Source organism: Jejuia sp. G7-7, assembly GCF_055808955.1.
Window position 1 is genome coordinate 1,441,787 of the sequence record NZ_JBVVSZ010000001.1, and the last position, 57,671, is coordinate 1,499,457.

The window sequence follows — 57,671 nt, forward strand, 5'->3', positions numbered from 1 at the left end:
GCCTTTTATAAAACATAATTATGGACGAACAAAACCAAGAAAAAGACCCTCAAGAGTTTTTACCAAAACCAGAGCAAGATGTAGTATCATCCATTGATGATAGTGCATTAAAAGATGAATCGAAAGATTTAGAATTTAAAAACAGACTGGATTTATCGGAATTACAGCAAAGTGTTGCTCAAATAAAAGCCGAAGTTGGTAAAGTTATCGTTGGTCAAAAAGACATGGTAGATATGCTAATTGCCTCACTACTAGCCAAAGGACATTCTCTTATCGAAGGTGTTCCTGGTGTCGCAAAAACAGTAACTGCAAAATTGTTAGCCAAATCATTGAGCGTAGATTTTAGCAGAATTCAATTTACGCCAGATTTAATGCCTAGTGATATTTTGGGAACTTCGGTGTTCAACTTAAAAAATTCAGAATTCGAATTTAAAAAAGGTCCTATTTTCTCTAATATGATTTTAATAGATGAAATAAATAGATCACCTGCAAAAACACAAGCGGCTTTGTTTGAAGTAATGGAAGAGCAACAAATTACAATAGACGGGCACAAATACAAACTAGATGCACCTTTTATGGTTTTAGCAACACAAAACCCAGTAGAACAAGAAGGTACTTACCGATTGCCCGAAGCACAATTAGACCGTTTTTTATTTAAAATTGATGTGGATTACCCAAATCTTGAAGAAGAAATAGAAATATTATCTCGTGAACATGAGTTGAAGGATAACAAAAAAATGGAGAAAATAACTTCGTTTTTAACGGCAAAACAAATTGAAAGTTATCAAGCATTAGTTAGTAAAGTTATTGTTGAAAAACACCTTTTAAAATATATTGCTGAATTGATTGTGGCCACCAGAAGCAATCGCTTTTTATATTTAGGTGCTTCGCCAAGAGCTTCAATTTCGGTATTAAAAGCAAGTAAAGCATTTGCTGCCATGAACGGACGAGATTTTGTAACTCCAGAAGATATAAAACGCGCCGTTGTACCTGTGTTACATCACAGGGTAATTGTAACACCCGAACGTGAAATGGAAGGTGTAACGAGTAAACAAATTATAAATCAGATTATTGAAACGGTTGAAATACCAAGGTAAGTATGTTTAAAAATATTTTTTCTTTTGAAGGTAGAATTAGGAGGCTTGAATTCGGGATAAGTTATATTATTTATATGATTTATGCTATTATAATTAATGTAATTGCTGATAATGAGGTAAGCTCATTAACCTCTTTAATCACGTTGATTAGTTTAATTCCTGCTTTATGGTTCTTATGGGCGCAAAGCGCTAAAAGGTGCCATGATAGAGGGAATAGTGGCTGGTATCAAGTCATTCCATTTTATGTTTTTTGGATGATTTTTGCAGATGGAGATCCAGGTTCAAATGAATATGGAGGTAATCCAAAAGGTATCGGATATGATACTGAAATAGATGACATTGGAAAACCTATTGATAATGAATTACCTAAACAACTAAACGAATAAATTGAAACTTTTCAAGCCATTCTACATACAACCTCGTTTTTTCTATGCTGGCATTGCCATTGTGGTGTTATTTGCGTTAAGTTATTTTATACCGTTGTTATTCAATATTGCCCAAATATCCATTTTAGTATTAGTGGCTCTGTTTTTTCTCGATATTTTGATTGTATTTATAGGAAAGCAAAAAATTGAAGCTAGTAGAGTTGTTCCCGATAAATTTTCAAATGGAGATGCCAACAACATTGAGCTTTCAATTAGAAATAATTATCCGTTTTTAGTCTATTTAGAAGTAATTGATGAAGTCCCTGAACAATTTCAAATTAGAGATTTCAAAATAAAAGAAAGTGTTAGTCCTCGAAAAACAAGACTAATCAACTATAATCTAACACCCAAATCACGTGGCGAATACCATTTTGGAAGTTTGAATATATATGCTTCATCTGCCTTAAAATTGGTTGCAAAACGATTTACGTTCAATAACAATGTAATGGTGCCCACCTACCCAAGTTTTAAACAACTCAAAAAGTTTGAGTTGCTGAACATCAATAAAAACGCCATGGACTACGGACTTAAAAAAACACGTCGTTTAGGGCATACCATGGAGTTTGAACAAATAAAGGATTACGTATTAGGCGACGATTTACGCACCATAAACTGGAAAGCTACCGCAAAGAAAAACCAATTAATGGTCAATCAGTTTCAAGATGAAAAGTCGCAACCCGTATATTCTATAATTGATAAAGGCCGTATTATGAAAATGCCATTTAACGGTTTAAGCCTTTTAGATTATGCTATAAATGCAACATTAGTCATCAGTAATATTGTACTAAAGAAACACGATAAAGCTGGCATGCTATCCTTTTCTAAAAAGATTGAAAATATAGTAGTTGCAGAACGTCGTAGCGGACAAATGCAACTCGTTTTAGAATCACTATACAATGTTAAAACAGATTATTTTGAAAGCGATTTCGGCAGACTTTATGCCAATATTAAAAGACACATCACGCATAGAAGTCTACTTTTAATGTACACTAATTTTGGGACACTAGATGCGTTAAATCGTCAACTCCCCTATTTAAAAGCCATTTCCAAAAGTCATTTATTAGTAGTGATATTCTTTAAAAATACAGAACTAGACAAACTCATTCATAACAAAGCCGAAACCGTACAACAAGTTTACGATAAAGTAATTGCCGAAAAATTCGATTTCGAAAAACGACTCATCGTCAACGAACTTAAAAAATACGGCATCTACTCCATTCTTACCACCCCAGAGAATTTAACTGTAGATACCATAAATAAATATTTAGAGATAAAAGCTAGAGGATTGCTTTAACATAAAAAATATTTGGACGTTACCCCTAAAAGGGGTCGGGCTTTCCAATACAATCTTTTTTTCGTGCCTCAAAAAAGGATTTCCTCTACAATCCCTAACGCACGTTCTGCCGAAGCAAGTCACTAAAAGCGAGATTTTTGCATGTCAAATTATTTTTTTAAACAAAATCAACAACCCATCCTATAAAAATTACAATTCAGTCATTACAATTATAAAATTCTTTGGTTGTGTTGCATCTTTGAAGTGTAAAACACATAAAACCATATATCATGAAAACATTAACAACATTATTCTTCGCATTACTAATAACAGTTAATTTTAGCAATGCACAATCAGAAGCAGCAACAGAAACAAACGGAAACTCAATTACAATAACTATTCAAAACATAACTAACAATAAAGGAAATGTTGTGCTAGCATTGCACACGGAAAGTACATTTATGAAAAGTCAAGGCATTAAAAGTGCAAAAAGTAAAATCGTAGATGGGAAGATTACAGTAACCTTTAAAAACGTAGTTCCTGGAACATATGCAATAATGGCATTACACGATGAAAATGAAAACAATAGAATGGATTTTGACGCTAGCGGAATGCCAAAAGAATCATATGGTATGTCCAATAACCCAATGAGTTTTGGACCACCACAGTATACTGAGGCTAAGTTTGAAATGAGTTCAGAAAATTTAGAAATGACTATTAAATTTTAATCACACAAACATATTTATCATATTGAGCCTAATCGAAAAGTATTTTTTTTCAATTAGGCTCAAATTATGTCTTGGTTTATCAATAAACAATCTCTTTTTCAAAAAGTTTAACTTATAATAAACAGCTTTTCCTATAAGTTTTATTGATAGTTTTTATATTTTTGCTGCTCAATATTTCACTTATGACAATTACCCAATTATATTACGTTTTAGCGGTTGCAGAACATCAAAACTTTACAAAAGCAGCCGAAAAATGTTTTGTAACTCAGCCTACGCTTAGTATGCAAATTCAAAAATTAGAAGATCAACTAGATGTTTTAATTTTTGACAGAAGTAAAAAGCCTATTGAGCTAACTGATGTGGGTAAAAAAATTGTACATCAAGCTAAAAATATAGTTAATGAATCTTACAGAATTCAAGACATTGTAGATCAGCAAAAAGGGTTTATTGGTGGCGAATTTAAATTAGGAATCATCCCAACGGTAATGCCTACGTTACTCCCTATGTTTTTAAAAACCTTCATAAAAAAGCATCCAAAAATCAAGCTTAAAATTGAAGAGCTAACTACCGAGGAAATCATTTATCGTATTAACGAAGGCCACCTAGATGCTGCCATTGCTGCTACACCTCTTGAAAATGAAAATATAAAAGAACGTGTACTTTATTTTGAACCTTTTGTAGGATACATTCCCAAAGGGCACAAACTACATACCAACAAAAAAATTAAAGTAGACGAATTAGTAATTGAAGACATGTTACTTCTTGAAGATGGCCATTGCTTTAGAGACGGTGTTTTAAACCTGTGTAAAGCATTTAAAAACCATGACGATGATAAATTTCAACTAGAAAGCGGTAGTATTGAAACCTTAATAAAACTATCTAATGAAGGTTTAGGCATGACGCTACTACCTTATCTACATACTCTAGATTTGAATGATAAGGCGAAAGAAAATCTTCATTATTTTGAAGAACCCTCTCCTGCTAGAGAAGTGAGTATTATTTATCACAAAAGTGAATTAAAAATGCAAATTATTGAAGCTATGCAATCTGTAATTGCAGGAATTGTGCGTGGTGCTATTAAGTTTCAGGATGTAAAAATTATTAGTCCATTACCAAAATAAAACTAAAAAAGCGACCAAGTTGGCCGCTTTTATTATGCTTTTAAATAAATCATACATTGATTTAGTTCTGGGTTTTGCTGTACAAGAGAAAGAATATAAATTTTAAGCTCTTCAATCTCATATGGTAGTAAACGTTCTACTGCCTTTTGCACTTCTCTGCAAAACAATGTTGCATCAAAACTTACTTTACTCAGTACAGTTTTAGTATACTCTAGCATTGCTCTTGCCATGTTTTGTTAAGGTTTTAGGTTTGTAATTAAAAGTAGATTTTTTTATGGGTATATATTGTTTTGTTATTTAACCTTAAAATTAATCAAAAATTACATCAGTTTGTAATTTTAGCAGGACTTTAACATTATTAAAATCCATTATCCCCATCCAACAAATCCCCAATACCTCCAAGAATACTGCCTTCTCCTTTATTTTTACCACCTGCCCTTGGTGCAGATGCTAATACTCTGCCTGCTAATCTACTAAATGGTAAAGATTGAATGTAAACCGTTCCTGGACCTTGTAGTTTAGCAAAGAATAAACCTTCGCCGCCAAAAACTGTGTTTTTAATACCACCAACAAATTCAATGTCGTAATCTACAGTTTGATCAAAACCTACAATGCAACCAGTATCAACTTTTAAAGTTTCGCCAGCTTGCAATTCTTTCATAGCCATTGTGCCACCTGCATGTACAAATGCCATACCGTCGCCTTCTAGTTTTTGCATGATAAAGCCTTCTCCTCCAAAAAGTCCACGTCCTAATTTTTTAGAAAATTCTATACCTACACTTACGCCTTTTGCAGCACATAAAAATGCATCTTTTTGGCAAATAAATTTACCTCCAAAACGGTTTAAGTCTATTGGAATAATTTTTCCTGGATATGGGGAAGCAAATGATACGTTTCGTTTTCCTGTGAGGTTGTTGTAAAAGGCGGTCATAAATAAGCTCTCTCCTGTGAGAATACGTTTTCCTGCACCTAAAATTTTGCCTAAAAAGCCAGAATCTTTTTGAGAACCATCGCCGAAGATAGTTTCCATTTTAATGCCGTCGTCCATCATCATAAAGCTTCCTGCTTCGGCTACAACACCTTCTTGTGGGTCTAATTCTATTTCTACGTATTGCATTTCTTCGCCGTAGATGCGATAATCAATTTCGTGTGATGTCATTTTTTATGTTTTTTGTTGATTCGTTTATATGTTGATTTCTTTTGGGTTTTGTTACACGTTTTTAAAATTCCAAAAATAAATTCCAAATTCCAAACTGAGATAAAAATGTTGTTGTCGCGCAAAGGCGCTAAGACGCAAAGTGATGCGTGATATTCTAATTCTCTAAATATAATCACTAACATCATCCATAGGAATCCATTCTTTCATCTCTGGAAGAACTCTTTTTTGCATAAAATCAAAAAAATCAGAGTGTTCAGATTCTATAATATCCCAATCTTTTACATTATTTCCAAATGATAAATGAAATACAACCACATTCTCAGTTAATACTCCATTTAAAATTTCAAATCCAGCGAATGTATCCATATCTTGCCTTCTTCCAAAAGTCAAAATTTCTCGATTTTGTTTACATTCGATTTTAAATCTTTTGTTAATCGATGAATTAATATCGATTTTAGATTCAAAATTCCAAGGTATAAATTGAATAAGATTTAATTTAGAAAACCAATTATATGAATTAGGTATTTCGTGTCCTTTTTTCATTCTTAAATATCTAACTTTTAACTTTAACACTCCACTCAAAATTAAAAGTAGAGACTACAACACCTTCTTCATTTACCCCAACAGATTGCATCCATAAGGTTTGCCCTTCTCCTGTTTCTATGGCTTTTTTAAGTACCTCATCAATAGCTTTTCCATCGTTACAAGTAAATCTTATTTTTCCAATAGCTTTTTTGGTAAATGTGGCATTGTTTGAGGTGACTAACATAGACACACGTTTACCAGATTCTTGAATTTTGCTCATCATTAATGCACCAGTTGAAAACTCTGCAGCCATACCTTGTACTGCCCAAAACATGGATTTAAATGGATTTTGATTTATCCATTTGAATTTAACACCTACCGTACATTTCTCGTTATCGATATGTTTTGTTCTGACACCGCACAGATATGCTGCTGGCAGTTTGAACATGGTATAAGTATTTAGTTTTCTTGGTGTTAATATCATTATGTTTCCTTTAATTTTTTACTAAGTTATAAAATTTAAACAGATTACTAAATGTTAATTTTATGTTAATTTTTAGTACTATGTGTAACAAAGTACCTTCTTTTAGACATATATTTGCATAAGAAACTATTATATGTTTTTAATCAATCATCAAAATCATGTTAGATAATCATCAAAAAAACATCGCTACTTTTATTCACTTATCCACGTTTAGTCGTTTTTTTATTCCTTTAGGAAATTTTATTGGTCCGCTAATTTTATGGAGTGCCAATAAACAAAAATCAGAGTTTGTTGACCAACACGGGAAACAAGCATTAAACTTTCAAATAAGTATGTTGCTGTATGCTGTTATTTTAGGTACGCTAGCCATTCCGTTTTTTGTGTTTAAGCTTATTGGGAGTTTTGATTTTCTAGATTTTAACGGGTTGCATAATTTTCATATTTCGTTAGACAAACCTTCACCTCTGCTTTACATTGGTGGCGGCTTAGGTGTTTTTGCAATAATTGCTTTTATAATTGAATTGGCGCTAATTGTAGTGGCGAGTTTAAAGGCAAGAGATGGAGAGGTTTACAACTATCCGTTTACTATTAATTTTTTGAAATAGTTTATGGCTTATGAGGAAACTGAAAACAGTAAACTAACCCGCGTTAGGGATTATAGTGGAAAGCCCACAGCGAGGTACGAGCGAGGACTTGGAACGGAAAGCCCGACCCACAGGGTAACGCCCAAATAATAATTTAGAATAAAAATTTCATCAAAATAATCATCGATCTAATCAATCACATCAATCAAAAAATGAACAGTTTTACAACATTAAACGAATGACACTATGAAGATAGAAAACACAAAAGCGCAAATGCGTAAAGGCGTACTGGAATTCTGCATACTATCTGTCTTGAAGGACGATGACGCTTATGTAGCAGAAATTTTAGGCACCCTGAAAGACGCAAAGTTGCTGGTGGTAGAGGGTACAATTTACCCTTTATTAACACGACTTAAAAATGCTGGACTTTTAAATTACAGATGGGAAGAATCTACCTCTGGACCGCCAAGAAAATATTACGGTTTAACCGAAACAGGGAAACTTTTTTAAAGGAATTAGACACTACTTGGAGTGAATTACATAACGCAGTAACCATAGTAACAAGCCAAAAAACACCAAAAAAATGAATAAAACAGTCAACATAAATTTAGCAGGTATATTTTTTCATATTGATGAGGATGCGTACCTAAAATTGCAACGCTATCTTGAGGCTATAAAACGTTCATTTACAGACTCTCAAGGTCGATCTGAAATTATTGCTGATATTGAAGCGCGTATTGCTGAACTTTTTAACGAGCGTGTACAAAACGACAAGCAAGTTATTAGAATTAAAGAGGTAGACGAAGTTATTACCATTATGGGGCAACCTGAGGATTACTTGGTGGATGAGGAAATTTTTGAGGATGAACCTCAGCCTACATACACTCGTAAATCTTCGCCATCCAAAAAATTATATAGAGATACGGATAACTCTTATATTGGAGGGGTTTCTTCTGGATTAGCACACTATTTTGGTGTAGACGTAATTTGGATTAGATTGGCTTGGATACTTTTGGTTGCTGGGGCTGGTACTGGTATTTTACTTTACATTTTACTTTGGATTTTAGTTCCTGAAGCTAGAACAACAGCCGAAAAAATAATGATGACAGGCGAACCTGTTAACATTAGTAACATTGAAAAAAATCAAGGACGGCTTTGATTCAGTAACTGAAACGGTTGGGGATGTTGCGAAAAATGTTACGGACTCCGTTTCTAACGCTGCAAAAAAAGTAGATGTAAAAAAGGGAGCTAACTCCATAAAATCTACTTCTAGAGGTTTTTTTGATGCTCTTGGAGATGTTATTATGTTTCTATTTAAAGTGTTTGCCAAATTTATTGGTGTTATACTAATATTTATTGGTGCAGTAACTTTAATAGCACTTATTGTGGCGTTGTTTTCTGTAGGTATTTCAGATGCTGTTAATATTCCAGGATTTGACCTTGTTGATGCTGCAAATGCTGCTAATACACCTGTATGGCTAGCATCTTTATTGATGTTTTTTGCTGTTGGTATTCCGTTCTTTTTCTTATTCTATTTAGGCTTGAAAATTTTAGTAAACAACTTAAAGTCTATTGGAAACATTGCTAAATTCTCATTGTTTGGGCTTTGGCTAATGGCTATTGTTGGGTTGATTGTGATTGGTGTAAAGCACGCAAGCGAACATGCTTTTGATGCCCATGTTACTCAAAAAACACCATTAAATATAACAGCCAATGACACCTTAAATATTAGAATGGTTGGTAATGATAGCTATTTTAAATCAAGATCTGGACATCTTTATAGAGACCATCATTCATTTAAATTGGTACATAATGAGAATGGAGAAAAGCTAATTTACACTTCTGATGTGAGGCTAATAGTTAGGTCTACTAAAGATTCTTTGGCATCTATAAGTATTGAAAAGAATGCAGAAGGGAGTAGCTATCAAATTGCTAAAGAACGTGCTGAACAAATTAATTACAACTATACGCTTGCTAATAATGAACTCTTATTAGACTCTTATTTAACGTCTGATTTCAAAAACAAATTTAGAGACCAACAGGTAAAACTTATTTTGTATTTACCAGAAGGTTCAACTTTATTTGCTGATGATAACACATATTCGTTCCATAGAAATGTTTCTCAGTATAACGATATTTTGGAAAATGGTATGGAAGAGCATTACTTACTAATTATGCATAATTCTACAAAGTGTTTGGATTGTGATGAAGACGAATTTGAAGTAAACGTTGATACCGATGGTGTTAAAATAAATGAAGATGGTATTGAAATTAAAGATCATGAAAACAGCGTAAAAATAAACAGAGACGGAGTTAAGGTTGAAGCTGAAGATGTAAAAGTTAATATCAATTCCAATGGAATTGATATTAAAACGGACCAGTAACAATTCATCATTAAAAAACGACAATTCGGAAATATAAGTTATTAATCAATAGGCTTTTAAAATATATTTGAATAATAAATAAATCATCAATCTAAAAAACAAATAACCATGACAACACTAATTAGAATTATTATCGCATCCATTTTAAGTTTAGCACTTTTCTCCTGTAATTTCGATATGAATTGGAATTCTGGTGTGAAAGGCAACCGAAATGTGGTAAAAGAAACTAGAACCTTAAATGCATCTTTTTCAAGCATTAGAGCTACAGAAGGATTAAGCGTTTACTTAACTCAGAGTAACACCGAAAGTGTTACCGTAGAAGCCGACGAAAATCTTCAAGAACTTATTTTAGTTGAAGTTATAGACGGTGTTTTAAAAATTCACACCAAAGAAAATATAGGTAGAGCAGCTTCTAAAAGAGTAAATGTAAGCTATAAATCTATTACTGGTATTACATCAACAAGTGGAAGTAATGTTTACTCAACAAATACAATTACTACTGAGTCGTTAGATTTAAAATCAACAAGTGGCAGTAATATGAAAGTAGCTATTGAAACGAATAATTTAAACTGTGAATCCACAAGTGGAAGTAACTTGAAAATATCTGGAAAAGCTCAACGATTATCAGCCAAAGCAACTAGTGGCAGCAACATTAAAGCTGGCGATTTAATTGCAGAATCTTCACAAGTAAAAGCTACAAGTGGTGCTAATGTAACTGTTAATACCTCTAAAGAATTAATAGCAAAAGCTACAAGTGGAGGTGGTATAAAGTATTACGGAAATCCAGAAAAAGTAGATGAAGATAAAAGCTCAGGCGGAAGTATAAGAAGTAATTAGAATTAGTCAACTAAACAACCACTATACTTTTAAAACCATCTTGAAACTTAAAAAGTTTGGGATGGTTTTTGTTTATATTTGTTTGAAATATTTGTTGATAAGGTTTTTTCTTATTTAAGTGACTTATAATCTATTAAGTGTGTCTAAATGGTAACCAACAACATTAGTAATTAATCCTTTTAAAATGAAAAAGTCACTTATAGCTTCCCTCTTTAGTTGCTTCTTAACTATATATTGTATTGCTCAAAACCCTGAAAAGATTAAAGGAAATAGATTAGTTTCAATAGTAAATACTGAAATTGATGCATTCCACACCATCGCTTTAGATGAAGACTTTGAAATAGATATTATTTACAATAAAATACCATCTGTTGAAATTGAAACTGACGATAATTTACATGAAGTGATAGATTTCATAGTTAAGGATAGCGTACTCTATTTTAATAAATTGAAAAAAATTACTTCAAAAAGAGATTGAATATTAAAGTAAATTATGATGATTTACTCCAATATATAGAGACTTCTGATGATGCTGAAATAAATGGATTAACTCCTTTGGATTTATACAATGGTTCTTTAAAAACTAGTGGCTCATCAAAAGTTGCTTTAACTCTAAAAACTGATTATTTTAATTTTGAAGGTGCTGATAAATCTAAAGTGAAATTAAATATTACTGCAGATACTTGTATGGTAAACATGCGAGGAAACAGCAAATTACAAGCTTTGATTAATGCTCCGAGATTTGTTGGTGCTTTTGATGAAAGAAGTAACGCTGATATTGAAGGTAATTGTGATACCGCTACATTAGAATTAGATAATAATGCTCAATTTGATGGTAAGAATTTCACAATTAATACTTGCGAGGTTACTTGTAATATTTCAAGTGATGTTTATTTAGAAGTTATTAAAACTATTAGTATAGACGCCACAGGATCTAGTGCTATTTATTTGTATCAAAATCCGCAAATAACTATCAATTCTATGACGGATACTACTAAGCTTCAGAAGAAGGTAAAGTAGTATATACCATTGATTAGTTTGGAATAATACTTTTAGGGATATCTAGTTTTTTATCATCGGAATCCAACGCAAAATCACTAATAGCATAGGCATCTAACTTACTCCAATCAATTTCAACTCTACCATCGCCTAAAACAATATCTGTGAGTTTCTTTTGAAACCACTCAGACAGTTTTTTGTAATCCTTATTGAGCGCAACATTATTTTGTTCTTTAGCATCTACTCTTAAATCAAATAAAGCAGCTTCAACAGTTTCTAGAGATTGATTTCTTGCCCAATCCAAACCTGTCCCAGGTGGTACTTGTTTTCCTGGTTTGCTATTTTTTTCTTTGATACGCATTGAAAACGCAAAATCTTTTCCTCTTATATATGCTCTGGGGCCATAAACATGATTCATTTCACCCAAAACATAGTCTCGCTTTACACTTTTATCTTTGGCGATTTCTGCCATATCGTAACCATCTAAATGCTCGTATTTCTTTTCAGAAAGATCTGCGTTAGCGGCAGATAAAGCTGTTGCATAGATATCCACATATTCCACATAATTTTCGCTTACTCTATCTACAGGGTATTTTGTAGTATTAGATCCAGCTAAAACAATAGCACCTCTATTGGAAGTATCATAAGGTGCAAACTTTGCTTCTATACCTTGCTCGCCTAAATGCCAACCATGGTCTCCAACTGTTAAAATAATTACATACTCTTGTTTATGTTTCTCATTGTAGGCTTTAAAATCTTCTATAGCTTTACCTATTAATGCGTCGGCATAGGCACAAAACGCATAATAATCTGCAATAGCCTGTTGCTTATCTTCTGAAGAAAGTCCATCAATTTTCATATTTTGATATAACTTGAGAAGTTGCGGAGGTAAAGTTTCATGCTCTGCTTTTTTATCAAAATCTGGAACTTTATAAATTTTGTTTTTAAATTGATCTCGAAAAGATTTTGGAGCTAATACTGGTGTATGCGGTAAATGAAAATTTAAACTCATAAATTGAGGTTCATTTGTTTTTGGTCCATTTACTATTCTTCCTGAATAGGTTCTAAACTCTCGGTTTGGACTATTTAGATAATTCTGAAATTCTTTTAAAATAAAACCATCAAAGGTTTCAAAAGCAGGTCTAGGGCTTTCTCCTCCAATAATCATATGATTTTGTTTTCGCGTGTATGCTCGTAAAATTGAAAACTTATTATCAACATCAATCATATGATTGATATCGCTTTTGGCTTTAGAATCAGGAATAACACGAAGGTTAATATCTTTAGCTAAAAAGAAATCTTCGGTTCCAAGTTTTTTACCATCTATCATTACTTTTTCTTTATTACTGAAATCTGTAAACCCAAGAATTTGCAAATCGTTTTTACCATTTAATTCATGATCGTAATACCATGGACTTTTAAATGTAGGCTTTTGCTTTTTTTCATCCCATGACAGTAATCGGAATCCGAATTTCCCATAAATAGAAGTACCATATCCTAATTTTTTCATGGCTTCTGGCAACAAATCTTTGGTTTGAGAATTTCTGTTATGTCCGACTTCAAAACCTGTAATTCCATTATGATGCGGATATTGACCTGTCATCATTGATGCTCTTGAAGGCGCACACGCTGGAGAATTACAATAGGCATTAATAAACAAAGTGCCCTCTTTAGCCAGAGCATCTATATTCGGGGAACTTACATAACCCAAAGCACTATCGTCTTGTCCGATTGTAGCACGATTAAAAGCTTGTACTGCATCTGCTCTGTGGTCATCAGTAATTATCCATAAAATGTTAGGTTTACTTTCTGTTTGCGCATTTAACTTCAAACAAAAAACGATGAGTAAACTTAACTTGACAAATGCCTTCATATTAATTATAGTATTTCCAAAAATCATATTCTCTTCCTTTTGCTTCTGTTTTAGTATCGCCAAACATTACTGCCTGTTCTTTCATTTCTTTCCGCATAGTATTTAGTATTTCCTTGTATTCAGGTAAAAAAGATAAATTGTTAGTTTCCCAAGTGTCTTCAGTTATATTGAATAATTGGGTTACTCTAGAACCTGCAATATACAAGCCATCCTTCCAATGATTGCCATCTGCTTTTACATATTCAATCAATTTATAATCGCCTTTTCTATAAGCTCTTTGAAATTGTTTATAAGCATGATATGTTGAATTTCTAACTTGTGTTTCATTATTTGAAATAACAGGTATTAAACTTTTTCCATTTGCAGATTTTGGCGCATTAACACCTACCAAATCGCAAACTGTTGGAAAAATATCATGAGTATAACTTAGGGCATTTATGCGTTTTCCCTTTTCATTTATAAATCCTCCCGAAACTACAAAAGGCACATGAATTCCATCTTCATCATACACACTTTGTTTACCAATTAATCCGTGATTCCCGACAGCCAAACCACTATCTCCAGCAAATACAATCAACGTATTTTTATACTTACCGCTTGACTTTAAAGCTCCAATTACTTTTCCTATTTGATGGTCTAGATGGCTAATTATGGCATAATAGTCTGCCAAATGCTTTTTAGCAACTTCAGGAGTTCTTGGCCATGGCGCTAGTGCTTCATCTCTTAATACCATATCGCCATTATCAAAAGGATGTTGCGCCATGTAAGATGGAGTTAATTCAATAGCCTCGTGCGGATACATTTCCAAATATTCTTGTGGTGCTTGTCTTGGGTCATGTGGTGCATGAAAAGCCAAATACATAAAAAACGGATCTTTCTTTTTATAATTCGTAATGTATTTTGTAGCATGTTCTGCAAAAACCTCTGAGGTATGCGGCCCATTTTTTTCGGTTCCTATTGGCCCTCTTTTGTCTTCACTAGTCAAACCTCTTTTATAAGATTACCTTGAGTATCATATTCTAATAAATAAGCATCTTTTCGTTTATAATTACTGTTTTTATCAAAATCCCAAAATGGCATTCTAAAATGGTCTACCAAATAACCATCACGTCCCATAATTTTATCTCCAGAATCAAAAGAGCGATTTAAAGATGCGTTATCCTGATGCCATTTCCCAACTATATGCGTATTGTAGCCAGATTTTTTAAACCACTCCCCCATTGTTGTATGCGCTTCAGGAATAGTTCTACCAATACCGTCTAAAGAAAATAAATTCCTTCCCGTAAGTAACATAGCACGACTAGGTACACATGTTGCTCCTGAAAAAGCACCCTGTAAATAGGTATTTGCAAACGCAATACCATCATTTACTAACATATCCATATTAGGAGTTTTAACTGGCATACCACCAAGTGCGTGAACACCAGTATATCTATGGTCATCAGTATAAATTACTAATATATTGGGTTTAGTATTGTTAGTATTTTGAGCACACGCAAAAAGTACTTTAACAAAAAGAATAATTACTAATAACTTAAGTTTCATATTTAATTTTAATATAATGAGTTTAACACAAAAAAATGAAAATAGTTTCATTCTCTTAGTAACAAATCTTCTAATCTTCACAACTATTGATAATCTTTTTAAGTCATTTTTATATTGGATAGTTTTATATTAGTTTTTTAACTAATATCTTTAGTGATTAAGTATCAGTCTATAACAAACTATAAATATTGAAATATCTAAATTTAAAACTAATCAAATGAAAAAAAGCATTCTTTTGGTATTTATTACTCTTATCTGTTTTAAAAGTTTTTCACAGAAAGACTATGTTCCAACAGCTTCAAATTTAGAAGCAAGACAATGGTTTGAAGATGCTAAATTTGGCATGTTCATTCATTGGGGTGTCTACAGCATTTTAGGTGATGGTGAATGGGTTATGCAAATACAGAATATTTCGGTAGATAATTATGAAAAACTTCCTTCATTCTTTAACCCAATTGAGTTTGATGCAAGAGCATGGGTAAAAATAGCTAAAGACGCTGGCATGAAATACATTACGATCACAAGTAGGCACCATGATGGCTTTTCAATGTTTGATTCTAAAGCAACAGATTACACTATTGTAAAAAGCACACCCTACAAAAAAGATATATTAAAAGCATTAGCAACCGAATGCAAAAAAGAAGGCATCAAATTATTTTTTTATTATTCTCTTTTGGATTGGAATAGAGATGATTATTTTCCACGAGGACGAACGGGAAATGGTATTAAAGGAAGAGAAGAAGGGAATTGGAAGGATTACATAGACTTCATGAAGGCACAATTAAAAGAACTATTGACAAATTATGGAGAAATAGGTGGTATTTGGTTTGATGGTGATTGGGATAAAAAAACGGCCAATTGGCATTATGATGAAATTTATAAATTGGTTCATGATTTACAGCCACAATGTTTAATAGGCAATAATCATCATGAAGCTGTAAAATCAGGCGAAGATTTTCAAATGTTTGAAAAAGATTTGCCTGGAAAAGCAACGCAACGCTTTGCGAGTAAATCAGAAGATATTGGTTCACTTCCCAAAGAAGTCTGCGAAACCATAAATGGGTCTTGGGGTTTTAATATTCGTGACAATAAACATAAAAACAAAAAAGAACTTATTCAATATTTAATTAGTGCCGCTGGCTATGATAGTAATTTATTGCTAAATGTAGGACCTATGCCCAATGGAGAAATTCAACCAAAACATATTCAGTCATTAAAAGAGATTGGAGATTGGCTAAAAGTTAATGGAGAAACAATATATGGTTGTAAAGCCGGAAGTATTTCTCCTTCAGAAAACATGGTGTCTACGCAAAAAGGAAAAACACTCTATCTTCATTGGCTAAATAATGAGTCTACAATTTTCATACCTGATTTTAATAAAAATATCTCTTCAATAAAACTCTTCAAAAACAAAGAGAAATTAAAATTTAAAAAAGATAGTTATGGCTTAACATTAAAGATTCCTGAAAATGCTTTAAACGATATTGATACCATAATTGAAATAATATTAAAATAAAATGACAAAGTTCAGTTTAAAAAATAAAACAGTAATAGTTACAGGTGGCGGAAGTGGTATTGGTAAGGCAATAGCCCTAACCTTTGCAGAACAAGAAGGGAAAGTCCATATTCTAGATTTTAATATTGAAGCTGCTCAAAAAACAGTAAACGAGATAAAAAACAATGGTAATATAGCTCAAGCCCATAAATGTGATGTAGCAGACCAGCAAAATGTAAATGCAATTGTTAAAAAAATTACAGAAACTGAAAAGATAGATATTTTAGTTAATAATGCAGGCATAGCACATGTTGGTAATATTGAGACAGTAGAAGAAGCAGATTTAGATCGACTTTATCAAGTTAATGTTAAAGGGGTTTATAATTGTATTAAAGCTGCTATTCCATCGCTAAAAAAAGGTGGTGGTGTTATTTTAAACCTTGCTTCTATTGGGTCTACGGTTGGGTTAAACAATCGTTTTGCTTATTCTATGAGTAAAGGAGCTGTACTTACTATGACCTATTCTGTAGCTAAAGATTATATAAATGAAGGTATACGATGTAACTGTATAGCTCCTGGTAGAGTACACACCCCATTTGTAGATGGATTTATCAACAGAAATTACCCAGGTAAGGAAAAAGAAATGTTTGAAAAGCTGTCAAAAACCCAACCCATTGGCAGAATGGGAGCACACAAGAAATTGCAGACTTAGCACTATTTTTATGCTCCGATGAAGCAGGCTTTATAACAGGATCCAACTACCCAATTGATGGTGGTTTTGTAACACTAAATGCATAATAATAAATTATAACTAAATGAAATTAATACGATTTGGAGCGGTAGGTAAAGAAAAACCAGGTATTCAATTAGAAAATGGTTTAAGATTAGATACATCTAATTTTGGAACCGATTACAATGAAGAATTCTTTGGAAACAATGGCATTGAAAAACTAAAAAATTGGCTTGAGATGAATCAATCTAATTGCCCAGTTATTAATACAAATGAACGCTTAGGTCCACCACTCGCTAGACCTTCTAAAATTGTTTGTGTTGGGTTAAATTATGCAAAACATGCCCAAGAAGCTGGTATGGAAATCCCTAAAGAGCCTGTTATATTTTTTAAAGCTACATCTGCTATTGTTGGTCCATTCGATGATATCATAATCCTGAAGGGAAGTTTAAAAACAGATTGGGAGGTTGAGTTATCTGTAGTAATTGGTAAAAAAGCTTCGTATGTAGAAGAGAAAGATGTATTAGGCCATATAGCTGGATATATGTTGCATAATGATGTGAGTGAAAGAGCATACCAACTAGAGCGTTCTGGTCAATGGGTTAAAGGAAAAAGCTCTGATACTTTTGCACCAATAGGACCTTTTATTGCTACTAAAGATGAAATTAAAAACCCTAATAACCTCAATTTATGGTTAAAACTAAATGGGGAGTTAATGCAAAATAGTTCAACATCAGATTTTATTTTTAGTGTTCAGCAAGCCATAAGCCATATTAGTCAATTTATGACTTTACTTCCTGGCGATATTATATCAACTGGAACGCCTTTTGGAGTAGGTATGGGATTAAAACCACCATTATACTTAAAACCTGGAGATATCGTAGAACTTGGTATCGAGGGTTTAGGTAGTTCTAAACAAAAAGTAAAAGCGTACTCATAAATCTGACAATGGAGAATTTAAAACTTTGCTTTGTTTCATCTTTAATAATGTTAGTATTAACATGTTGCAAATCCCCTGATGCTATAGAAACTCAATCAGATTCTTTTTCAGATGTCATTGAAAAGCTATCTACTATTGATGATTTAAAGGTTTTGAAATATAAAAATTCAGCGATTGCTGTTTCTGGTAGCTACCAAGGCAAAATCTTTTCAAGTACTGCAAATGGATTAGATGGAAAATCATATGGTTATATCAATTGGAAACTATTTAATGATAAAACTCATGAAACAAACTTATCAAAATTAGGAGGAGAAAGCAGAATGTGGTTTGGACCCGAGTTTGGCGAATATTCAATTTTCTTTGATGAAGGAGCTGAAAGAGATATTGGCAATATGAAAATTTCTCCAGAATTAAACACAAAAAAATTTCAACTTATTAAAAAAGATTCTCTTTCAATCGTTTATGGTTCTGATATGGAAATTAGAAACACAAAAGGTTATATTTTTAATATTAATGCAACACGAAAACTTTCGCTTTTAACAGAATCACAAATTGAAAGTGATTTGGATATTACATTGAATGAAAACATAGCTTATGTAGGGTTTTCTACAGAGACAACCATCAAAAACTTAGGTAAACAATGGCAAAAAGAAAAAGGCCTTTTATGCATTTGGGATTTAGGGTGTATGCTAACTAGTCCTGACAATCGAGTTATCATTCCTCTTCAAAAAGAAACAGATTCAGTAACAGGGTATTTTACACCTGTTACTTCAGATAGATTATTAATTAAAGACTCTGTTGTGTTTTACAAAGCAGACGCTATGGGGTTGAATAAAATTGGTATTAAATCTCATTTATCCAAAAATATTATGGGTAGCTATTCGCAAAAAAACAAGCAGCTAAATATTATAAAATTTACTTTTGAAAATGATGCGCTTTATGTCAACTCCTTACCCGAAAACACATCTCCGTATGATGGCGATGTCATCAATATATTTAATGGCGAAGTAAATGAAACTTTAGATAGAAACTGGCCATTTTATGAATTTGAATCTTCTTCTAGCGCTAAAGAATTAGGTACGAATGAAACGCAATATCATAGACATACTACCTATCATTTTGAAGGAAGTTTCGAGGATTTGAATATCATCAGTAAAAAGGTTTTAAAAGTAGATTTGAACGAAATCCCAAAATTCTAAACTCAATATAGAGAATACAACAAATATGCTAAATAAATATTTCCAACTAAGCCTCATTTCTCTAATCTCTCTATTAAACTTCTACGCTATGGCGCAAAATACCGAAAATAAAAACCAAATTTCGCTCGATGGCAAATGGGATATTATTTTTGATCATGATAATGAAGCCATAACTAAAAAATGGTATTTAAATGAAATTTTTGACTTAAACCCAAACATTAAGACTATTGATGTCCCGAGTTGTTGGGAAACAATTGAAAAAATTATGAAGGTGTTGGTATTTACAGAACAACCTTTAATATTCCTGAAAATTGGAATGATAAAGTAGTCGAACTTCATTTTGACGCTGTTAATTACAAATCAGAATTTTGGTTAAACAATGAAGTTGTTGGTTTTCATGAAGGAGGTTATACCCCATTTAGTTTTAGAGTGGACAAACTTATGAAAGCTGGCGAAGAAAATGTGTTAATTGTTAGGGTAATTAGCCCTATTATCTTAACCGATAAAAACATAGATGGCTTAGGAAGACAGGAAGTACCCATGTGGCGTGGTGCCATAACTGGTGGAATTTGGCAATCGGTTACTATAAAAACAAAAGGAACAACAGGATTAAAAGATGTTTTTATTGATCCCAGAATAGGTACTAATACTGCAATTTTTAATATTGAAATTGAAAATATAAAAACTCAATTAGAAAAAGTAGAATTAGCTATTCGAATTGTATCAAAAGAAGGCAATGAAGTTGCTACTGAAATTAAAGAAGTTGAAGTTCTACCTGGAAAAAATGAAATACAATGGGATTTAAAAATTCCAGAAGCTAGGTACTGGTCTCCTAAAAACCCATATTTATATAAAGCTGAAGTTAGTTTAAAAACTAACGGTAACATTTTAGATAATTGGAACACCAAATTTGGAATGCGAGAGTTTACCGTTAAAAATGATGCGTTTTATTTAAATGACGAACTCTTATATTTAAAAGCTGCGTTTTTTGAAGGCTTGTACCCCGTTGGTTTAGCCTATCCAGAAAATCGAGAAATGGCTATTAAGGAAATACAACTAGCCAAAGAAGCTGGATTTAATATGATTCGTCCTTGGCGTAAACCTGCACCAAAAATGTGGTTAGATTTATGTGATGAAATGGGCATGCTAACCGTTGGCAGTTTGGTTGTAGAATGTATGCACCGCCCAATTTCAACACCACGATTACCATTTATGGTAGAGAATGAATTGCGACAAACTATCTTAAGCAATAGAAACAGGACATGCATTGTACAATGGGAATTATTCAATGAAATTAACCGCCCTATTTTGGCTCAAATGTTAAATTCCATGTCGATTTTGGCTCGAGAATTAGATCCTACTCGTATGATTTTAGATGAATCTGGTGGATGGGGAGAAGGCGCAAATATTTACTTGCCTTTTGAGCGTACGCCTAAAAAATTCAACGATATCCATCACTATAGCGGTTCTCAAGTTGATGAAAAAGAATTCAATGGTTATTTAGCAACTGCAAAAACTGATGATGATAAGAAAAAGTTGAACTTGGGTAAAACTAAAGGCTATGGTAAAAATGTGGTTCCTGGAATTATGTCCTATATTTCTGAATTAGGTTATGGAAGCACACCAAATTTAACTTCAAATAACAAAGATTTTGCTTCAAAAGGAAATCCTATTGTAGCACCTACCATTTATCATAAAGCATTAGATGATGGCTACAACAAAGCATTGCAAAAAAGTGGTTTTAATAACATATACCCCGATGTAACCACACTATATTTAGAGCAACAAAAAATGCATGGCATTGCCAACAAGCGCATGATTGAAGCTACGCGTTTAAATTCTACAGTAAAAGGTTATTGCATCCACGCCTTAGTTGGTGGCGATTGGGTTTTAGGTGCAGGTTTACTTGATTTATGGCGCAATCCAAAAACGTTGGTGTACGGTATGACCAAAGAAGCTAATCAACCACAAACCACTCCCATAAGAATTCTTCCAAGAAATATTTATGCTAAAAAAGGGGCTACTCTAGAAATTCATGGCGTTAACGAACTTGAAAACGAACCCGTTAGTATTTCTGTGAAAATTAGTTCTGAAGAAGGTAAAGAAGTGTTTACTAAAAATTTTGAGACGGACTTTACTTCTGGTATTTCAAACCTGTTTTCAACAAAGCTGAATACCGAAACTTACTGCGGAAACTATACTGTTAAGGTTGAAGTAAAAAATAAAACAGGGAAAGTAATTACTAATAATTATCAATCTTTTGACGTTTTTCAATCGGAACAATTAGAAACGCCTTCAGTTAAAATTGCAGTTGTAGATTTTGATAATACATTATCTAATTTTCTTAAAAGCAAGCATATTGAATTTGTACCTTTTAGTAAAAACTTAAATAAAAATATTCCTGTTTTAGTTGGAAAAACAGATAAAAAAGATGAGAAATATCTAGAAACTGTTGAAACCTTGCGCAAGTTTGCAAAAGATGGCGGCTATATAGTATTTTTTGAAGTTCTTGGAAAAAAGATTCCAGGTTTTAATCGAAAATTAGAAGAGGTTGATGTGGAAGGTTTACCTTTTGAAGCGGAACTTCATCAAAAATGGACTACTCGTGGTGGTTGGGCAGCAAAATCTCATATTGTTACAAAACATCCTGTTTTTGAAGGTTTACCTACTAAAACGATTATGCATGGAGTTTATGAAAATGTACATCCAGATGTTTCAATGTCTAAAATAAAAGGCGACTATATAGTAGGATTAATTGGTTATGATCATTTTCCAAATAACGATATTATGGTGCGTCATTTTAATGGTACGGGAGACGTTTGGTGGGCAGCAGATGTTTTAGAAACACCATTTGGAAAAGGCAAAATGCTACTTTCTACTCTAAGAATTATTGAGTTTTTAGACAAAGATCCCGTTGCTGAAAAATTACTTTTCAATATCATTAACTACGTTTCAAAATGATGATGCTATATAAAGCACATATAAACTGGAAGCTTATAGCGTTGTTCACATTGGTTATCCAATACTATGTTTTTGGGCAAAACGTAACTAAATTAAAATACGGAGTTAAAGGCATTTGGTCACAAAATGTATCCGAGAATATTTCATTAAAAAAATGGCAAGCACAATGGATTTGGATGCCAAATGATGTACGATCTGATGTTATGCTTGCGCGACGTTCGTTTCATTTAGATGAACTTCCAGAGGAAGCCACGCTAAGAATTACAGCGTCTTCAAAATACGAATTACACATAAATGGAAAAGCTATTATTCAAGGACCTGCGAGAAGTGCTCCTCATCATCAATACTTCGATGTTTTAGACATAAAATCTATTCTTAAAACTGGCAAAAACACTATTGCGGTTCGCGTTCATTTTCAAAAAGGAAAAATATCATATCATCTAAAGGGAAGAGCAGGATTATTGGCGCAGTTAGATTTAAAAGACAACAACGAATCAACAACATTATTTACAAATAACGCTTGGAAAGTTATGCCAGATGAATCTTGGGACAACAATTCTAAAATCATTGGAAGGTTTCAATTGGTAGTAAACGACAATATTGATTTTAATAAAAAAATAGCCGATTTTCAAGCAATAGATTTTGATGACACAAAATGGAAACAGGCAACAGCATTATTAAGAAATTCTGGTTGGCCAGCACCAAAAAAAGATGAGATAGCAACACCATTAACAACACCATGGACGTCTCTTGTACTTCGTGATATCCCTTATTTAAGTGAAGCCAACGTAAAACCGATAAATATAATTGAAGCCAAACGAATTCAACATTCAGAGTCTAAAGCTTCAATACTGGATATTCCAGTTACATTAAATGGAACAATTGACAAAAAATTTCGAAAAACTTAAAAAGCTTTTTAAATAGAAATCAACCAATCATACTGCCTCCCTCCGATGAAAATAAAACTTGGTTTTTACTTTTTGATTTTGGAAAAGTAATTAATGGCATGCCAAAATTAAGTATTGAGGGTTCAAAAAACACAGAAGTTTATATCCTAGAAGCGCCTTATATCCTCAATGAGAAATTCTCACATAAAACTGTGGATTCTGAATTTGCTGACAAGCTTGTTCTATCTGGCAGAAAAGATGAGTGGCAATCGATGTATTTTAAGCCTACACGTTATTTGGCAATTGCAACTAAAGGCAGCAAGAGTGCTATTAAAATCAATTCTGTCGGAATACATCAAATATCTTATCCGTTCGAATTAAAAGGAAGTGTTTCAACTCCAGAAGCGCCTTGGCTGGAAAATTTATGGCACGCAGCGGTAAAAACAATTGATGTTTGCACTACAGATGCTTTTACAGACAACTACCGGGAGCGCAGACAATATGCACAAACTGGTTATTATGCCGCATTAGGGAATTACTTTACCTATGGCGATACGCATCTACAAAGAAGGTATTTAATCCAAATTGCCCAAGAACAGCAGGCAAATGGTTTAATGCCTGCTTATGCACCATTGGCACGTGATGATTACATGGTTATTTTGGATTCAAATTGCTTATGGATCTCGAAGGTTTATATAATTACTTTTTGTATTCTGGAGACACCGAAACTGTTCGTTATTTATTACCTACTGCACAAAAACTGATGCGTTTATTACATTCTTACACAAACGAATTAGGAATGCTTGATAGCCCGCCTTATGCATATTGGTTAGACCACACCTTGAATGATCGCCGAGGTGCAAACTTATGCTTAAACGGACATTATCTAGGTGCCCTAGATGATTTTTCAATGCTTTTAAATTGGCTCAATATAATTGAAGAAAGTCTAATTTTAAAGAACGTGCTCAACTTTTAAGAACATCAATTTCTTCAAGTTTTTGGGATGAAGAAAAACAGTTATTTGCAGATGCCTTTATTAATGGACAACGCTCAAAGCAATTTAGTGAGCATGCCAACGCTATGGCTTTAGCTTTGAAAGTTGCTACTCCAGAACAAGGCGGCATAGTTGCAAGACAATTATTGAAAAAAGACCAACATAATTTTATAAAAAGAACTAATGGAATGACTATGGTAAGTCCTGCTATGTCCTTTTTTCTGCATAAAGGATTGGCTATATATGGCTATGAAGAAGCATCTCTTGAAATGTTGAATACGCGGTTTAAACATATGCTCAAAGATAAAACCAATGGTACACTATGGGAAGAATGGTGGTTGGATGGTTCTGGGAGAACAGGTAAATTTCAAGGAGGAAGAACCCGTAGTGATGCACAAACCGAAAGTGCCTTCCCACCTGCACTAATTGCTGAATATGTTCTAGGAATGAAAGTTACAAAACCTGGCATGAAAGAAATTTTGATTTCTAGACCTCATACAACTTTAAAACAGGTTTCTGCTGACATACCAACACCTCATGGAATAGTAAGCATAGTATGGAATTTAAGCTCTAGAAAAGAAATTCAACTTAATATCCCTAAAGGCATTATTGTTAATCTTGATGTTTCCAGCCTTAAAGGCAATTTAAAAGATATCTTTTTAAACGGAGAATCGATAGATTCAAACGCAAAAAACTTAATATTAAAAAAAGGTATTTATAGCATCAAATTTTAAGTGTTTACTTTGTATTGATAATTTCCATCATATCTTTATGTAGCTTAGTTTTTATTTGCTGATATTTTTCATTTTCAGCCAAATTATACCACTCATAAGTGTCGTTAGCATTATGATATAATTCTTCTTTTCCGTTTCTGTATAAAATGTAACGCCAATCTTTTGTTCTGTATGAATAGTTTTGCTGCAAAACATAATCTTCTTCTAAGTCTTTAATAATTTCGATGTGCCATAATGCGCCTGGGTTACTACTAAAACCTATACCTCAATTGGCTTACTAATACCAGCACCTAAAACTGTTAATGCCCCTTTTGCACCTTGCCATTTAGTAGTTTGAGGGTTTTCTAAAAATGGTCTTAAACTAGAACCATCCAATTCTTTTTCAGAATTATCTTTAGTGATACTTCCACTTAAATTGCATAAATCTTTAAAGGTTGGATACATGTCAATCAATGAGACTGCCTCATCTACTTCATCTCCAACTTTAGAACGTTTTGGATCGCGAATTATAAAAGGTATTCTTGTACTTTCATCCCAAGGTGAATTTTTATATAAGTACTGCTTCTCTCCCATCTGCCAACCATGATCGCTAACAAGAACCACAATCGTATTTTCCTTAAACCTAGTATTATCCAAAGCATCAATTACACGCCCAACCTGATCGTCAACAAAAGCTATACACGCTAAATAGGCTTGTAGAAACTTACGTAAGCCCAAATCTCCTTCAGGGTAAGATTGTTTTAATTTTTGATAGTAAGCTAATCCCATTTCTGTAGCATTATAAACCGAAGTATAATGCACATCACTATTATCGTCTTTTATAATTTTTGGCATTTGGATGTCTTCCAACGGAAATAAATCGAAATACTTTTTGGGAGCGTATAAAGGTGTGTGAGGTTTTACAAAACCAATACCCATAAAGAAAGGTTCTTCTGCGTTATTTTCGTCAAGTTTTTTTATCGTATTTACAACCCATTCTGCATGTAATTCATCAGGCATTAAATCTCTAATAGAATCATTTTCATATATAAACTCTTTATTTCCATATGTCCAACCCGTTTCTTTAGTTTTTCCATTCTCATCAACTACTACTGGTATATCCGAAAATGGTGCAAACGAACCATCAACTACATTTATACTTCTGAAAGGTTCTGGAACTGATGGGTGACCGATTATTCGTTTACCTTTTTCATCTAGACCACTTGAAGCATGTGGCCCGTAATTTATTTGCTCTGGTACTCCCCAATGGTCCCAATAATTCTTTACATTTTTATGTAATAACTTACCTGTTCCATATGTTTTATATCCGTTTTCTTTAAATAGTTCAATAAACGTTTTATGATTTTTTAATCTAGCGTGTTTAAAATGAGGGGTCCACCCATAATCTCTGGAATTATGCGGATAAACTCCTGTCATTAAACTATTTCTTGATGGGGAACATACGGGAACATTTGAATGCCCATTAGTAAACTTAGTTCCAGAAAGCGCTAATTGGTCTATGTGCGGTGTTTTAGCTTGAGGGTGTCCACCAAATGCGCCTTGATAATCGTTTAAATCATCAATCATTATAAACAACACATTGGGCTTTGAATTTTTAGCAATAGTTACCTTTGGCCTACAAGAAAAAATTGATAAAGTAATTATCAAAATATTTATAGTTATAAATCTAGACGCTTTCATATATGTCTAAATATTTTTAATGAACCTATTATAAAATTGAAATTGAGAAAACTATTTGTCATGTATAGTAGAATCGTTTCACAATAGGCCTAATGTGAATGTTCAACTAGTAAATTGCAATAGACACTCTACAAATACCTCTTAATTTAAAGCTGAAATTATTTCAATTCTAAATTAAAATTACAATAAATCATATAGAATATAAAACTAAATTTTATTTTCTGTTTTTGAGTCTGAATTACAACTAAAAAGCACAAGTAAAACGTTTAAGAATAGTAATATTGAGATTAAGACTACTAAAATTTTCATTTAAATAATTATTTATTTCTTTTGAAAAGACTTACTCAAAACTAAAAACAGAACACCACATAGTAACCATGCAGGAAGTGTTACAAATGATAAGAACACATCAAATTGCACAGATATAAAGTAGAATATACCAAAACTAATAGCCCAAACCCAAAACACCGATTTATTGAATGATAAATTAGCTACTTCAGCATAATTCTTAACTATGCCAGCCTTTTTATGAAAGAAATGTTCAAATACTATTATAGCTCCAAAAGGAGCTAAAATGAAACCGTAAAGTGCGACAAAGCCTAATAACTTCATTGCAAATGCTGGGAATAAACCTGCTATTGTTGCTATTGCTCCAGCCAAAATTGTAACTTTTGCAGTAGATAATTTTGGTAAAATAGCCTGAAAAGCTAAGACCAGCTCTGTAAATTGTTGGATTTGCAGTTGTCCATCCTGCTAAAACTACAGCAATAATACCAAATACACCAATAGCATTATAAGCCATAGGTCCAGGAGCAACTGGAGGTGCAGAATTAGTTGATAAGAAAGCTTGTGCTTCAGGAGATTTTAAATAAACAGCATATAATAAAGCCGCTGCTATCCATGCCATATAATGGCCTACATACATTCCTGCAGCTGTAGCCCAACCTGCTTTTGCTTTTTTAGCAAATCTGAATACTGATAAATCCGACATACCAATATGCATAGCACCATTAGCAAACCATGACCATATAACAACATGCCAAAATGTAAATTTTGTTTGTCCTGGAAAAGGTTCCCCTCCTTCACCCCAAATATCCCAAAACTTAGAAAAACTATCAACTCCTAATTGACCAAGAGCCACTATACCTGCTGCAACAAATGCTAATACTATAAATGGAGACATCCAGTTTGCGGCTTTAGTAACAGTATCATAACCGCGTGCAGCGATTATTGAAATTACAGCACCTATTACAATTACAATGATTATCCATGTCATTCCATTAGGTAGTGTATCGTCTAGTTTAGGCATTGGCATATCAAAAGGAATACCTACTGCAGTTGCAGATACAGTAATCATTGAACCTGCTAGGAAACAAAATAAAATTCCGTTCGCTAAATTATATCCCGTAACTAATTTTTTACCACATATTTTTTCTAATTGAAAATATAGTGTCAACCTATTTTTAACTGCAATTTCAGCAGTTAAAAACCTCCAACTTAATACCGCTAATAAATTTCCTATTAATAATCCAATAATTAAATCGAAAGCACCTAACACCTGCTGTTAAAAATAATGGACCAATCATGAATTCTGTTCCGGCAGCATGCTCTCCAGCATACATACCTATAAAACTTTTCCATCCTTTTAATTTAGATTGTGGAACTGGAGTTCTTTCAAATTCTCCACCTGCTATTTCTTCGATGTCTTCTTCAATATTGTATTGGCTCATATAATTTAGCTTTAGTTAGTTGTTTGTTGGTTCTAGATTATTTAATTAAATGGTAAGGAAAATCTGTTGTTTTTTCACAGCACAATTGCTCCATAACTTGCTGTAATTCAGTTTTTAACAATGAAATAGTATGATCACCTCCTTTATTCCCTAAAGCAGAAACACCATACATAAATGAGCGCCCCATAAATGTAAATTTAGCACCACTTGCCATAGCTCTTGCAACATCAGGACCTGAGCGAATACCACTATCCATCATCACTTCTATTTGGTCTCCGTATTTTTCAGCAATTGTTGTTAATGGTTTTATTGTAGATTGCCCAGCATCTAATTGGCGTCCGCCATGATTAGAAACAATAATTCCATCAATTCCTAATCGTATTGCTTCTTCTGCATCATATTCTGAAGCAACACCTTTAAGTACCAATTTACCTTTCCACATATCACGGATAGGTTTTATTTTATCTTCATTTAATCTCCCGCTGAAGGTTTGATCCATGAACTTACCTAACTGTTTTAAATCTAAGCCTTTGGGCATGTAAGGTTTTAAAACCTCAAAATTTGGAATACCATGCTTTAGAGTTTGCAAACTCCAATGTGGTCTTCCAAATGCTTGCAAAATATTAGTTAAATTCATTTTTGGTGGCATTGCTAAACCATTTCTTATATCTCTTGGTCTAATACCAAACGTTGGAACATCACATAGAATAACTAAAACAGGACATTCTGCAGCTTCTGCTCGTTTAATAATATCGTCTCTTAATTTGTTTTCCGTAGGATGATATAATTGAAACCATGCTTTTCCTTCTGTTAGCTCACTAGCTCTCTCAATACTTGTTGTGGTTACTGTACTTAATATAAATGGAATGTTATGCTCAAAAGCTGCTTTAGCCAAAATTTCCGGAGAATTAGGCCACATAAGTCCTTGAAGACCTACTGGAGCTATACCAAAAGGGGCGTCATATTCAATACCAAACAATTCAGTTTTTAAAGAAGACCCATGATGCTTTCGTAAATAATTAGGCTTAAGTTGTACTTCTCTTAGCTCTGATGTATTTCTAATTAAATTAACATCTTCGTTACATCCACCATCCAAATATTCAAAAGCAAATTTTGGTATTTTTTTGAGCTTTAGTTCTCAAATCATCAATAGATGGATATCGGGTGTCAAAATGTATAGCCATGATATTTTATATTAAGATAAAAACTTTTTTCTTAAATCGTCTACTTGTTCATCATTAATTGGCACTAACTCGCCTAATGAATTACCTAGAACAATAGATTTTGCACTAAATTCTGCTACTTCTAGATAATCAAATGTTTGAAGTAGTTTATCTCCGGTAATAATAACTGAATCATTTTCGATAATCAGAGCTGTAGCACAACTATCTACTATTTCAGAATTATTATTTTTTCTAAAATGATCTCCATATTTTACAGCATTAATATCTTGAAGAAAAATCCAACTTTCTGGAATGGTTCTCACGTTCAAATAGCTATTCGTAACTCCAAAGGCCATCAAATAAGGGGACTGTGTCATGATAATAGAATTCACATCAGGATTACGATTATAAATTTCTTGATGAATCCAAGATGCTCTACTAGGTTTTTCTCCAGCTTCTCGTTTACCATCCTTAATTTGAACGATATCATCTATTTCTAAATCCCATCGGTTAATTTCCGTTGGTGTAATCAAAAAATCATTATCTTTCCATCGCATTGATACAGTACCGTAAGAACTTATCATTAAACCTTGCTGACAAGAACGTTGTACAATTCTACAAATTTCTGAGCGCTTCTCAACTTCATCAGCTGGATAATTAGTAATTTCCATTTCAGGTAATACACCAGTTGCTTGATCTTCAAATTCATCAATTTGTTCATCTGTCAAATAATTTGGCGTACCTATTTGAGAGCCATATAAAATGGTACTTGCACAAAATTCTAAAGCTTCAAAACGTTCAAAAGCATCTGTTAAATCACTACCTCCCAAAACGGTACCATGATTCTCCATAATTATAGCTTTGTATCCTTTTTTAAATTCATCTGCAATTACTTCTCCTAAATCTTCACTTCCTGGAAGCCTGTATTTTGCATAGCCAATAGGACCACATATATGTTTTGCTTGAGATATAATATTAGTATTTGGAATTTGTCGTACAATACTAAACGACACTAATGCTGGTGGGTGAGCGTGAATTACTGATTTAATATCAGGTCTCGCTTCATAAATAGCTTTATGAAAAGGAAATTCTGAAGATGGCTTGTGTTTACCTATAATGGTACCATCTTTTTTTACACAAATTATATCTGTAGCCCTTAAAGAACCTTTATCAATAGCAGAAGGTGTTACCCAAATATCTCCATTATCATCAATTATTGAAATATTTCCACCTGAGGTAGTAGTCATTCCCCTTTTATAGATTCTATCTATAATTTCTGTAATTTGATTTCTTGGATGTTTTAAATTTATGTTTTTAGACATCTTCTTTAATTTGAAATTATATAATTGAAATGATTATATTTCAATATATTAATATTTTAAAAATTAGCTTTTTACAATAAAAGGCACATGCTTTTTAAGGGCATAATTTTCTTTTAAAAACTTAGAGTTTAATTTATTATCTGAAATTGCAATAGCAGCACCCAATGCAGACCCTAATGAAGCATCTGTTGTGCTGTAATTTTTTCTCTAAAATGATGAGATAACAGTTTTATGTAGATATCATTGTTGCTAAAACCGCCATCAACATATATTCTGGCAATATTATCTCCACCTAGAGCCGCTTTTATGCATTTAATTTGTAACTGAACAAGCTCAGTCATTAACTGGTGATATGCATGTTCATATTTATGATACGTAATATGAGTTTTTGCAGGCATATTTTTGTCTGTAATACTCTCCCATCTATAACAATATTTAAAATCTTGTATAATTTCAAAATAAGTATCATAATCAAAACTAACAGTACGATGATAATCATCACTTACACCAAAATGTTTATCTAGTTTTGCAACTTGCACTTTATACTCATTACCTAAAAATATGCGTGTTGCTTTAACAGGTTTTCCATTAATTCGCATGTAATTAAGCGCATCTTTTTTGTAAACCTCCTCAGAAATTGGGTTTTCTGTAAATGGATTAAAAACAATACTCCAAGTACCAGTAGATACTAAAACAAATTTTTTCTTGATGCTTCTTACATAAGGAAGTAATGCTGCTGAACTATCATGAATACCAACACCTATTTTAATTCGACTACCGTTGTAGTTCATATTTATACTTGTCTCAGTAGAAACTATAGGTGGTAAAATTTTATCAAAACCTTCTTTATAAACCCAATTGTGGTAATCTTTTTTAGTATAATCCCATAATGCTGTATGACAGCCTATGCTTGTATATTCACTTAAAGGAATACCTGTAAATATGTAACTTAAATATTGTGGTAAGTGCAAAGAATATTTTATCTTTTTATAAACTTCTGGTTTAGTATTTTTTAACCAATATAACTGGAGTCCAGAATTTAGCATACTTAAATCTGCGCATCCTGTAGTTTTAAGAAATTCTTCTTTTGGACCGTAATCTTCAAAGAAAGATGAAACAATGTTTTCAGGTAATGGTTTGGTGTAATTGTAAAGCGGTGTTAATGGGTTTCCATCTTCGTCAATATGAACAAAACTAGCACCATAAGTTGAAAAATTAATAGCTTTAACTTCAAACTTATTAGATTTTAAGATTCTATTAAAAACATCTTTTAACCATTTTTGTAATTCTGGAAGGTTTTCTGTTGGATGTCCATCTTCATCTTCAATTTCATCAAAAGAAATATATTCTTTATGAACTTCTTTAAAATCCTTATCAAATAGAAAGAACTTTTTATTGGTTTTACCTATATCAAAAACAGCGGTTACTTTCTTCATAATAAAAGATTAAAGTCCTGTGGCTACAGTATGTTTACCTCTTTCTTTTATAAGTCCTTCTCTAACGCTTAAAGTTCTATAAGCATTAATTGGACTTAAAACACCTCCAACATTTAAACGTGCTTTTTCAAGTAAAGGTCTTACATCAGTTCTGTAAGCACCTTGTAAAATTTCTTGACATTTAACCACATCATTATCAATTTGGGCCGCTTTCAAGGCATTTTGGTCAATTAGCATCGCTTTTGCATATGCTTCTTGAATAGCTTCTAAAGACTGAATTAAATCTTCTAAAGGGTCTTTTACGTTATGACTCGCATCAATCATCCAAGCTAAATCTGGGTTTTGAGGATTATTTTGCATACCATAAACCAATTCATTGAAGATTAAGAATAATGCGTAAGGTTTGATACTTCCAACAGTTAAATCATCATCACCATATTTACTATCGTTGAAGTGAAATCCTCCTAATTTACCTTTTAATTGTAAAATAGAAACGATTTGTTCAATGTTGCTATTTGGTAAGTGATGTCCTAAATCTACAAGGGTGTAAGCTTTATCTCCACATCCATTAGCTAACATTAGTGATGCTCCCCAATCTTGAATTACAGTACTGTAAAAGTTTGGTTCGTAAGGTTTGTATTCAATTAACAATTTCCAATCGTCTGGTAAACCTTTATAAATATCTACTAAGCTATCTTGTGTGTTTTGAAACGCAGTTTGAAAGTTATTTTGTCCAGGAAAACAAGACCCATCAGCCAACCAAACAGTTAAACTTTTAGACCCTAACTTATTTCCAATATTGATAACATCTATGTTGTGCTGAATAGCTTGATCTCTTACCGCCTGACTAGTATTACTTAAAGAACCGTATTTATAACTTTCTTTAGCATCTTTTTGGTCTTGAAATGTATTAGAATTAACGGAATCAAATTTTATATTCAAGCCATCTGCTTGCTCTTTTATAGCTGCATAATCTGAAGGAATATCCCAAAGGATATGAAGAGATACAGCTCCAGCTGTTTGTGTTAAACTATGTAAAATACCAACATCATCAATTTTTTGTTCCAAGTTTTGAAGGTTCACCATAGAATCCAAAACGTCCGAAACGCGTACCTCCAGCTCCTAAAGCCCAACTTGGTATAGCCACTTGAAATTCAGCTAGCTTTGAAATAATATCAGAAACATCATGACCCTGCTTACTTAATTTATTTGCTAAAAAATCAAAGTTTTCGTTATGGCTTTCTATCCCTTTTTTATTGTAATCTGAGATTTGCTGTTTTTGTATTTTCATAATTTTAATATCTTTCAAAAAAAAAAAAAAGAAAACACCATAAACTTCAATTAAAACCTATGGAAGTTTTCTTTTTACTCAACTAAACTAAACAATTACTATATTATTTTTTAAATTTTATCTTACAAATGCATTGGCCATTCCGCCATCAACATTTATAATATTTCCTGTAGATTTATCAAGAATACCAACTAAGGAGAAAACACCGTTTGCTATATCATCTGGAGTGATGATTTCATTTAACAGGTTTCGTTTTGCATAAAATGCAGGTAATTCTTCAACAGTAATTCCATTGGCCTTAGCACGTCCTTCTGCCCAAGCACCTTCCCATATTTTACTACCTACAATAACACCATCTGGGTTTACTGTATTTACTCTAATTTTATCTTTTGCTAACTCAGCAGCTAATAAGCGTACCATATGTTGTTGTGCTGCTTTTGCAGTACCATAAGCTACATTATTAGGCCCAACCACTAATCCATTTTTGCTAGCAATAGATATATAATTTCCACCTAAACCTTGCTGACGCATTATAGTTGCAGCCTGTTTAGCCAAATCAAACTGACCTTTAACCAAAATACTTTGTAAAATATTCCAATCTTTATCTGTTGTATCTTCTAGTGGTTTTGAAATTGCTAATCCTGCACTATGTACAATAATATCTACACCTCCAAATTCGACACATGCTTTTTTGTAAGCAGATGCTATGGATTCCGTATTGAGTTACATCACATATAGCATAAGTAGACACATCTCTTTTGTATGTTGCATTAGCAGCAACAAGACTTTCTTCGTTGATATCTGTTAACACTACATTAGCGCCTTCAGCAGCCAATTTATCAGCAATAGCTTTACCTATTCCACCACCAGCTCCGGTAACAAAAGCTACCTTACGCGATAATGGTTGTTCTTTTGGCATACGTTGTAGTTTTGCTTCTTCTAATAACCAGTATTCTATATCAAAAGCCTCTTGTCTTGGTAATGATGTGTATTCTGTAATAGCTTCAGCTCCGCGCATTACATTAATAGCGTTTATATAAAACTCATTTGCGACACGTGTAGTTTGTTTGTTTTTTGCCAAAACTAAACATACCTACACCAGGATATATAATAATTACTGGATTAGCATCACGCATTGCAGGACTATTTGCCTTTTTGCATGTGTTGTAATAATCAGCATATTCTTGTCTGTAAGCTTCAAATGCTGGTTCTAACTTCTTTAAGATTGCATCAGCATCTGATAAATCTTCATTTTTATCTAAAGTTAATACTAGTGGCTGGATTTTTGTTCTTAAGAAATGATCCGGACAAGATGTACCCATTGGGGCCAATCTTTCTAAATCATTACTATTGATGTATTCCATCACAACATCTGTATCAGAAAAATGACCAATCATTCTGTTTTCTGAAGAACATAATCCTCTTAATAAAGGCATGATTTGAGCTGCTTTATCTAAACGCTCATCTTTTGGTAAACTTTCAATTTTTTGACCACCAAAAACACTCCCTTTTTCTTTTATTTTTTCTCTATAAATTCAGAAGCCATTTCTATAACCTCTAAACTATTCATATAACAGTCATAAGATGTATCTCCCCATGTGAATAAACCATGGCTACCTAATACAATACCTCTTATACCAGGGTTATCTGCTAAACATTTTTCAATTTGAAGTCCTAGATCAAAACCTGGACGCTGCCATGGCACCCAGCCCATAGTATCTCCCCAAATTTCTTTGGTAACTTGCTCACTATCTTTTGCTGCTGCAACGGCAATTAAAGCATCTGGATGTAAATGATCTATATGTGTAAATGGTAATAAACCGTGCAATGGTGTATCAATTGATGGTGCTTTACTATCTAAATCATAAATACTATGATTAAATAAACCTACCATACGATCTTCATCTTCTATACCGCCATAAACATTTTTTAAATTACGTAAACGATCTACATAAATTCCTGCTATGCCACTTCTGTTTAAAGTACCTATATCTCCACCAGAACCTTTAATCCACATAACTTCAACTTCCTCATTGGTAAGTGGATCTTTCTCCATTGTTCTACAGCTTGTATTTCCACCACCATAATTAGTGATTCTTAAGTCTGCCCCTAGAATGTTTGATCGGTATAAAAATAAATCTACTTGATTATCTCCTAACGCTGATGCTTTTTGTTCGTCCCACAAATAATCAACGTATTTAAAACTTTTCGTAATTTCCTTCATGTTCTATATTATAGTGAATTATGATACCAAAAATATACTTCAAAATAAACTTTTGTATCCTGTACTGTACCGTAAAGACAAAATTATTCATAAAAATATACTTTTTATTTCAAAAAAACCATTTACAATACTGTTATTCAGAAACTTAAGAATATAAAACCTTAATACAAAACATTATTTAATCTCTAGAACAATTTATTAAAAATACAATTCTCAATATGATAAAATTTAAAATATACTTTTAGATATTACCATCTCTTTCTATATATGTATTTACAGGATAACGCAGGATGCAACACACAATATCAAAATTTACTTTTGTCCCATATAGACAGATACATTTAATTTAATATGGATAAAAAACACCAAACTTTAGGAGAATTTATTATCAATAATCAAAATGATTTTAAGTATTCTTCAGGAGAACTTTCTCGATTAATAAACTCAATTCGCTTAGCAGCCAAAATTGTTAATCATGAAGTAAATAAAGCAGGCCTAGTAGATATATTAGGAGCAGCTGGTGAGACTAACATACAGGGTGAAGATCAGCAAAAGCTTGACGTTTACGCAAACGACATCTTTAAATCAGCTTTAGTCAATAGAGAAATTGTATGTGGCATAGCAAGTGAAGAAGAAGATGATTTTATTACAGTAGAAGGAAAATATAACGCGCATGACAATAAGTATGTTGTATTGATTGATCCGCTTGATGGCTCTTCAAATATTGATGTTAATGTCTCTGTTGGCACTATTTTTTCTATATACAGAAGAACAACCCCTTTAGGTATGCCAGTAAAAAAAGAAGATTTTTTACAAAAAGGAAACGAACAGGCGGCAGCTGGTTATATTGTTTATGGAACTTCGACAATGCTTGTTTATACAACAGGAAATGGTGTTAATGGATTTACGCTTAACCCTGCTATAGGAAGTTTTTATTTATCACACCCAAACATGAAGTTTCCAGAAACCGGCACTATTTTCTCCATAAACCAAGGTAACTATGCTCATTTTCCACAAGGGGTAAAAGATTATATAAAATATTGTCAGGAAGAAGAAGATGACAGGCCATATACATATAGATATATTGGGTCCATGGTATCCGATTTTCACAGAAATATGATTAAAGGAGGGATTTACATATACCCTACTAGCTCAAAAAGCTCCAAATGGAAAACTACGCCTATTGTATGAATGCAACCCTATGGCGTTTTTAACTGAACAAGCAGGTGGAAAAGCAACTGATGGATTTAAAAGGATTATGGATATTGAACCTAAAGAATTACACGAAAGAGCTCCTATTTTTTGTGGAAGTGTGAAAATGGTAGAAAAAGCAGAATCTTTTATGTAAAAAACATTCTAGTAATAAGTAAACAATTTATGGAAAATGGTCTCTTAAATTTGATATTATAAATAAAAAATAAAAAAATGATTTGGGAAAGAAAACACAATTACAAGATTCTATACAATTTCATTATATAGACAGACAATCCATATAATAGCTAAATTGTTATTAGATTTAAATTAAAAAGATTGTCTACATACTATGAGTTTATCAAAAAAAAGTTCTATTTTCAATTATCTAATTTTAAAAAAATGAATCTAATTAAATATATAAAAATTGATGAAAACTCAAGGGTTCCTAAATACCAACAAATTATAGATTCAATTATTCATAATATTTCTGCTGGAAATTTGACTATAGATCAAAAAATCCCTTCAATAAATATGTTTAGTGAGGAGTTTTATTTGTCTAGGGATACTGTCGAAAAAGCATATAGCATACTTAAAGAAAGAAATATTATTACTTCAATACGAGGTAAAGGGTTTTATATATCAAGAACCAAATTAATATCAAAAGTCAATATTTTATTTTTAGTAAATAAATTGAGTTCCTACAAATTACGCACTTACAATCATTTTATTAATGCCATTGGTCCAAATTCTCACACCGATTTACATATCTATCATTGTGATGAAACACTTTTTTGAACTTGTTAGATAAAAATAAATCTGCATATGATTATTTTATAATTATGCCACATTTTAAAACAGAGCAACTAAAACATGTAAGCCTAACAGAAAATGTAATTAAAGCCATAAAAAATATACCAATAGACAAACTAGTAATTCTAGATAACATAAAACCAAATATAGATGGTAGCCTTGTAGAAATTTATCAAGATTTTGAAAACGATATCTACAATGCCTTAACTGAAGGATTATCAAAAATAAAAAAATATAAAAAAATCATGCTTATTTATCCTGAAAAGGCTGTATACCCATACCCAAAGAAGGATTTTACATGGATTTAGAAAGTTTTGTGTTGAACACAAATTAGATTTTGAAATTCTAAATGAAGTATATGATGATATGATTTTAAAAAAGGGAGATTTATTTATTACTATTGAAGAAGCCGATTTAGTTAATCTAGTAAAACAGGTTAGAGAAGATGAGTATAAATTGGGAGATGAAATAGGAATAATATCTTATAATGACACACCTTTAAAAGAATTACTGGGAATTACTGTGATGTCTACAGATTTTAAAGTTATGGGAGAAACCGCGGCACAAATGATTCTAAACAAATCACAAGGCAAAGTAAAAGTACCATTTAATTTTATTGACAGAGAGTCCCTCTAATCTATACCAATTCCTTTTATTTATAAATCTATATTGAATACTTGACGGACTTTTAACTTCTATTATACTAAAAGTAGGTCTCTGTAGTTTTCTATATTATTTTATAATGACTGAGACACTTTTGTTTAAAAATTATTTTTAATATTCTTTATAAAAAGTTTTACTAACTCCTGTAATAACCTCTTCATTTTTAAATTTCAACATTTCGCCTTCCCCGATGTAAATACTTTTCAAATTTTGATTTCCATCTAATGTGACTATAGCAAAAGTACCTATAAAGTGTATAGCTTCATTTTTAAAAACTTGATCTTTGGATTGTGTTATAACAAACTGAATCAATTCCTTCTCCTGAATTTCACTAATTATTTTCAATCCTTTATAGTTACCATTTTCTTCAATTTTTGAAACCGATTTTATAGTAGTGCTTTCGGTTTCATTAAATGACTCATAAACTACCACAAAAGGATTTTTCCAAGCTTCTCCTTTATTCCGAATTACTAATGTTGGCGTCGGCAACTTATCATAAGGACTTGGAGACTCAAAAGTTGTAGGTGCTTTAACTTTAGTAAAAGTCCTATTTTCAAAACTAGGTATATGCAATTGCATGAAAACTTTTCCTTGGCTTAACCTTTTTGTATGAAATGTTGCTTTAACATCTTTCCCATAAACCTTTGATGTTTTTACATTTTTAAAAAAATGCCATCCTGGGTTTCTATATTGTTTATTATGTTTCCAATCGGTATTTGCATTTGCCATATAACGCTTAGGAGTATTTTTAAAATTCATATCCGTATTTTCAAAAACAAGTTTATCACCTATATTATGATATAAATAATCGTGATATTCGTTTGGCAACTCAGATTTTGATCTAAAAACATCTACATAATACCCAGTAGTTGGTGAGGTTCGTATTAAAGCCAATGTGCGTTCTTGAGTTCCCTCCGCTTTTTCTCCCTTATCGTCTTCAAAACTGGTTAGACTAAAAGAGTGGTATGGAGACACTCCTTCTTTACCAATTTCAGGCTCCATAGAAATTAATTCTACGGTGTTTATTCCTAAATTAACCCATCTGCCTTCACCTTGAGAACTTCCATTAACAATTACAGTATTGTGCGCAGCAAATAGTCTCGAGTAATTCTCATGAAGATCCTTTCCGTATCTTTTTCTACCATGGTCAACACCTAATACCTGTCCCTCACCGTATAATTCAATATTCATGCCTTCTGCATGTCCATGAACCATATGAGCACCACCTACAAAACACATTAAACCATCTTTTGGATTATTTGTGTTACTTAAATTTCGCTGCAACACAATACCCGCATGATATACTCTATCTGTCCTAGGTAAATCAATCTTAGCGACTTCTTTACTACTTTCATTATTGTACCAAAGCAAAGCCTCTGCATTTATTCTACGGTATTTACCTTTAGTCATGGCTCTTTTTATGAGCGGTGCAAATTTTTCTTGCAACTCAAGTAAACCATCCATTTTAGCCAACACATAGGCATTTTCATAAGCTTCATATGGTGCATGAGCTCTCCTATGTCCATCTCCCCATCTTATAATCTCATTGTTAGGATATACAAAATAATCTAACCTTGGTAGTGCATGTAATATGTTTTGATATTTTTTACCCAACTTTAAAGATGAATTATATTTGTTTACAACAAACAATAACTTTGCTAAAATTGCAGTAGAATGATTTAAATATTGTGATGTCTCAGGCCATATATCTCCTTTATTTTTATACTTTTTATACATGACATTAAGCGCATCTTGATTATCTGTGCTTTCAGTTAAGAAATAAGACAATAATGTTTCACGCTCTTTTTTGTTGTCCATCGCCAAAGCATTATAAACTAAGTTTGGTGACTCTAAAACTGAATGATTAGAACCCGTTTGACCGTAATTGATGGTGATCTCCGCATAGGTTCTACATACATCTTGAAGTTCGTTTATTGAGAAATTTACTTTTCTGTTTTTGATAATGTCAAATGGTTGTCCGCCGTTTTTAAGGTAAGACGCCGTAAAATCATAAATTAAAGGTACTTTATAACCTATAACACGTACTTCTCTAAAACCATCATAAGGAAACAGCCAACCACCCTAGCATGCCAATCTGAGAGTTTAGATTGTTGTACTGATTTTGTGAATGAATACAAAATACTACTTGCCAAGTATGCATATTTTTTGTCTTGTGTTAGATAATACATCATACCACAATCTATAGCAACTTGGAGGTATTTAACCAATAATTCCATATGCTCCTTTTCGGCATCTGTTGCATTATCAAGGTTTTTTTGAACGCCATTTTCAACATGATATGTCTTAAAAAAAGGAGGATAGCTTCCTTCTTGAGCTTCAGACCAATTAAATGGAAGTTGTCTTAAATAAGATTTTGGGTTTTGGTAAAATTTTTTAACCTGAAAATCGGTTGTCGTTTTCAATTCTAAATAGATGTTTTTTGCCCAATCTTGAGTATCTATTTTTTCAAGAACTTTACTTCGCTCTTTAGATGTTACTAAAATAAATGGACGCTCCATTTCTTGACTAATTGCATTTAAACAACTTGTAATTAGCAGTACTGATAACAGAACTATTTTACTTTTAAAAAGCCTCATCTCTTTATAAAACATCCAACTAATTTTATCGCCATTATACTATAAATTGATTTACTTATAACTATTGGCTAGTTCTTGCTTGATTTTTAGATCTTTTCGCATGTCTTCAAGCACTTTCATATAGCTTTCATCTGCCACTACATTCTTGTTCTCATCAGGGTCTAATTTACGATTGTACAACATCTCTTCACCATTTTCATATAATGAATAGGTAAAACCTTCCGTTATAATAGCATCAGCCTTTTTAAAACGCGCATAAGCGTTTTCTCTAAACTTCTGTTTAGGATTATCTAAAACGGATTTAAAGCTCTCACCCATAATATAATCAGGTGTGGCTAAGTTGGCTAAATCACAAAGTGTAGGGTAAATATCAACACTCTCAACTAAAGCTTCGGTTTGCTGCCCCTTGGCTTTTCCAGGTACTTTTACAATCAAAGGTACTTGCAAAGCATTATGTAAGGTATTGTGCTTACCCCAAAACTCGTGCTCTCCCAAATGCCAACCATGGTCTCCCCATAATACCACAATCGTATTTTCTGCTAAACCAAGAGTTTCAAGCTCATTAAGCACCTCGCCTACCAATTCATCTACATAACTAACACAGGCATAATAGCCATGACGCATCATTTTATGAAATTCGTCCGTATTAGGCTTATAGTCACCAAAGCTATAGGTTTTAAATTCAGTACTACCTCTTAATGAACTTGGTGCATTTTTAGGTAAATGGCGGTTATCGGCTATCTCTATTAAATCTCTATCATACAAATCCCAGTACTTCTTGGGTGCATAAAACGGCATGTGCGGACGAAAAAATCCACAAGCCATAAAAAAGGGTTCTCCAGATGCTTTTAAATGTCGTAAATCACTAATGGTTTTTTGCGCTATTTTATAATCAGGATACACACTATTATCTACTTCTGGCGCTTCGTATACACGACCATTCCCTGATTTCATTATCACTTTTGTAGTCTCAGGGTCGTAACTAACTCTGTGTCCTCCCTCAGACATCCATGGGTTTTGACTCCAACTAGCCTCTTGAACATCTTTATTATAGTGAAAAATCTTTCCGTTAGAAATGCTGGTATAGCCAGCATCTTTAAAAATACCAGGTAGTGTTTTGGCATTTGGGACGTCCTCTTGGGCCTTTGCTCTATAATCTACAAAACGTGTTTTTGTAGGTAGAATACTTGTGAGCAAACTCACTCTTGAAGCCCCACAAACAGGAACGTTACAATAGGCTCGGTTAAAAACAATGGCTTCCTGCGCCAGTTTATCTATGTTTGGCGACTTTACTTGAGGTGCATCATAACAGCCTAATTCAGGTCGCAAATCATCAATAGCAATAAACAAAACGTTCATTGGTTTTTGGTCTTGTGCCTCAACGGTTTTCTCTTTTTCATTTTTGCATGATATGAAAAGGATTAGTAAACCAAATATGTAAGTGAAGAATTTATTCATTTTATGATGCTTTTTTACCAATGTTCAATTACAATATAATCGCCTTTTTTTAATGTGTTTTTTATAGAATCAGGAATTTTTCGCCTAGGGGTATCTTGGTCTAGTTTGAAACCTTTTTTTCCTTTTGGTGTGATAATGGGCATGTTTCCGACGGAATCATCTAAAAAATCCCCTTGAGATTTCATCCAACTAAATAAATCTTGTTTCAATTGTTCTTTAATCCTTTGTAATTCTGATTTCTTAATTAAATTATGTTGTTCGAAAGGATCGTTTTGTAAATCGTATAATTCTTCAAATGGCTCATTTTTATATGCATTTGCCCCCTTTTGATGAAGTAATCTACATTAGGTTTTCCTGTTAAGTTTTGCGCAACCACTTCCAATGAATTAAAGTTTCTGATGTATTTATAACGTTTATCACGAATCATTCTTGATGGGAAAACCTCAGAATTTAAAATATTCTGATTGGTTCTAACACCATATACATATTTGTTTACTTCAACATCCTTACCTTGTAGTAGTGGTAAAAAGCTATTTCCATCCATGTCGTTAGGAGATTTTCCTTCTGCAATGGCCATAAAAGTTGGTAATACATCAGTATAATGAATGAGTTGATTTGAAGTAGTCCCAGGCTTAATCACTTTTGGCCAACGTACTACAAACGGGACTTTTAAACCAATATCTTTAACTGTGAATTTCCCTGAAACACCATGGTCTGCACTATAAATAAATAGGGTATTGTCATCCAAATACTCATCTACTAGTTTTAAAACAACTTCTAGTTGTGTGTTATCTTCTTCGATACTTCGGTAATAGCCTGCTTTAGATTTCACATATGCTTTATCCTCTTTTTTGTGTTCATTAAAGGATAAAACTTTATACCATCAGCATTTGGGTTTTCAACATCAAAATATTTTCCATGTGGATACTTTGATGTGATAAACATACAAAATGGCTTTTTTGACGTTTTGAAGTAACTTTCTATACTGTCTAAAGGAATGTAATCTCGAGGCACATCTTTTTTAGGAACGGGTTCCCATTCTCTATCCCATTGATAAACACTTGCCGGTTTTACGTGACTTTTTCCTGCCAAAACCACTTCATATCCCAAATTTTTCATTTGAATAGTCACACTTTTAATGTCCGGCTTTGTTGCCGTATGATTTGCAAAACAACCGTTTTTGAGTGGATATTTGCCCGTAAAAAGTTGAGACCTGCTTGGTGCACAAATGGCTTGTGCTGTAAAAGCATTGTTAAAAAGCATACCTTCTTTTGCTAGACGGTCTACTGCAGATGTATTTACTTTTTCATTGCCGTAACAACCGTAATCATATACATCTTGGTCATCGGCTAAGTAGAAAATGATGTTAGGTTTTTTATAATCATTCTTTTTTTTGCGAAGACGATGAATTGCAACTTAAAAAAAGAATGGCTAAAAAATGAATATTGAAATTTTTGAAAACACCTTCATCTTAAATAAATTTCAATTAATTAAATAATATTTTTTTATAACTATTATTTATTTTAATGATATACATGCCATTTGAAAAGTTAGAAATATCTATAGTTTCCCCATTTCCAGATAATATTTTGGCACCTGTAAAATTATAAACATCCCAGTTTTCTGAGTCATGATTTTTTAGTATAAATACGCCACTTCTACTCGGGTTTGGATACACAGCAAAGGGTTCGTTTTGTTGAAAATCATCCACAGACAAACCATCTTGAGCAAATGTTGCTGTAATATTTAGGTTTGAATTTACTGTTATTGTTAACGGATTTTCTGTACTAACTATATCACCAGACCAACCTTGAAACACCCAACCCGCATCAGGATAAGCATTAAACGTAACTTCCTCATCTGTAAAAACAATACCGCCAGAAGGAGAAACCACACCAGAACCTTCAATAATATTAGTAGTTATGGTATGCTCTTCAATTCCTGCCTTAAGTACTAACTCCAAACTACTAATTTCTACAGTACCGCCCAAACTTGACCTATTAGCAACCTCAACATTAAAAGAATCAATGGTTCCATTCCAATCTGCATCTGCACTTAAATCTACAGTATAGGTATTAAAGGATGTTTCATTAATTCCTGGACGAAAACGACGCTGATTTTTTACACCATCTTTATACCAAACAAACCAAAACAAATCACTATCCGTTACGTTTTTAATATCAATCTTAAACCTATCAAAATTATCAATATTAAGTGATGTGTCATAAATAAGGCTTGGAAAATTACCGCTAATAGTCATATTAATTATATCTCCAGCTATTGTAGTTGACATTTGAGATGTGGAAAACTGTTGAAAATCATCGTTAGTTGTCCATATATATTGTGGCGTATTTAATACCGTTACTAAATTAGTATTGGTCCTAAATTCGATTTTTTCAAATGCAAAAGAAGGGATTTCTGTATTCAAAGTAATTACAGACCCTGATTCACCATCTGTTCTGGCTGTTGTTTCAATGCTTTTCCATTCACTATAGGTATGTGGGTTTGGATTATCATAAGCTTCATAAGCAGTAAAACCAGCTTCAGTTAAAATTCTATCTGGAGAACCTCTATCATTAAATCCACTTTTTACATAACCTAATCCAGAATTATCATCTAAGAAATTCTGAAGTTTATTATTAGCTTTACTATAAGAAAGGCTTCTGTAATACAACGTTGTACCAAGAGGCAATTCTGATGTAAAAGATAGGTTTACATTTTCACTATCTCGATAGTTTAAAGAACTGTTGTTGTAATTATAAAGCAACACATCGTATTCTGTGGCATTTTCTTTTTTAGCAAAAATGGCATCCAAATCATTTGTAGAAGTTTGCGGAGTTCCAGAAACAACTGTTGTATAACGATCCTTATCATTCATTGTATTTAATACAGTAATTCCTGGAGGATCTTGAGACCCTGTTCTATTACCCCATCTGTAAATTAAATCTAAGCCCTTGTCTTTATTTTTATAATAAATGTTAGAAAAATACAATTCTACAATTTCTGCATGGGTTGTTTCTGCATTGATCAACCCTTTGTCATCAGCACCATTCATAGTAGTTACTGTAGCATACTCCATTAAATCAATAATAGCATTATCATTCCACTTTGGATGATTAACCAAATCAGCAAATAAATGATCATATTTAATGCTCATATTACGTAAAGTACCACTACCTAAAACCACGTAGTCAGAGACTCCCCAAAAATCGTATCTCACATTATTATCTGCACAATATTCTATTAAATCTTCTGCAAAAGAAGCAAAAGGTTCTCCTTTATAATTTAAGACAGATCCGTCTTTATACAAAAAATCAGGAGCTCGAGTATGCAAACCAATCACAGCATTAGGTAAAACGGCTCTTACTGCTTTTTCAGTATTTTCAAAATGCTCAATAAAATCTTGTTTGGTGCCATACCAATGCTCTGGAGTTTCAATTTCTGATCCTACTCTAAATCGCCAAGACAACACTTTTCTTCGCCATAAGTATTCACTAAATGCGTCATTAACGCTTTTATATAATCGTGATAAGCTTGTTTATCAGCTGGAGGTAAAGAATTTCCATAAATAGATATTTGTTCATCTTCACGAAAATTAATATTGTCTCTTGTTCCTTCTGGAATGAAAGTGTACCCATGTTGAAAAGCCCATGAAGGTTGGTCTAAAACGATTTGATGAATTTCTGTTTGAGAGTTGATGATTTTATCTAATCTATCTGTTAAACGTTCAAATCTATACACATAAACATTATTTATAGAATCATATAAACAGGTATCAAAGTCTAAATCTTTTACATTTTCTCCATTAACAACTTTTTTAATACCTCCTATCATTCTAACCGTATTCATCTTCAGTCCTGGACGAATATTGGATCCATTTGTTGGACTAATACGATTTGCGACAGACCATATATTATGCAAAGGCTCATTTTGCTTAGAATTATCTGTAAAATCTGTAGAGAGTGTGACTTGTGCATCAATATTTGATAAGCCAAAAAGCATCCATATTAATGCTAAACTTGTTTTAATCTTTATTCTAAAGAACATCTATTCATTTTTAAACTGTAACCTATTTGATACAACTAGGCAATTTAATTGTATTTACAATCAAAAGTGTCCTGAAGTGTCCTGTTATAAAATTTAATTTTCGTGAAGAATAGAAAAACTACCTATGTGCGCCAATTGGCTTTATTGATGTTTCATTTTTACCATTTACACGTGTTTTTTGCTCCACAAAGTAAGGTTGGAAGGTATAGTTTGATGCTGAATCCCATTTGGAGTTTTCTTTAGGCAACAAGGCTTTCATGCTATTAATTTCTGAAGTATATTTATAGCTATCGGCCCTATTGAACCATTCGTTTGGATCAACATCGTGGTCGTAAAGTTCTTCAGTACCATCTTCATAACGAATGTACCTGTATCCATCTTTTTTATTGCATGGTTGTTCATTCCAAAAGTTGTAATTGCATAAGCATCCCTGATACCTTCATCTTTTTGCATCATGCTTACCAAGCTAGCACCTTCATTTTTAGAATAGGCGGGCAATCCGCTCAATTCCAAAAGTGTGGGATAAATAGATAGCATTTCTACAGGTGCTTTAATCTTCTTTCCTTTAGGTAAATTTGGGCCCGTAAACATCAAAGGTGCTTTAGTTGCCGTTTCCCAGAGCGCATGTTTTGCAAAGGTGCCTTTTTCGCCTAAGCGATAACCATGATCTGACCATAACACAACAACTGTATTATCGGCATATTTACTTTGTTCCAAGGCATCTAAAACGCGACCTAGTTCATAATCTACATAACTCATACAGGCTAAATAGGCCTGTATGATTTTTTTCCACTCACCACTTTCTTTAGCCCATTCTGTTGATGGCATCATGGGTAAATCATTTATTTGCAACCCTACTGGCGGAATATCATTTAAATCATCAGATTTATATGGTGGTGTTTTAATGTCTTCTAAAGGATATAAATCAAACCATTTTTGAGATACATACAATGGCACATGAACACGTAAAAAACCCAGCCCCATAAAGAAAGGCTTATTATATTTTCTGCTTAAACGCTCAATAACCCAATTTACAGATTGATGGTCTGGCATTAGGGCATCACTATCAGGAAATACGCCCCAATCTGTGCTTGTTCTTCCATGTTTTCCTTTTATACCTTTTCCAAAACCATCCCAAACAAACCGTTCTTCTGGATAAGGGCCAAAACCTTTTACACGTCCTCCAGATTCATTAAACACACTATCTGGTGCATGTATATGGAACAGTTTACCTATTCCCATGGTGTGATAGCCATTGTTCTCAAAATATTCTGGTAAAAAAGTAATATACTTTGTTGCTGGATTACCTTCTCTACGTATTTTATCATCAGGTGTCATTCCATAAATACCAGTTGTTGAAGGTCTTAAACCTGTCATTACAGACGCTCTAGAAGGGCCACACAAGGGTGCTTGAACATGTGCATTAGTAAACGTAACTCCCTTAGCTGCTAGCCTATCAAAGTTTGGGGTTTTTACATTTGAAAAGTTGTCAATTGGACTTATCCAACTATTTAAATCATCAACCGCTATAAATAAAACATTTGGCTTCGACGCTTCATACTTTACTATCTTCTTTTTTCATTATTACATGAAAAAATAAACGTTAATATCACCAATAATACAAGATGATTTTTTTTCATAATACGCATTTTTTTATTCAGCTCTAAAGGTGGCGATTTTTTGTTTTAGTTTTTCAACTATATCAGGGTTATCCTTCGCAATGTTTTTTTCTCGAAAGGATCTTCATTTATATTAAATAATTGAATTTTTTCTTTAGCTTTTCTAAGAGCATCAGGAACAATCAATTTATAAGGTGGAGCTATGGCTATATTGTAAAACATGCTTGACTCTATGGTATCAAAGTCATGCGCGTAGATTTCTCCAAAAATAGCCTCTCTATTATTAAGTACTTCGTGATCTAAAACACTAATACCAGATAATTTTTCAGGCTTATCCATATCTAACAAATCTAAGACAGTTGTTACCATATCTATACTACTTACTACTGTTTCAGTATCCATTTTTGGTTTAATTTGCCCAGCCCATTTGTACATAATTGGAGTGCGCATTCCTAAATCATATGGAGCACGTTTAGAATTTTTCATGTAACCACTTTTAGTTGGGTCTTGAACCCATCCATTGTCACATACATATACAAATAATGTGTTCTCAGTTAAACCTCTATCTTCTATCACATCAAATAATTCGCCACAGGTTTCATCAAACCATTCACACATAGCCCAGTACTTAGCAAGATGCTCAGATTCTGTTTTCTTTTGATATTTTTCCAATAAACGTTGTGGAGGATTATGCGGTCTATGTGGTAAAAATGGTGCGTACCATAAAAAGAATGGTTTCTTTTCTTTAATGGCTAAATCAACATAACTTGATAATGTATCCATCCCTTTACGTCCAATTTCTAGACCGTAATCTCCATGACGTCCTCCTCTGCTTGGGTCGCCATGCGTCATCCCATTATCAAAACCACCATTTTTATGGTTTCCAATCCACCATTTACCTGTTTGAAATGACAAATAGCCTTTATCTTTTAATAAATCTGGTAATGTTGTTAAACCTTTAAAATTCTCAATAACTGGTTCATAATTTTTAGAACGCCACTCATTTCTATTAGCTCTTGTGTTACCAGGAAGCACTCTATCATTCCCTAAAACACCATGATCTTTTGGATATAATCCTGTAATTATAGTTGCCAAAGAAGGCGAACATAATGATGTTGGAACATAACCTCTAGTAAACGTTAAACTTTCTGAAGCAAATTTATCTAAACGCGGTGTTTCAATGTTTTCATCTCCCATAAAACCATAATCTGTCCAAGATTGATCGTCTGAAAGTATAAACACAATGTTAGGTGGCGTTTGTACTTCATCTGACACTTCATTATTAACAGTCTCACTTTTTGTCTTATTACCACAAGACAAAAGAGAACCTATCAGTAAAAAAATAAGAAATAGTGATTTAGTTGTTTTCATATTATGCGAATTAGATAATGATTTTATTCAATTGAAATTTTAAAGTTTTCACTATTTTCAACATTATTCCAATTAATGAATAATGATACCGAGCCTTCTTGTGGTTCTTTGATAAATGTTGGTTGCGCATCTGGTCCAAACTCGGTTGGTTTTTTCCATTTGGAACCAATTGCTGAAATGGAATTAAAAAAATAAAACCCTGCTTTATCAGGATATTTCCATGATGCAAATTTTGCGTTTTCACCATTTACAGGGTTCAGTACACCCAAAATAACATCGCTATTATTTTGAAACCCTATAGAAACGTTATCTTCTAGATGAAACACAGCCCATTTCCAAGGTGCAAAATAGCCTTCAAACTCAGGTTGATTATAAACTTCACCTGGAATGTTAATTAATTTATCCACTCCATACACATCATACAGACCGCCATCCATTCGATTTTTCCAAATTCTTGCAGGCCCTTCACCTAGCCACCTTTTACTTTTTACTGCATCTGCGTTTACGCTCATACCTATTCCTGCATATTTGTAAATGCCCTCTTGTGGGGAAAATTTATAGTCTAGTTTTATTTCTCCCGATGGTTTTATAGTCCACTTTATAGCATCAAAACCATTACAATTGTGGCTTTCTACAACAAAATCTTCACTTTCTTTTTTTACTAAAGCCTTAACTTCAAGTTGATTTTTTCTTCTACTTTCGACGAATCAGCCAGTTTTACATCAATAAAAGGAAAGTTTGTAATACTCGTTTGCTTTCCTTTTACTGCTACTTTTTTTAACACGGCGCTATGCGCATCAAATAATATAGTGGTTGTACCCAAATAAAAAAGGAACGGATTATTTTCATCCTGTTTTACTTTATTTCTTTTTGACGTTTGAAAGAAAATCGATTCTTTTTCTAGCAATAATCGCTTTTCATAAACTAAATGCCCTTTATTATCAAAAGCCTCAATAGCTAACGCATCGAAATTAGGATGATTTTTTGGTAAAACTATCCTTAACTGTCCTGTTTTATTAGGTGAAACATTAGGCGCAACTATTTTATTTGAAGTTACCGTTCTATGCCCTGATGCCGATGTATTAGGCGTTTCGAAAGCTATGAGTTTCCATCGAAATTCACATTCCTTTAAATTGACAAAATCGAACTTATTTTTAATGGTTAATTCGCCATTAAAATTTGACGTAATTATATCTTCTTCTATACTTACAGGCGACCATATTTCTCTAACCGCATAAAAACTTCCGTCTTTTTCTGAATTAGTACCAACAATACCATCTGGTGCATTATTCCCTTGATGAAATGGTTGATTGTTCATATCGGTTCTTCGCAAACCTTCATCAAAAAGTGCCCAAATCATTAATCCGCCACCAACTTTTGATGCTTCGATGGCGTCCCAATAAGTTTTTAAGTTTGCACCACCACCGCCATCATATAGCGCATGCAAGGCTTCATTGGGTAACACAATATGGTTTTCTTCAAATAAACGTTGCTTTAATAAATTGTAACTTGGATAAAAATTAGTTTTTACAATGTCAAAATCTGGAGCATACCCCTTATAAATATCACCTGTTTTGGTTTCGTTTTTTAAAGGACGTCGTTTTTGGATATCCCATTTAAAAAAATCTTCATCAAACTTAGGATTATGTGCTAAGTGATTTCCATTACTCCATAGTATAACCGATGGATGATTTACATCTCTTACCACCAATTCTTTTACAATTTTGCTCCCAATTTCATCTGGAAGTGCATGCCTCCAGCCTGGTAATTCATCCATTGCCATTAAGCCCAAAGAATCACATAAATCTAAAAACTCTGCATCTGGCGGGTAGTGACAAATACGTACCGTATTAAAGTTCATGTCTTGCATGAGTTTTATATTATCAAGCATATCTTGCTTGGTTAATGTACGCCCTGTTTCTGGTCTAAAACTATGCATGTTTGCTCCTTTTAATAAAACTCGCTTGCCATTTAAATAAAAACCGTCGTGATCTCGGACTTCAAAGGTTCTAAAACCAAATTTTTGTCTATACGTATGTAATATTTTCTTTTTTGTTTTAAAGTAACCTCAACACTATATAAGTTTGGGTACTCATGAGACCATAATGCAATATCTTTTAAAGTGGATTCTAAATGACCTTTATTTTTTAAAACTTTTCCAGAAAATGATTTCCCTACTTTTTGATTATTGCTGTCGTAAATTTGTGCTGTTAATGATATATTTTCTTTCGATGTATCTGTAAACACATCCATTTTAAAGTCGCCTTTCATCTGAGCATCAATAGCAACACGCTTTATAAAATTTACTGGTACCTCTTCTATAAAAACAGGCCTAAAAACGCCTCCAAACAACCAATAATCGGCAATACGTTCGGCTTTAACAACTTGAGGATGTGTGGCTGGTTTTAAAACTTCCACCTCCAAAAGGTTATCTCCGGTTTTTAAAAAATTTGTAATTTCATATTTAAACTCTGTAAAACCACCTATGTGAGTCTCTCCAACTTGTTTACCATTTAAGGTAACGGTAGTCTCTGTCATAGCGCCCTGAAACACTATAAAATAACGTTTATCTGATTTTAAATTGAATTTAAAACTATGACGATAAAACCCAATTTCAGGTTTTGTTTTATAATCCTTATGATCTTTACCATAGGTGTAATAGCCAAAGCCTTTGGTTTCCCAATTTGATGGTACAGGAATGGTAGTCCAATAGCCACTATTGCGTCCTTCAGACATTTTAAATTCCCAGTCAACAGCAGTATCGGCATAGGTACCGGATAAGTAGGTTTTTGTTTGTGCAATTAAACTACTAAAAAAGAAAAAGTTTATTAGGACGATAAAATATGTATACCTAGTTATTTTCATTGATAAACCTATTTTATACGTTTCAATTTAAATACATTAATACTAATAGGTCCCAATAAACCTGATGTTTTTAATTCATCATCCTTGTCCCAATGTTTCCACGAAGAGAATGTTTGCCTTTTGGAATCTCGAGATTCTGGATTTGATAACCAACTAGGAAGCGCTTTGGTTTTATTACCTCTACGCTCGTAATCTAAAGGCTCTTTTTCATCGCCAATTAAACGATTTACCCATAAATTCGTGATTTTTAGTGTTATTGTATTACGACCTTTTTTCACATAATCACCAATAGCAACTCTAAAGGCGCTTTCCATAAAGTGCTTACTTTTTTATCGTTTATAAAAACTTCGGCAACAATGGCTACACTTCCTAAATCCAATTCAAAAGCATTTTCTTTAGTCAACTGTTTTTTAGATAGAGTAAATTCTTTTTCATAAATGGCAGTTCCTGAAAAATGCTGAATTTCTTCTTCTTTTGCTTCTGACCAAGATGTTAAGGTCTTGTATTTCTTTTTGATTGAAGTACCGTTTTTTAAAGGAAATGTTACTTCCCAATTTCCAGACAGTTCTATTTGCTGTGGAACTGTTACTTTTATTTGATTTGATTTCCCTAATGCCTTTGTATAAGATAAACTTCCAGAAAAAGGGGTTTTCCAAATGGTATGGCCATTAGCTTTGTAAATTTCTGATGAAGATATAGACCTATTTAAATTTAAAAATTCGCCTTCTGGAATTATAGTGGTTCTTGAATTACCATCGGTTTCAAATGTAATTTTTAAGAAATTATCAGCATTTTTTAAAACTTTACCATTTACAAATTCATCCGTAATTTTAATATTTAAATGTCCTGAAGCTACCAGATTTACGATGTTTTTGGTAACATCAAAAGCTTCAAAGTTTTTAGGCACACCTTTAGTTTCTGCTTTAAATTTACCAAACACCGCAGAAATTATTTTAAGAGGTTGATTGCCTGCATCAATAGTAATAAACTCTCTTTCTTCGGCATGAATATGCTCAATTTTATCACCAATTTGATATGCCATTCGAAACTCTTTAACATAACCCATAGCAGGATCGCAATCGCAAAAGGCTCTAGACATCTGAAAATTTAGTTTTCCATCATTTACTTCGGCTGCTACTTTATCAGTAATATCTACCAAACCTTCTTGTAAAAAATTACCATAATCTGCTTTTATTATTTTTAAGTTAGATAATGGCGTTGGTGTTGGTATTGCTAATTTTATATCCGCTTCAACAATATGATTTTCATCTGATGAATTTTCTTTAAACACTACAAAAACAGCTTGCTCACTATCTAAAGTAATAGGGACATTAACAGTACCATCATCATTACTTTTCCAAACTGCTAGTTTTTTAATCTCGCCCGTTTCAGCGTTCCAAATTTCAGGTAATTTGTTAGCAACTTTAAAACGGCCCGTAAATACTACTTTTCCTTTTTTGCATTGGCAACAAAATAGATATCGGCTTCTTTTGTTCTTCTGTGTATAAATCCAACGTCTTCCATTTTGGCTTCAACAATAAAAAAATCTGGGGTTATATGCTCCTTACTTAAGAAATTATCAATGGAAATATCTTTTATTAAACCTTTATCCCAAAGTGCGTTGGCTGTTGTTCTTATATAAGTATCACTTTCTGGGTAATGGCTCAGACTTGGCGAACGCTTTGGTTTATTACCAATAATTTTTGCGCCTTTTTTAACTAAAGCATCTATTATTTTTAGTGTTTTAGGGGTTATCCAATCGCTTTCTGGTAAGCTTAGTACTTCGTAGGCTACTCCAAATTTTGTAACAATTTTACCGTTTTCTACGGATAATTCTCCAAGTTTATTAGCACCAATTAAATCATAATCGTAACCAGATTTCTTTAATTCTGGTAATAAAAAAGCGGTGTTAGGAGATGAATCGCCGGTAAATACCAATACATCTGCAACATTAGTACCTTGTTGTAATAAATATTGTGATTTGGCAATATAATCTAAATACGATTTACTTTGTGTCCACCAGGTATTCAAACGGTTAAAATCGAAACCGTGATAACTTAACGCCATTCCTGGTCCAATATCCCAAGGTTGATGCACATAAGTATGAAATATAAAACGAGTAATCCCTTCTGTCCAAGCTTTATCTCCAATAGATTTAATAGTTGCAGGGTGTTTATCCCAACCGCCAATGCCAGTAAAGGATTCTGCTCCAACAATGCTACTTCCATTTAAATGCGCTATGGAAGATACAAATTTTGATGAGTCAAAAAACGGATAACCACCACTCCAAAACTCGCACATTACAATATCGCCTTTTGCACCAACTTGCATATTATCAAAAGGGCCCCAATAGGGTTCTACAGAAAATTTTAGTTTGTTTTTATGGCACAATTCTGCAAAATACCCATAGTAGTTCTCGGCGATTAAATCGCCAATGGTTCTTCTGAAATCCCATTGAAAACGTTCGGTAATATCCCCACTTTCTACATAATAGCCTGCTAAAGTTGGTAAATATGATGTTAAATCGTACCCTCGTAATTTTTTAAATTGATGCTCAAAACCAGAAGTCCAATTTTGCGAACCAACCTCGTAACTATCAATTAAACAATTATTTACAGTTTCTCCAACTAAATCTCCTAGCTTATTCAAAATGGGCTGTACGCCTTTATTCCAATACTCATCTAAAGCAGCTGTAGACATTTTATCTACTTCTAAACCATGTCCACCATCAACAGCAGGTCTGTTTTTTGAACCATTCGGTGTATGCCCAATTCGTAAAATAACCCATTCACCTTTTGGAATGTTCCATTCTAAAACACCATTTTCAGAAAACTTAGATGTAATATCTATAATACTTTCTTTCTTTACAATGACTGCTTTTGGAATTTCTTTGGTATCTGGCAATAAATGATTTCTGATTCTATCTGATAATATTTTATAATCTAATCCATCAATTTTTATAGCTTTTTTAGGTTTTGGAAATGCTAAAACAGCAATGTCGTTATAGTAACTGAATTTAGTTTCTGGCTTTGGAAGTTCGCCTTTAAATTTTTGCTCTCCATTAACAATAATCTCGCTAAAAACTACGGTTTGCATTGCGTTTTCTTCTGTAACCCACGGTCCTCCACTAGACGACCAACCCGCACTATTATGAAATGCTAATTCTAAATCTAATCGTTTTGCTTCTGAAGCTGCAAAGTGAAATAAATCTAACCATTCTTCACTTAAATAGGTAATTCTGCCCTTTGGAAAACCCAAGTGCACATTAAACAACTGCGCTTCTTGAATACCCGCTTGTTTCATGGCTTCCAAATCTTTTGTAATTCCAGATTTGGAAACATTTCCACTAATCCAATGCCACCAAGTTCTGGCTTTGGCTTCGATTGGAGGTGATTTAAAACCACTTTCTAAAACATCTATTACTAATTCTTGTCCTTGAACACATATAGAAATTGTCAGAAAATAAAAAAACAGTAAAAATTTTAAAAACCTAATTGTCATTTTTTTCAATTTTTTCACTTATCAAATCATTGTATTTTCAAACCAAATAATATGCAAACATTTAACGTTTAAATCATAATTTTCTTAATCCATATTTTATGCAAAGTACTCTTACTTAACATCATCATTATTACAACTAAACTTAAACAACAAAATATTTACTACCAATAAAACTACGATTACGTATACAACTGTTATCATTCACTTAATATTAATCTATGAACAACTCATCTATAAATGGGCCGCTTTCTCCTGTAGTTTCTATTTTAATATTATTAGCTCCTGCCTTTAAAGTAATAATGGTTGGCACAAATTTCCATTGCTTTTCCCATCCACCAGTTGATTTAAATTCTAGAGTTTTAATGTACTCATCATTTACATATAATTTCATTGGGTGTTGTTTTCCTTTATTGTTGTGCATATACCTAAAACGCATACTGTAATCGCCAGCTTCCCCATCATTTTCTTGATAAAATGTTACAGCACCTTCTTTTCCATTAAACCTCACAAATCCGCTACCTTTATAACGATGTGCCTCATCACTTACTATTGCTTCTCCTTCAAGAATGCCTTCTTCGGCTGAAATGTTTACACCTCTACCAATCCACATATCTTTGGAATGTTCATTTCCCCAAAATAAACCTTCATTTTCACCAAAAGTTTCTTCCATGTTTATAACGACTTTACCGTTTTGTCTTACCACAGCTTTTACTATAGTACCACCTTCGACTTCAAAAGTTCCTCTATAAACCAAACCTTTTGTTTCTGGATTTTCGCCATTGGTTGTATACAAAATTTCTAAATCTTCAATCGTTGGATTACCTAGAACGTTAACTTGTTTAGCATCAATTGAAATTTTATTTGAAGTATATAAAGCTTTATCCCCTAAAATGGATGCTGTGATTATTGAAGCATCTTCAGCATTGGGCAATGCTCTTAAAAACAATCTTGTTTTTCCGAAGAATAAAGCTCTAAAGTCTGATTTTGTTCTACTTGTTGGGTCTATAGGATTTCCATTTTCCATAGAAATTTTCTTGACATCACCTTGAATACTATAATAGACTTTATTTTCCCCGTAAGGATATAAATTATCATTTTCATCTAATCCTTCAGAAGTAATAATATAACTTGTGGTAAAACTATCTTCAGCATCTAATTTCTGAATAGTTGTTTTCAATTTTAAAGGTTGTTTACTTGTGCTAAAAGATGTTCTTTTACTTCTTTTCCATCTATATAAGCAATTGCTTGTAACTTGCCTTCTGCATAAGGTACCATCCACTCGCATTGCATTTCGTTCCAAACCGTTCCTGGTTTATCTGTACCTAAAGATTTTCCGTTTAAAAACAACTCTACTTCATCTGCATTTGAATAGACCCAAACTGGAATCACAGTTCCTGTTTCCATTCTTGGATGTGTCCAATGAGGAAGCATGTGAAGCATTGGTTCTTTAGTCCATTGACTTTGATAGAAGTAAAATAAATCTTTTTTAAATCCTGCTACATCTAAAACACCTCCCATAAATAGATTGAAAGGTAATCCGCCATGAACTAAACCAGCTTCTCCATAATAATCAAAACCTGTCCATCTGAAATGTCCACTATGCCAAGGATTGTCTCGCATAACTTCCCAATATTTTCTTGCAGATACCCGAACCGTAGCATTGTCATAAGAAGAATTGAAACTTTGTTTTCTGTTTCTCCAGTTTTTAGGATTAATACCTTCGTAG

Annotated in this window: 51 protein-coding genes and 8 pseudogenes (2 of these 59 running past the window's edge); 25 read left to right on the top strand and 34 right to left on the bottom strand. The window is 32.9% G+C overall.

Going from position 1 to position 57,671, the window contains the following annotated elements; all coding sequences use genetic code 11:
• From AC0L5U_RS07135 to AC0L5U_RS07160, 6 genes are all read left to right on the top strand, one after another.
• Positions 1-18: the 3' portion of a DUF4350 domain-containing protein gene (locus tag AC0L5U_RS07135; RefSeq protein WP_473415543.1), read on the top strand. The gene continues 1,188 nt to the left of window position 1, outside the view; the window shows 18 of its 1,206 coding nt (coding positions 1,189-1,206); its start codon lies beyond the left edge, outside the window; its stop codon occupies positions 16-18.
• A 2-nt stretch (positions 19-20) separates the two neighbouring features.
• Positions 21-1,097, top strand: coding sequence for an AAA family ATPase (locus AC0L5U_RS07140; protein WP_473415545.1), 1,077 nt, complete (start codon positions 21-23; stop codon positions 1,095-1,097).
• A gap of 2 nt (positions 1,098-1,099) precedes the next feature.
• On the top strand, positions 1,100-1,483 hold the full coding sequence (locus AC0L5U_RS07145) for a DUF805 domain-containing protein (protein WP_473415549.1): 384 nt from the start codon (positions 1,100-1,102) through the stop codon (positions 1,481-1,483).
• A 1-nt stretch (position 1,484) separates the two neighbouring features.
• The gene (locus tag AC0L5U_RS07150) at positions 1,485-2,816 is read left to right on the top strand and encodes a DUF58 domain-containing protein (RefSeq protein ID WP_473415550.1); all 1,332 of its coding nucleotides are present in this window, start codon (positions 1,485-1,487) and stop codon (positions 2,814-2,816) included.
• 269 nt (positions 2,817-3,085) lie between these two features.
• Positions 3,086-3,523, top strand: a complete 438-nt coding sequence (locus AC0L5U_RS07155) for a DUF2141 domain-containing protein (RefSeq protein WP_473415552.1) — start codon at positions 3,086-3,088, stop codon at positions 3,521-3,523.
• A 182-nt stretch (positions 3,524-3,705) separates the two neighbouring features.
• Positions 3,706-4,644, top strand: a complete 939-nt coding sequence (locus AC0L5U_RS07160; protein WP_473415554.1) for a LysR substrate-binding domain-containing protein — start codon at positions 3,706-3,708, stop codon at positions 4,642-4,644.
• A 32-nt stretch (positions 4,645-4,676) separates the two neighbouring features.
• Here the strand turns inward: AC0L5U_RS07160 and AC0L5U_RS07165 are convergent, their stop codons facing one another.
• From AC0L5U_RS07165 to AC0L5U_RS07180, 4 genes are all read right to left on the bottom strand, one after another.
• The gene (locus AC0L5U_RS07165) at positions 4,677-4,874 is read right to left on the bottom strand and encodes a hypothetical protein (RefSeq protein WP_473415555.1); all 198 of its coding nucleotides are present in this window, start codon (positions 4,872-4,874) and stop codon (positions 4,677-4,679) included.
• 128 nt (positions 4,875-5,002) lie between these two features.
• Positions 5,003-5,803, bottom strand: a complete 801-nt coding sequence (locus AC0L5U_RS07170; protein ID WP_473415557.1) for a TIGR00266 family protein — start codon at positions 5,801-5,803, stop codon at positions 5,003-5,005.
• A 162-nt stretch (positions 5,804-5,965) separates the two neighbouring features.
• On the bottom strand, positions 5,966-6,346 hold the full coding sequence (locus AC0L5U_RS07175) for a hypothetical protein (protein WP_473415559.1): 381 nt from the start codon (positions 6,344-6,346) through the stop codon (positions 5,966-5,968).
• Positions 6,347-6,356: 10 nt separating this feature from the next.
• The gene (locus AC0L5U_RS07180) at positions 6,357-6,812 is read right to left on the bottom strand and encodes a DUF4442 domain-containing protein (RefSeq protein WP_473415562.1); all 456 of its coding nucleotides are present in this window, start codon (positions 6,810-6,812) and stop codon (positions 6,357-6,359) included.
• A gap of 158 nt (positions 6,813-6,970) precedes the next feature.
• Between AC0L5U_RS07180 and AC0L5U_RS07185 the strand changes: the two genes are divergently transcribed.
• From AC0L5U_RS07185 to AC0L5U_RS07215, 7 genes and pseudogenes are all read left to right on the top strand, one after another.
• Positions 6,971-7,417: a DUF4870 domain-containing protein gene (locus tag AC0L5U_RS07185; protein ID WP_473415563.1), complete on the top strand. Its 447-nt coding sequence runs from the start codon at positions 6,971-6,973 to the stop codon at positions 7,415-7,417.
• 225 nt (positions 7,418-7,642) lie between these two features.
• Positions 7,643-7,983, top strand: a pseudogene (locus AC0L5U_RS07190) (PadR family transcriptional regulator).
• Positions 7,980-8,555, top strand: a complete 576-nt coding sequence (locus tag AC0L5U_RS07195; protein ID WP_473415564.1) for a PspC domain-containing protein — start codon at positions 7,980-7,982, stop codon at positions 8,553-8,555. Before AC0L5U_RS07190 ends, AC0L5U_RS07195 begins: the two are co-directional and overlap by 4 nt.
• A complete protein-coding gene (locus AC0L5U_RS07200) occupies positions 8,530-9,780 on the top strand; it encodes a hypothetical protein (protein WP_473415565.1) in 1,251 nt (416 codons plus the stop codon). Before AC0L5U_RS07195 ends, AC0L5U_RS07200 begins: the two co-directional genes overlap by 26 nt.
• A 108-nt stretch (positions 9,781-9,888) precedes the next feature.
• The gene (locus AC0L5U_RS07205) at positions 9,889-10,617 is read left to right on the top strand and encodes a head GIN domain-containing protein (RefSeq protein WP_473415567.1); all 729 of its coding nucleotides are present in this window, start codon (positions 9,889-9,891) and stop codon (positions 10,615-10,617) included.
• A gap of 184 nt (positions 10,618-10,801) precedes the next feature.
• Positions 10,802-11,095, top strand: a complete 294-nt coding sequence (locus AC0L5U_RS07210; protein ID WP_473415570.1) for a hypothetical protein — start codon at positions 10,802-10,804, stop codon at positions 11,093-11,095.
• Complete coding sequence (locus tag AC0L5U_RS07215) at positions 11,092-11,637, top strand: GIN domain-containing protein (RefSeq protein WP_473415571.1); 546 nt, start codon at positions 11,092-11,094, stop codon at positions 11,635-11,637. The genes AC0L5U_RS07210 and AC0L5U_RS07215 overlap by 4 nt, the downstream gene beginning before the upstream one ends.
• 13 nt (positions 11,638-11,650) lie before the next feature.
• On the opposite strand, the gene AC0L5U_RS07220 is transcribed toward AC0L5U_RS07215, so the two are convergent.
• From AC0L5U_RS07220 to AC0L5U_RS07230, 3 genes are read right to left on the bottom strand one after another with little or no spacing between them, the layout of a single operon-like run.
• The gene (locus AC0L5U_RS07220) at positions 11,651-13,516 is read right to left on the bottom strand and encodes a sulfatase-like hydrolase/transferase (RefSeq protein WP_473415572.1); all 1,866 of its coding nucleotides are present in this window, start codon (positions 13,514-13,516) and stop codon (positions 11,651-11,653) included.
• Positions 13,491-14,474: a sulfatase-like hydrolase/transferase gene (locus tag AC0L5U_RS07225; protein WP_473415573.1), complete on the bottom strand. Its 984-nt coding sequence runs from the start codon at positions 14,472-14,474 to the stop codon at positions 13,491-13,493. The genes AC0L5U_RS07220 and AC0L5U_RS07225 overlap by 26 nt, the downstream gene beginning before the upstream one ends.
• Positions 14,471-15,034, bottom strand: coding sequence for a sulfatase-like hydrolase/transferase (locus tag AC0L5U_RS07230; RefSeq protein WP_473415574.1), 564 nt, complete (start codon positions 15,032-15,034; stop codon positions 14,471-14,473). The genes AC0L5U_RS07225 and AC0L5U_RS07230 overlap by 4 nt, the downstream gene beginning before the upstream one ends.
• Positions 15,035-15,251: 217 nt before the next feature.
• Here AC0L5U_RS07230 and AC0L5U_RS07235 point away from each other — a divergent pair, with 217 nt between their 5' ends.
• The 10 genes and pseudogenes from AC0L5U_RS07235 to AC0L5U_RS07280 all read left to right on the top strand — a co-directional run bounded on the left by AC0L5U_RS07235 (position 15,252) and on the right by AC0L5U_RS07280 (position 24,974).
• Positions 15,252-16,550 carry an alpha-L-fucosidase gene (locus AC0L5U_RS07235; RefSeq protein WP_473415575.1) on the top strand — a complete coding sequence of 433 codons (1,299 nt, stop codon included), beginning with the start codon at positions 15,252-15,254 and terminating at the stop codon, positions 16,548-16,550.
• A gap of 70 nt (positions 16,551-16,620) precedes the next feature.
• Positions 16,621-17,327, top strand: a pseudogene (locus AC0L5U_RS07240) (SDR family NAD(P)-dependent oxidoreductase).
• A 17-nt stretch (positions 17,328-17,344) separates the two neighbouring features.
• Positions 17,345-18,199 (top strand): fumarylacetoacetate hydrolase family protein, encoded by an 855-nt coding sequence (locus tag AC0L5U_RS07245; protein WP_473415576.1) that lies wholly within the window; start codon positions 17,345-17,347, stop codon positions 18,197-18,199.
• Between the two features lie 47 nt (positions 18,200-18,246).
• Positions 18,247-19,398 (top strand): DUF6786 family protein, encoded by a 1,152-nt coding sequence (locus tag AC0L5U_RS07250; protein WP_473415578.1) that lies wholly within the window; start codon positions 18,247-18,249, stop codon positions 19,396-19,398.
• A gap of 88 nt (positions 19,399-19,486) precedes the next feature.
• Positions 19,487-19,726 (top strand): hypothetical protein, encoded by a 240-nt coding sequence (locus AC0L5U_RS07255; protein ID WP_473415579.1) that lies wholly within the window; start codon positions 19,487-19,489, stop codon positions 19,724-19,726.
• Positions 19,699-22,359 (top strand): glycoside hydrolase family 2 protein, encoded by a 2,661-nt coding sequence (locus AC0L5U_RS07260; protein ID WP_473416197.1) that lies wholly within the window; start codon positions 19,699-19,701, stop codon positions 22,357-22,359. Before AC0L5U_RS07255 ends, AC0L5U_RS07260 begins: the two co-directional genes overlap by 28 nt.
• On the top strand, positions 22,359-23,267 hold the full coding sequence (locus tag AC0L5U_RS07265; protein WP_473415580.1) for an alpha-L-rhamnosidase N-terminal domain-containing protein: 909 nt from the start codon (positions 22,359-22,361) through the stop codon (positions 23,265-23,267). Before AC0L5U_RS07260 ends, AC0L5U_RS07265 begins: the two co-directional genes overlap by 1 nt.
• Positions 23,268-23,299: 32 nt before the next feature.
• Complete coding sequence (locus tag AC0L5U_RS07270; protein ID WP_473416199.1) at positions 23,300-24,010, top strand: family 78 glycoside hydrolase catalytic domain; 711 nt, start codon at positions 23,300-23,302, stop codon at positions 24,008-24,010.
• A complete protein-coding gene (locus AC0L5U_RS07275) occupies positions 24,010-24,222 on the top strand; it encodes a hypothetical protein (protein ID WP_473415582.1) in 213 nt (70 codons plus the stop codon). Before AC0L5U_RS07270 ends, AC0L5U_RS07275 begins: the two co-directional genes overlap by 1 nt.
• An 8-nt stretch (positions 24,223-24,230) precedes the next feature.
• Positions 24,231-24,974: an alpha-L-rhamnosidase C-terminal domain-containing protein gene (locus AC0L5U_RS07280; RefSeq protein ID WP_473416200.1), complete on the top strand. Its 744-nt coding sequence runs from the start codon at positions 24,231-24,233 to the stop codon at positions 24,972-24,974.
• A 4-nt stretch (positions 24,975-24,978) separates the two neighbouring features.
• Here the strand turns inward: AC0L5U_RS07280 and AC0L5U_RS07285 are convergent, their stop codons facing one another.
• The 8 genes and pseudogenes from AC0L5U_RS07285 to AC0L5U_RS07320 form a co-directional block, all read right to left on the bottom strand.
• Entirely contained in the window at positions 24,979-25,164 is a 186-nt protein-coding gene (locus AC0L5U_RS07285; RefSeq protein WP_473415583.1) for a hypothetical protein, read from the bottom strand.
• A gap of 68 nt (positions 25,165-25,232) precedes the next feature.
• Positions 25,233-26,654 carry a sulfatase gene (locus tag AC0L5U_RS07290; protein ID WP_473415585.1) on the bottom strand — a complete coding sequence of 474 codons (1,422 nt, stop codon included), beginning with the start codon at positions 26,652-26,654 and terminating at the stop codon, positions 25,233-25,235.
• A 321-nt stretch (positions 26,655-26,975) separates the two neighbouring features.
• Positions 26,976-28,384 (bottom strand): annotated as a pseudogene (locus AC0L5U_RS07295) (purine-cytosine permease family protein).
• 37 nt (positions 28,385-28,421) lie between these two features.
• Positions 28,422-29,568, bottom strand: a pseudogene (locus AC0L5U_RS07300) (alpha-hydroxy acid oxidase).
• Positions 29,569-29,579: 11 nt separating this feature from the next.
• Complete coding sequence (locus AC0L5U_RS07305; protein ID WP_473415586.1) at positions 29,580-30,869, bottom strand: class II aldolase/adducin family protein; 1,290 nt, start codon at positions 30,867-30,869, stop codon at positions 29,580-29,582.
• A 173-nt stretch (positions 30,870-31,042) separates the two neighbouring features.
• Entirely contained in the window at positions 31,043-32,305 is a 1,263-nt protein-coding gene (locus AC0L5U_RS07310) for an FGGY-family carbohydrate kinase (protein WP_473415587.1), read from the bottom strand.
• 9 nt (positions 32,306-32,314) lie between these two features.
• A pseudogene (locus AC0L5U_RS07315) lies at positions 32,315-33,596 on the bottom strand (sugar isomerase).
• Between the two features lie 117 nt (positions 33,597-33,713).
• Positions 33,714-35,820: pseudogene (locus tag AC0L5U_RS07320) on the bottom strand (bifunctional aldolase/short-chain dehydrogenase).
• A gap of 351 nt (positions 35,821-36,171) precedes the next feature.
• On the opposite strand from AC0L5U_RS07320, the pseudogene fbp reads away from it, so the two are divergent.
• Positions 36,172-37,168 (top strand): annotated as a pseudogene (gene fbp, locus AC0L5U_RS07325) (class 1 fructose-bisphosphatase).
• 245 nt (positions 37,169-37,413) lie between these two features.
• A pseudogene (locus AC0L5U_RS07330) lies at positions 37,414-38,460 on the top strand (GntR family transcriptional regulator).
• Between the two features lie 138 nt (positions 38,461-38,598).
• On the opposite strand, the gene AC0L5U_RS07335 reads toward AC0L5U_RS07330, so the two are convergent.
• From AC0L5U_RS07335 to AC0L5U_RS07425, 19 genes are all read right to left on the bottom strand, one after another.
• Complete coding sequence (locus tag AC0L5U_RS07335; RefSeq protein WP_473415588.1) at positions 38,599-40,305, bottom strand: endo-acting ulvan lysase-like protein; 1,707 nt, start codon at positions 40,303-40,305, stop codon at positions 38,599-38,601.
• 215 nt (positions 40,306-40,520) lie between these two features.
• Entirely contained in the window at positions 40,521-41,099 is a 579-nt protein-coding gene (locus AC0L5U_RS07340; protein ID WP_473415591.1) for a hypothetical protein, read from the bottom strand.
• 36 nt (positions 41,100-41,135) lie between these two features.
• Positions 41,136-42,542 carry a sulfatase gene (locus AC0L5U_RS07345; RefSeq protein ID WP_473415594.1) on the bottom strand — a complete coding sequence of 469 codons (1,407 nt, stop codon included), beginning with the start codon at positions 42,540-42,542 and terminating at the stop codon, positions 41,136-41,138.
• A 14-nt stretch (positions 42,543-42,556) separates the two neighbouring features.
• Positions 42,557-42,751, bottom strand: coding sequence for a hypothetical protein (locus AC0L5U_RS07350; protein ID WP_473415595.1), 195 nt, complete (start codon positions 42,749-42,751; stop codon positions 42,557-42,559).
• A gap of 35 nt (positions 42,752-42,786) precedes the next feature.
• A complete protein-coding gene (locus AC0L5U_RS07355; RefSeq protein ID WP_473415597.1) occupies positions 42,787-43,374 on the bottom strand; it encodes a sulfatase/phosphatase domain-containing protein in 588 nt (195 codons plus the stop codon).
• Entirely contained in the window at positions 43,371-43,952 is a 582-nt protein-coding gene (locus AC0L5U_RS07360) for a sulfatase-like hydrolase/transferase (RefSeq protein ID WP_473416201.1), read from the bottom strand. The genes AC0L5U_RS07355 and AC0L5U_RS07360 overlap by 4 nt, the downstream gene beginning before the upstream one ends.
• A 76-nt stretch (positions 43,953-44,028) precedes the next feature.
• Positions 44,029-46,011, bottom strand: a complete 1,983-nt coding sequence (locus tag AC0L5U_RS07365; protein ID WP_473415598.1) for an InlB B-repeat-containing protein — start codon at positions 46,009-46,011, stop codon at positions 44,029-44,031.
• Positions 45,990-46,589 (bottom strand): hypothetical protein, encoded by a 600-nt coding sequence (locus tag AC0L5U_RS07370; RefSeq protein WP_473415600.1) that lies wholly within the window; start codon positions 46,587-46,589, stop codon positions 45,990-45,992. Before AC0L5U_RS07370 ends, AC0L5U_RS07365 begins: the two co-directional genes overlap by 22 nt.
• Before the next feature lie 118 nt (positions 46,590-46,707).
• A complete protein-coding gene (locus tag AC0L5U_RS07375; protein WP_473415601.1) occupies positions 46,708-46,848 on the bottom strand; it encodes a hypothetical protein in 141 nt (46 codons plus the stop codon).
• Positions 46,845-48,158 (bottom strand): sulfatase, encoded by a 1,314-nt coding sequence (locus tag AC0L5U_RS07380; protein WP_473416202.1) that lies wholly within the window; start codon positions 48,156-48,158, stop codon positions 46,845-46,847. Before AC0L5U_RS07380 ends, AC0L5U_RS07375 begins: the two co-directional genes overlap by 4 nt.
• Before the next feature lie 128 nt (positions 48,159-48,286).
• Positions 48,287-49,579, bottom strand: coding sequence for a sulfatase-like hydrolase/transferase (locus AC0L5U_RS07385; RefSeq protein WP_473415603.1), 1,293 nt, complete (start codon positions 49,577-49,579; stop codon positions 48,287-48,289).
• Positions 49,580-49,602: 23 nt separating this feature from the next.
• On the bottom strand, positions 49,603-50,091 hold the full coding sequence (locus AC0L5U_RS07390; protein ID WP_473415605.1) for a hypothetical protein: 489 nt from the start codon (positions 50,089-50,091) through the stop codon (positions 49,603-49,605).
• Between the two features lie 149 nt (positions 50,092-50,240).
• The gene (locus AC0L5U_RS07395; RefSeq protein ID WP_473416205.1) at positions 50,241-51,623 is read right to left on the bottom strand and encodes a glycoside hydrolase family 2 TIM barrel-domain containing protein; all 1,383 of its coding nucleotides are present in this window, start codon (positions 51,621-51,623) and stop codon (positions 50,241-50,243) included.
• Positions 51,551-52,444 carry a sugar-binding domain-containing protein gene (locus tag AC0L5U_RS07400; protein WP_473415607.1) on the bottom strand — a complete coding sequence of 298 codons (894 nt, stop codon included), beginning with the start codon at positions 52,442-52,444 and terminating at the stop codon, positions 51,551-51,553. The genes AC0L5U_RS07395 and AC0L5U_RS07400 overlap by 73 nt, the downstream gene beginning before the upstream one ends.
• Positions 52,445-52,452: 8 nt before the next feature.
• Complete coding sequence (locus tag AC0L5U_RS07405) at positions 52,453-52,758, bottom strand: hypothetical protein (RefSeq protein ID WP_473415608.1); 306 nt, start codon at positions 52,756-52,758, stop codon at positions 52,453-52,455.
• The gene (locus tag AC0L5U_RS07410; protein ID WP_473415609.1) at positions 52,719-53,735 is read right to left on the bottom strand and encodes a glycosylhydrolase-like jelly roll fold domain-containing protein; all 1,017 of its coding nucleotides are present in this window, start codon (positions 53,733-53,735) and stop codon (positions 52,719-52,721) included. Before AC0L5U_RS07410 ends, AC0L5U_RS07405 begins: the two co-directional genes overlap by 40 nt.
• A gap of 152 nt (positions 53,736-53,887) precedes the next feature.
• Complete coding sequence (locus AC0L5U_RS07415; protein ID WP_473415610.1) at positions 53,888-55,945, bottom strand: glycosyl hydrolase; 2,058 nt, start codon at positions 55,943-55,945, stop codon at positions 53,888-53,890.
• Positions 55,946-56,156: 211 nt separating this feature from the next.
• Complete coding sequence (locus AC0L5U_RS07420; protein ID WP_473415611.1) at positions 56,157-57,122, bottom strand: chitobiase/beta-hexosaminidase C-terminal domain-containing protein; 966 nt, start codon at positions 57,120-57,122, stop codon at positions 56,157-56,159.
• 2 nt (positions 57,123-57,124) lie between these two features.
• Positions 57,125-57,671: the end of a glycoside hydrolase family 2 TIM barrel-domain containing protein gene (locus AC0L5U_RS07425; RefSeq protein WP_473415612.1), read on the bottom strand. Its footprint extends 1,514 nt past the window's final position; the window shows 547 of its 2,061 coding nt (coding positions 1,515-2,061); its start codon lies beyond the right edge, outside the window; it ends in the stop codon at positions 57,125-57,127.

Excerpts from the sequence above, each read along its gene's own strand:
- AC0L5U_RS07140 (WP_473415545.1), top strand. The coding sequence starts at position 21 with ATGGACGAACAAAACCAAGAAAAAGACCCTCAAGAGTTTTTACCAAAA.
- AC0L5U_RS07145 (WP_473415549.1), top strand. The coding sequence starts at position 1,100 with ATGTTTAAAAATATTTTTTCTTTTGAAGGTAGAATTAGGAGGCTTGAA.
- AC0L5U_RS07155 (WP_473415552.1), top strand. The coding sequence starts at position 3,086 with ATGAAAACATTAACAACATTATTCTTCGCATTACTAATAACAGTTAAT.
- AC0L5U_RS07160 (WP_473415554.1), top strand. The coding sequence starts at position 3,706 with ATGACAATTACCCAATTATATTACGTTTTAGCGGTTGCAGAACATCAA.
- AC0L5U_RS07165 (WP_473415555.1), bottom strand. The coding sequence starts at position 4,874 with ATGGCAAGAGCAATGCTAGAGTATACTAAAACTGTACTGAGTAAAGTA.
- AC0L5U_RS07170 (WP_473415557.1), bottom strand. The coding sequence starts at position 5,803 with ATGACATCACACGAAATTGATTATCGCATCTACGGCGAAGAAATGCAA.
- AC0L5U_RS07175 (WP_473415559.1), bottom strand. The coding sequence starts at position 6,346 with ATGAAAAAAGGACACGAAATACCTAATTCATATAATTGGTTTTCTAAA.
- AC0L5U_RS07180 (WP_473415562.1), bottom strand. The coding sequence starts at position 6,812 with ATGATATTAACACCAAGAAAACTAAATACTTATACCATGTTCAAACTG.
- AC0L5U_RS07185 (WP_473415563.1), top strand. The coding sequence starts at position 6,971 with ATGTTAGATAATCATCAAAAAAACATCGCTACTTTTATTCACTTATCC.
- AC0L5U_RS07195 (WP_473415564.1), top strand. The coding sequence starts at position 7,980 with ATGAATAAAACAGTCAACATAAATTTAGCAGGTATATTTTTTCATATT.
- AC0L5U_RS07205 (WP_473415567.1), top strand. The coding sequence starts at position 9,889 with ATGACAACACTAATTAGAATTATTATCGCATCCATTTTAAGTTTAGCA.
- AC0L5U_RS07210 (WP_473415570.1), top strand. The coding sequence starts at position 10,802 with ATGAAAAAGTCACTTATAGCTTCCCTCTTTAGTTGCTTCTTAACTATA.
- AC0L5U_RS07220 (WP_473415572.1), bottom strand. The coding sequence starts at position 13,516 with ATGATTTTTGGAAATACTATAATTAATATGAAGGCATTTGTCAAGTTA.
- AC0L5U_RS07230 (WP_473415574.1), bottom strand. The coding sequence starts at position 15,034 with ATGAAACTTAAGTTATTAGTAATTATTCTTTTTGTTAAAGTACTTTTT.
- AC0L5U_RS07235 (WP_473415575.1), top strand. The coding sequence starts at position 15,252 with ATGAAAAAAAGCATTCTTTTGGTATTTATTACTCTTATCTGTTTTAAA.
- AC0L5U_RS07245 (WP_473415576.1), top strand. The coding sequence starts at position 17,345 with ATGAAATTAATACGATTTGGAGCGGTAGGTAAAGAAAAACCAGGTATT.
- AC0L5U_RS07250 (WP_473415578.1), top strand. The coding sequence starts at position 18,247 with ATGTTAGTATTAACATGTTGCAAATCCCCTGATGCTATAGAAACTCAA.
- AC0L5U_RS07255 (WP_473415579.1), top strand. The coding sequence starts at position 19,487 with ATGGCGCAAAATACCGAAAATAAAAACCAAATTTCGCTCGATGGCAAA.
- AC0L5U_RS07265 (WP_473415580.1), top strand. The coding sequence starts at position 22,359 with ATGATGCTATATAAAGCACATATAAACTGGAAGCTTATAGCGTTGTTC.
- AC0L5U_RS07275 (WP_473415582.1), top strand. The coding sequence starts at position 24,010 with ATGCGTTTATTACATTCTTACACAAACGAATTAGGAATGCTTGATAGC.
- AC0L5U_RS07290 (WP_473415585.1), bottom strand. The coding sequence starts at position 26,654 with ATGAAAGCGTCTAGATTTATAACTATAAATATTTTGATAATTACTTTA.
- AC0L5U_RS07305 (WP_473415586.1), bottom strand. The coding sequence starts at position 30,869 with ATGTCTAAAAACATAAATTTAAAACATCCAAGAAATCAAATTACAGAA.
- AC0L5U_RS07310 (WP_473415587.1), bottom strand. The coding sequence starts at position 32,305 with ATGAAGAAAGTAACCGCTGTTTTTGATATAGGTAAAACCAATAAAAAG.
- AC0L5U_RS07335 (WP_473415588.1), bottom strand. The coding sequence starts at position 40,305 with ATGGACAACAAAAAAGAGCGTGAAACATTATTGTCTTATTTCTTAACT.
- AC0L5U_RS07340 (WP_473415591.1), bottom strand. The coding sequence starts at position 41,099 with ATGTTTTATAAAGAGATGAGGCTTTTTAAAAGTAAAATAGTTCTGTTA.
- AC0L5U_RS07345 (WP_473415594.1), bottom strand. The coding sequence starts at position 42,542 with ATGAATAAATTCTTCACTTACATATTTGGTTTACTAATCCTTTTCATA.
- AC0L5U_RS07370 (WP_473415600.1), bottom strand. The coding sequence starts at position 46,589 with ATGTTCTTTAGAATAAAGATTAAAACAAGTTTAGCATTAATATGGATG.
- AC0L5U_RS07375 (WP_473415601.1), bottom strand. The coding sequence starts at position 46,848 with ATGAAAGCCTTGTTGCCTAAAGAAAACTCCAAATGGGATTCAGCATCA.
- AC0L5U_RS07385 (WP_473415603.1), bottom strand. The coding sequence starts at position 49,579 with ATGAAAACAACTAAATCACTATTTCTTATTTTTTTACTGATAGGTTCT.
- AC0L5U_RS07390 (WP_473415605.1), bottom strand. The coding sequence starts at position 50,091 with ATGAGCGTAAACGCAGATGCAGTAAAAAGTAAAAGGTGGCTAGGTGAA.
- AC0L5U_RS07400 (WP_473415607.1), bottom strand. The coding sequence starts at position 52,444 with ATGAAAATAACTAGGTATACATATTTTATCGTCCTAATAAACTTTTTC.
- AC0L5U_RS07405 (WP_473415608.1), bottom strand. The coding sequence starts at position 52,758 with ATGGAAAGCGCCTTTAGAGTTGCTATTGGTGATTATGTGAAAAAAGGT.
- AC0L5U_RS07415 (WP_473415610.1), bottom strand. The coding sequence starts at position 55,945 with ATGACAATTAGGTTTTTAAAATTTTTACTGTTTTTTTATTTTCTGACA.